Here is a 56,660-nt window from a genome sequence, read left to right as displayed (position 1 = left end):
GTATCATTAGAAAACTATAAAGAAATATATGAGACTTATAAGTCTATGGATGAGGTAGATAATGAAAAGAAGTTTCTTGAAAAATATACTGTTTTAAACGATAGCCTAAATAAAATTGAAAAAAGTATTTTAAACATTACAATAGAAAAATTTCTAAAAGAGAAGGAAGAAGATGAAAAGAAGAAATTTCATTATACAACTATCGCTATTATTTTAATTGTTATCACAATATGTATTATATTATTAAGTGTTTATAAAAAAAATAACAGATACAAGGACATTTTAATTGACAAAAAAAATAAAGATATAGATATTCTTGAAAAAAAATTAGATACGAGTTACGAAGAAGTTATACAGCTTGCCATAAATGATGATAATCTATTCATTGTAAAATTTAAAGAAATTTATCCCGATTTTTATAATAATCTAATTAGATATTACCCAGATCTTAATGCCGGTGATTTAAAGTTTTGTGCTTTAGTGAGACTTAATTTTTCCAATAAAGAGATCGCGCAATATGGTAATATGTCCGTCCGTACTGTTGAATCAAAAAAATATAGACTACGAAAAAAAATAGGTCTTCCTGCAAACACTGACTTTAATAAATGGATAAGTGATCAATAGTTTTTTATTAAAATATGCTTTTGAATAATTTAGTAAAAAATGACTTATACTATGAAGTATATCAGTTAGAATAATAGGGCTTGGGTTTATAATCTGAGCCCTTATTTATAATAAAAATAAAAGAAAATGTCAGCTTTAGCATTCTACATTTTTATTTGTAACAGTGCAGTAATTTCTGAAACACCTTAAAATCAAATATTGCTGTAGTTTGCTTTTGTACCCAGTTGCACAAAATAAAAAGCTTCTTTTATCCCACATCTGTTATGGCAATCTCTAGTACCAGATTTCTGTTTTTTTCATTTTTCAAATTAAAATTATGCTCAATATTGAGAATATTTCCTGTAGTTTTCCTAAGTAGTTCTTTCAAAAATAAAGAAAGGTTATATTACTTTAACCTGAGTTCTGAATAAGACATTTTTGTTTTTAGTAAGTAAGGAAGCCTGGAGCGGGAAGTGAGTTGAGGTTAAAAAAACACACTTATAACCCTGTAATTTATTATTCCTTTAAAGACTGCTTCATCAAATTTTACGGCAACATCAGAAATTGTAATTCCGATACTAACTTCCAGCCTCACTCTTCCAGCCTATTATCCTTAATTTTATGATCCCGAACTCGGTTACTTTAAGAATTTTAAAAGTCATGGTATCATCATCTTTTTTATTGATCATAAATAGGTGAAAATCAAAATGAGTTTTTACATTATACAGTTAATAAAGGGATAACTATAAAATTTTTATGGCACTGCATTTATACTTTAGGTGATTTGTATCTTATTGGTTTTTAGTGTTTTTGAATTTTGCAGTGCAAGTGCAGTGTGTAGGTTTTTAGATGAAGATGTTACCTTTGTGCCAAGATTTAAAATGTTTATTTTCTTTAAACTTTATAAAGATTTTAGACAACGCAAAGCTTATTTTGAATTCACTAAATGGAAAAAAAACTCTTTTTGAAAGAGCTTCGTTGGGAGCTCTTCAAGTATGCAACCGCTTACTTTACCGACTTTATAAAGATTAGAATATTTGCTCAAGCTTCTTTACCTTCTATGAAATAGATGAGTTAATATCTGATTTAGTTTCTAAACTAAATTATAAAGTTTAAAACTATACCTATAACTAATTTGACACTATTGTTATTTTACCGTCCGCATGGTAAAAAAAATATCTCATCAGTTTATTATCTGATTTAAAAGTGTCTGTTAGATATATTCTTGCACATTTCAAATAAAAACATCAGGACCAGTCCGACAGAAAGGGAGTTTTTTCTTCTCTGCTTTTTAAAACAATGAAGACCTTAAGTATAGTGTTTATGGTAAGAAAAAGAAATGACCTTACTGTACTCCTAAACACTGCTTTACGAAGATCCCAATTACACAAATAATCCGAGATGAATTGCAGTATACATACTATAAGCAGTGTACAATACCAATATATTAATAATAAATATACTCACTAATGAAGAAAAGTTTAATTATGACCATTACACTATTTACAGCATCTGCTGTAAAGTCACAAGTAGCAATTGGGAAACAGACTGTTTCTAACACCTCAGTATCAGTAGAGTTTGCCAATGATGAAAACAGAGGATTGATCTTACCTTATGTAGAAAATAAAAACCATATCCTTCAGGAAGGTACAATTATTTACGACACAACAGATTATAAAGTAAAATATTTGAAAAATGACGGACAATGGGTGAATCTTAGTGAAGATGACGGAACACTAGCTACCATTGGTACTGTAAACTTATCCGTTCAGGGGACCGATAAAACAGAAAATACAAGTGCTAAAACAACCATTGGAACACCTGGTGCTACGAATGGGATTCTTGTATTGGAAGCTTTAGATAAAGCTATGATTCTTCCAAAAGTCACAAGCCCACATCTTAATATTATAGATCCGGCTCCCGGGATGATGGTATATGATACTGTAAAAAAACAGCTTGCTGTTTATAACGGAAAAATGTGGTCTTTCTGGAAACCATAAATACAGAATAATCTCAAAATTTTATAATAAAAATGATGAAAAATAAGAACTTATTTCTTTTTATATTACTCACTTGGAGTAATATAATGATTTTTGCCCAAGACTGTAGTATTAATGCTGGCGGAAATGCAACAATTTGTGGTACCTCATATATGTTACAGGGTAGTGTTGCAGGGAGCGGAAATAATAGCCCCACCTGGACGTTGGTATCAAAACCAGCAGGAGCACCCAATCCAGTAATCAATGGAGCGAATACCTATACACCCAACGTGACTGGGATGACTTCGCCGGGAAACTATGTTTTTGAAATTTCTCAATCTTGTACAACAGGAACAGTAAAATCACAAGTAACTATAACCGCACCGGGAGAGGTATCTACTTTTACGGCAGGACCAGATATCACTAATGTATCGGCTTTAACAGGTACTGCAACTTTAGCAGGAGTTATACCAGCCGGTTACACTGCATCCTGGACCTATTATAATATTATTAATTATGAAAATTATGGCATTATTACAACAAAGAATGCTACAATGTCAAATAATACAACTGCAACCCCTTCCCTTATTTTGACAAAAAAGGCAAATCATGACACTGATCCTGCTTATCGTGCCGTATTAAGGATTACTTCCATCAATAATCCAAACTGTTGGTATGAGGATGATGCTATTGTCAGATTCATTCCCAATCCGCAAATAAGTATTCCAGCGATGAATGATTTTTGCTATCAGGCAGCAAGCAATGATCGTTACCTATATTTAGATGGCACTTCGCCAATATTTTCAACTACATCACCGGGCTCTTCAGGTAATCCTGCATTTGGAACTACCATAAGTTTGAATGTAATCAGCCAACCTGCGGGAGGTAATATTTCCTTTTCGTCATTACTTGAAGGAGCTATATATTTCAATGGGGTAAATGCGATAGGAACTTATAAATTTACAGTAACAGTCACAAATGCGAATGGAACCTATACGACCCCTCAGATTTCTTATACGTATAATGGTATATCACCTAAAAATGTGGATTTCCTTGATTCTTCGTACCCCGAACAGATGGCGGTGTACAGTTCAGGGGGGAGTGCTGGTGCTGTATACTGCAATTATGTAGGAAAAACAACGCCTATCAACATCTATTTTAAGATTGATCCTGCAGACCCCGCATCTGTTATAACAAATATTAGCAATATAAGGATTACACCACCGGGAGGAGCTCCTATTTTAACTTTAAATGGAGCTGGGACAATGAATAGGAATATAGTAGCAACCCCGCCTGCTGGAGGATGGCAGGTAGGTACTTATGTAATTAGTATAAATACCCAAAAAGGGACTTGTAATATAACACAAGCCTATTATATTCATATATCTGATGGTAATCGTTCAAATGTGTCAGTGCCAAATACGACAGCGTGTTATCCTGGTTCTGGTGTAGTAACTGCAACAATCCCTCTGCCTGAGGTATACAAAGGGATAGTTAACAGTAGTTATTTTCAAGATTTTAATGGTAGATACGATTTCACTCTTGTTTCTAAGCCTGCCGGAGCAGCCGATCCTACTTTCGAAGCTGGCAATTTTAGAACACTTACCAATACTTCAACTGTAATAAGTAATCTGGATAAGCAGGGCGAGTATGTCTTTAAAATAAAAGCAGTACCCGGTCCAGGAACCGATCCTCGTTTCTTAGACAAAGAATATGAATGCTCAGGAGCATCTCTTGAAAGTACATTTTCCATATTCGTGTCAAAACAGATTAATTCTAATGCCGGAAGTGATAAGGCTGTTTCTTGTAACACCACAGTGTCATTGGCTGGTAATGATCCGGGAGTAACAAGCACTGGACAGTGGGAACTTACATCAAAACCTGCTGGAGCCACAGATCCCATTATCGTAAATCCATCATTGTATAATACTGCTGTAAAGGGATTGTCTGTATTGGGAGTTTATAAATTTTCTTGGAAAGTTACTACCGGAACATGCGCAAGCATGGATGAAGTTGTTATTACTTTTGGACAATGTACAGCCTGTTATAAACCAGGTGTTATGGCTACAACAGGAAACCCTGCCCTAAATACGAATTTTGGTATTACATCATTGGGAAGAGCTGGTGCTGATCATGGTGATAATTGGCCAATGATTAGAAAAGGTGGATGGATAGCTCTTGAATCCAAGACCAAAGGATTTGTTCCGAACAGAGTTGATTTTAATACTTCTGGAAACCCGGTAGGAATACCTGTTGCTAATTTTATTGAGGGAATGTTGGTATATGATATGACAAATAAATGTATGAAGATGTACACTATTAAGGAAGGGGATACATCTATGGCTTGGCATTGTATTTCTACACAGGCTTGTCCGGAGTAAGGAATATATTAATTCAATGCAATCAGTGATAGGTTTTCAGTATGCAACTAATATTTATTGTCTTCTAATTACTGAGTTATATATAGATAATATAAAATGGAAAATTTAAAAGAGATCCATATTGGAGATTTATTGTATATGAGAGTAAAAGAAGAAGACATAGATATAAACCGGATATGTAAGTTTCTTAAGGCAACAGAAAAAGACGTTCTACAAATGTACACTGCGAAAACATTAGATACAGATACTCTTTTAAGATGGTGTAAATTGCTTGAATATGATTTTTTTAGGCTCTATTCCAGCCATTTGATTTTATATGCTCCAGTGGCGAGGGTAAACAATAAAAATGAAAAAAAGCAGATGCCTCAGTTTAGAAAAAGTTTATATACTAAGGAAATTATTAATTATATATTAGAACTTATAGACACTGAAAAGAAAACCACTTTAGAAATAATTAATGAATATAAAATTCCTAAAACTACTTTAAGCAAATGGATAAGAAAATACAAAAAGTAGTCTGCCAACCGGACTATAAAAGAATTTATAGTGATTTTATAGCAGTAAAATGCCCGGAAAAGATGAAAATGGTAGAATGTTTTTTGTCTAAGGATACACTTTCATTATCTGATATTCTAAAAATTAACAATTTGTTATTTGACAAGAATTCTGCTGAAAATCAAAAGCATAAGTCCTATGATGAAAAGGCAATTTTTGAGATGCTGGAATATCAAAAAAAAACACAGATTAAATAATACCCAATTAGCAAATCACTTTAAATTAAGCAGAAACTCCGTAGCAAAATGGAAGCGTATGTTTTTAATATAAAATAATTTGCATTTTAAAGTAAAAAGTAGTTCTGTTATTACTTTTTTTCTAAGTTTTTAGAGAGTATATTCAAATTTTGAATATACTCTTTTTGGTTTAATAACTTGATGAAGTAATCCTCTGTCGGTGCTCCATCCATACAAGAGATTATAATGATTAACTAACAATTCTCAGATACATGTAATAACTCTGAGCAAATTCATAACTTTACGCAGTAAATTCAATATCATCTCGCTGGAACTTATGCTTTATAAAATCCTTGACATGCGATCTTGCAGTAACATAGCGAGTGTGAGTTCCTTTGGAATATTCTTTCTTCTTAACCAAAACCTTGATTTCCTCATTAGGCTCAAAGAATTCCTCAAGGACTTTGTTCCGCTTTATTGAACGACCTTTTACAAAATTGATAAGGTCTACTGAAGAAACAGGAATTACTTTGTTAAATAGCTCAGTCTTGTAGCTGTTGATTTTAGTTGTCAATGATTCAAGGACAGCATTTAAAGTCTTCGTATCTTTCTTGGTCCCAACTGTCTTACCTTCTTTCTGATCCCATTGCCTTCTTGTCGAAGCTTCCTTCGGTATATTATCTACGGTAATCCTTACATCACAGTACGAGTTGTCTTGTTTTTTGCGCTCTTTAAGAAATAAAAGTGGGCATAGCTCTGCTCTAACATAATTCAACATTTTAAAGTTTATAAAAGTCGAACTAAAGTTCCTTCGAATCAAGTTGTTAAAGGACTTTTGGGCGTTTGTAATTAGGTAGTTATGTGAAAATTTGAATCGTTTTTTTTAATTAAAAATTGCCACGATTTTTGCCACAAATTTTATGAGTTTATTTGAAAATTCTGCGATTTCTAACATAAAAAGAAAATCCTGTAAAAATTGATTTTTACAGGATTAATCAGCTTTTAGCGTATTTTGAAGACTTTTTTAAATACATATAGTGGAGAATACGGGATTCGACCCCGTGAGCTTTTGACTGCCAGTCAAACGCGCTGGACATTTTTCTAATCCGGTATTATTCGATGTGAATATTAATTTTTTAAATTTACATTAAAATTTGAAAACCATGACCCCAGAGAAAAAGAAACTCATGACAGACAGTTTCAGTCGTTCGGAAACACTGAAATTCTATCAGGCAGAACTCCTGGAAGTAGAAACCGATTTCGTTTCTATTAAAATTCCAAAAATGGAAATGATGACCAGGAAAGCAGGGATGTTCAATGGGGCAATGATTGCTTCTTTGGTGGATATTTCCTCAGGATATGCTGCGGTGAGTCATTATCCCGAAGACTGTTATGTGGTAACCGTTGAATTAAAGGTGAACTATCTTCGTCCGGCTATGGGGGATGCTCTGGTTTCAAAAGCCTATGTCATCAAAGGAGGGGCAAAGATCAGTGTCATCAGAACAGAAATTTATGTTCAGAATGAAGACGCTGGTTCAGAAAGTCATGTAGCGACTTCATTAGTAACCATGATGAAGATTAAATAGCGAACTTTTCAGATTGTATTGAGTAAAATATTCCATGAATAAAGGGTTTAAAGAATTTTTTTTCAACAAAATGGAATAGCTTTTGCTCCATACCTCCCATCAATAATAAAAAAATAACGAAATGAACTTAATTATCCGTTTGTTTGTCACCGCAATTGTGGCATACCTTTTAACTAAAGTTTTGCCGGGAGTACATTTTGAAGGATTTTCGTCCGCGATTATCTTTGCAATTGTACTTGGGGTGTTAAACATATTTGTAAAGCCTATTTTAAGCCTGTTCGGGCTTCCACTTACCATTCTTACCTTAGGGTTCTTTTCATTGGTTATTAATGCCGGAATTATCCTGATTGCCGATTATTTCATAGACAGTATGGTAGTTGATGGATTCTGGTGGGCCTTTATCTTCAGTATACTATTATCAATCGTGACTTCTCTGGCGAACTCTATGTTCTCAGATGGAGATTAGCAGAAAAAAAATAAAATTGAAAAGTCCGTTGGTATAGCACCAACGGACTTTTTTTGAGTTTGAATGTTGAATAAAGAGGAAATTGAACTCTTCACCCCTTTACTTTGTGCTTCAACCTTCTGCTTTTTTAATGTTTTCTCCTATAATGCTAATTTTAATGTTAATTCTTTCGGTGATTTTTATTTTAAATACTAACTTTGGCAATCTTTGAATTTAATGAAAGGATTTGATGAAATCAGTATGGTTTTACAGATCTGCTAAAAATGAATGAACATATGAAACTTAAGTACAGCCTGCTGGCTCTGGCAGCTCCGCTTTTAATGAATGCACAACAATTAATGACGCCTGAAATTCTTTGGACTTTGAAAAAAGTAGGAGTACAGGCGGTTTCACCGGATCAGGCATCCCTTATTTACAAAGTAGGACAGGTAGATCTAAAAACAGAAAAAACAAAAAACGAAAACTATTTTCTGAATGTTCTTAATCATCAGGCTTCTAAAATCGATTTTGGTAAAAAAGCATTGATCCAGTGGGATAAAAACGGAATCTATGCTCAGGAAGGAGATAAAATCTATATTTCGAAAGACGCCGGAAAAACATGGACAGAATTCTATACTATTGGTGAGGTTGACAATATTGTTATTTCTCCGGATGGGAAAAGAATTGCTTTTAGTAAGCAGGTATTGGTAGAAAAATTAATGGGGAAGGACAAATATGCCGACACTCCTAAAACTACCGCTCAGGTATACACAGATCTTAACCACAGACACTGGGATTACTTTAATGAAGGGAAATATAACCACGTATTTGTTGTAAATACTTCAGACAAAGTAGAAGCCGCTAAAGATCTGTTGGAAGGAAAAACTTGGGACTCTCCTCAAAGACCTTTCGGTAGTGCTGAAGATTTTGTTTGGAGCCCGGATTCTGCCCAGCTTTTATATGTTACCAAACCCAAAAGCGGTAAAGAGTACGCAACCAGTACCAATACAGATATCTTTGCTTATGATTTAGCTACAGGGGCCACTAAAAATCTTACAGAATCAAACAAAGGATATGATGTCAATCCAAAATTCAGTCCGGACGGAAAGTCTTTGATCTGGCAGAGTATGGGTAGAGACGGATATGAAGCAGATAAAAATGATGTAAAAATCTTAGACTGGAAATCAGGAAAGACTACAAACCTTACTGCAGGTTGGGATGACAGCGTTTCAGGAGATGTACTTTGGGGGGCAGATTCAAAAACGATTTATTTTACAGCGGCCTACAGAGGAACAAAACAACTGTTCTCTTTAGATTCAAAGTCTGCAAAAGTACAGCAGATCACCAAAGGAGATTTTGATGTGAATGAAATTTTCACAGATAACAAAACTTCAGTATTAGTAGGTAGAACAGATGTAAACCATGCTACAGAATTATTCTCTGTAAATCTTAAAAACGGAGAAATGAAGCAGGTTACTGAAGCAAATAAAGATACTTATGCTAAGTTAGCACAAGGGAAATCTGAACTTAAAATGGTAAAAACTTCGGATGGTAAAGAAATGGGCGTATGGTTCCACTATCCACCGAACTTTGATCCTAACAAAAAATATCCAACATTGGTATACTGTCAGGGAGGACCGCAGTCTGCATTAACTCAATATTTCAGTGTAAGATGGAACTTTGCCTTAATGACGGCAAACGATTATATCGTAGTAGCTCCAAACAGAAGAGGAATGCCGGGCTGGGGAACAAAATGGAATGAAGAGATTTCAAGAGACTGGGGTGGACAACCCATGAGAGATTATCTTGCGGCAACAGATTATGCGAAAACATTACCCTATGTAGATGGAGACAGAGTAGCTGCAGTGGGAGCAAGTTATGGTGGATACAGCGTATTTATGTTAGCTGGAATTCACGAAAACAGATTCAAAACGTTCATTGCTCATGACGGATTATTCGATATGAAATCATGGTACCTGACTACTGAAGAGCTTTGGTTTGCGAACTGGGATATCGGTTCTCCATGGGAAAAGCCACAGCCAAAAGCATACACAGAATTTAATCCCAGCAACTTCGTAGAGAAGTGGAATAAGCCAATCATGATCGTTCAGGGAGGAATTGATTTCCGTGTACCTTACGAGCAGGGACAGGAAGCTTTCCAGGCTGCAAAACTAAAAGGATTAAAATCTAAACTGGTTTATTTCCCGAACGAGAACCACTGGGTACTTCATCCACAAAACGGATTGGTATGGCAGAGAGAATTCTTCGACTGGTTAAAAGAAACATTGTAATTATAGAATGTATTCTCAATATAAAAAAACGGACTTGTTCCGTTTTTTTTATGTCTGAACTGTAGATCGTTATTGTTATGAAAACCATAACAAATAAGAAAGAAGGCACTTGTTTTTTCTTTATATTTGAAATAGTTGTTCCGTTGGTGTTTAAAATCAATGCATTGAATTTAAATCCAAAAAAATATGAGAAAAAGTATTGTAACCACAGTATTGATCTCTTTGCTCATGGCTTCCTGCCAAGGAGATGAAGAGATAATGAGCAAAGAACCCACTGGCAAGATCAGTGAAATGTCAGCGAACAAATCCGTTATTTTTCCTTCCAAAGGTGCTGCCAATATCCAATATGGAAAGCTTGGGCCTCATCAGGTAAGTACGAACGCTGTTGTAGGAGATTGTAATCAGCTGGCAGGTCTTGTAATTCCTATTTTACAGACTATAGGGATACTGGATCAGAGTATTAAATGCAGTAATAATTTTCCGTATGGCTTCGAAAGTCCGGTTTCTACTGCAGTCTATTATCCGTCAGATATTTCGAATATGAATAAGCTTCCTGTTGTCAATTTTGTAGGTGGTATTCTTTCCAGTCAGGGTAATTACGATCAGATGGTCAGATTATGGGCAAGCTATGGTTTTATTGTTGTTATCTCTTCCAATTTTATCAATAGTATGCCGGACATGCATATTTTGGGAGCAGCCAATATTGCTAAATTAAATAAAGATCCACAGTCTCCTCTTTTTGGAAAAGCTGATCTGTCAAAAATGATTATTGCAGGACATTCTGCAGGAGGAGGAGCCACTCTTTTAACCTCCAGTATTTCTGAAACCGCAATGAAGCTTATTGATCCTGATTTGAAAATTGTTGCCGCTCTACCTATTGAGCCAGGGCCAGTTGCTATTGGATCAACGGTTAAAGTTCCAACCTTTACGCTTACGGGAAGATTAGATTTTGTAGTTCCTGCAGATACCTGGCCGAATCTTTGGCAGAGTAATCTGATTAAAAATGTACCAGCCTGGTCGGCTACTGCCACTACAGCCACTCATTTCAGTCCTACTATGGACATTTCAAAAAATGAATTTGCTGGTGTTACTGTAGCATGGCTAAAATATATGGGGTATAATGATAGTGAAGCTAAATCTTATTTTGTGGGACCACAGTATAAACTAAAAGAAGATATACAATTTATAGGTCTGTTTACTCCGCCTGTAAAACGAAATGCCAAAGCAGATCTTCTTCAGTAATATTTATAGATGAAGTTTTCAGATTTGTATAGTAAGAATATGAAAATTCAATGGGAGCGGGCTTTAGCCCGCTTTTTTTATTGGAAAAGCCCAAGCTTTATAGATGATATTCATGATCATCTGTGAAAATCTGTGCTATCTGTGGTTAATAATATAAATAGGAGCGGGCTTTAGCCCGCTTTAATTATAAAAAAGCAATTCCATTGACTTTAGCCAAAACCTACAAAAAAATATTCCAAACCCCTTAATCAACAGGAAATAAAATAACCGAAATTTATATATTTGAATATGCAAAACCGTATTTCATCATTTCCCCCGCTCATTGATGACCAGTCTGAAATTCTAATTCTAGGTTCTATTCCTGGAGTGAAATCCTTGGAAATGCAGCAATATTACGCCCATCCGCAAAATAAATTCTGGAAAATCATCCTTGAACTGTTGAATGAAAAATTTACAGAGGATTATTCCAAAAGAATCGGGATTGTAAAGAAACACCATATTGCCCTTTGGGATGTCATAGATTCCTGTGAAAGAAAAGGCAGCCTGGATTCTGAGATTAAAAATGAAGAAGCCAATCAGATTGATGCACTTTTGGAAGAGCACCCGAATGTGAAAGCAATCTTCTGTAACGGCGGAAAATCATATAAAAACCTGCGAAAGCTTTTAGGAAAAAACTATAAGCTTCCTATTTTTCTAATGCCATCTACAAGTCCGCTTCATACCATTTCCTTTGAAAGGAAGTTTGAAGAATGGAAGAAGGTTTTGGAGTTTCTGAGTGATGGAGTTTGAGTGTTGTAGGGTTTTAGAGTGAGCTGATTTTAAATAGCTACTCTGACTAATAAAAGTATAGATTCCTGCGGAATAACAAAGCACACGGATATTCTAAACGCTCTGTTTGTCATTCCGTAGAAATCTCAATATTGTATTTTGACAAGGAAATAAAATTAGCAGTCTAAATACGCTCTCAATCCTTTCAATAGTTCCAGCTGATTCTTCGTTCTGTCCAGATTGTGTTCCGAATATTTCGTAGAATAATAAACACTTCCATTCAGATAATCGGTTAAAAAACGAACCTCTTGAATATAAATAGCGACTTGTGCCGCATAATCAAGGTAAGCAGATTCTTCCGGAGTCAGTTTTTCCTTTAGATAGAAAAGAAATCCTTCTTTTACAACCTTATACATTTCAGCATTGAAATTGTTGTTGGCACTTCCGTCATCTTCATGGGTTCTGTTAGTGTATGACTGAATCATTGTTCCGAAGTCATATAAAATAGTAGAAATCATGATGGTGTCCAGATCGATTACAGCTAAAGGTTTATGATTTTGATCGAAGAGGATGTTACTGATTTTTACGTCGGCATGGATGATTCTTTTGGGAATCTGTTTGCTTTTTTCCATTGCTATCCATTGATCAGGTAAGGAAATAAGCTGGTTGGTGATTTCTATTTCAGCCTTTGCATTTTCCTTTAAATGAGGAGCTGCATTTTCTAGTGCCTTTTTATAATCTGCAATTCTTTTTTCGAAATTGAGAAAATTAGGAAGAGTATCTTCAATAACTGGTAGCTTTTCAGTATTTACAATGCTAAGGAAATAACTGAAGGCTTTAGCTGCTTCAAAAGCCGTCTGTAAAGATGGAGCAGTAAGAAAGGTAATACTGTTTTCTACGAAACTTAGCATACGCCATGGTTCATCATTAGCATCTTTTACCAGAAGTGTATTGCTAAGAGAGGGGATAGGTTCTATAATTTGAAATTGATAATTATTTGACCTGAGAAGTTCATTAATCATCAAATGATTGTTGACAATAACCTCCGGTTGTCTGAAGACATGATGATTGATCTTTTGCAGGATAAACTTTTTTTTCCGGTCCTTATCCTCCAAAAGATAAGTTGTATTAATCAGCCCGTCTGTAATAGGGGAAAGGCTATAATTTTCTGTACCGATGAACTGAGTTACGATGTCGTTTAGTTCCATAGATTTTCCGGGTATCTGTTATTTTGAATTTCTGATGCCAGAAAATCCTTGATGCTTTTTTTATCATCAGCATACGTTACTCCCATCCATTGTGATGGCGATGCTTTTACCATTACTTTCACCTTCTTTTCATCCATCATTCTTTGAACTGCGCTGGGAATATAGAACTCCTGTTTGGGCGCTGGATCAGACTCTATGAAATCATAGAAATAAGCTTCCAGATAACAGAAAATATGAGGGTGAAAAATGAAGAAATTCATAGATACCAATGTATCGGGATTGAGCTTTATATTCTCGCCGTTTTCCGTATAAATGATGGAGCCATTAAGCTGTTGAATCGATGTTTGCTCCTCTACACGGATCAGATAATTTTCAGCATCCAAAGTACATATTCCTCTGGCTACTGTTCCGTGGCCACTCAATGTTGTACTTACGGGATAAGCAATCATACCGAATTGAGCGTCGGAAATAAGATGGTGATTAATTTCATCGGCGGCGAGCAGATAAGCTTCTTTTCCATAGAAATCATCTGCATTAATCATAATGAAGGGCTCCTGTATGGTGTATTTTGCACATAAAACAGCATGTGCGGTTCCCCATGGTTTTTCACGTTCAGGATAGTCAAAACCCTGCAGAGGGATACTGTTCATTTCTTGATATACCCAGTGTAATTCAAAACCCTTTTTTTCAGAGATTGAATTCAGTCTTTCAATATAGCTTTGAGGAATCAATTTATTGACGATAATAACGACTTTGGAAAAGCCAGCCTGTAAAGCATCATAGATAGAATACTCCAGAATAGGTGAGCCATTATCGAGTATTCCATCCACTTGTTTAAGACCTTTGTATCGGCTGCCTAATCCACCAGCCAGGATGAGTAGTGTTTTTTTAGAATTCATCAGTCATTCCGAATACAGGTTTACGGGTTTTCCATTTACCGTTCGTGAAATCAGGAATATCCACTACCTGACCTCCTTTGGCAATAGACTCTTCACTCAATGGAGTAATTGAATACCATAAAGCTAAATCATAAACATCCATTGGGAATTCTATATTTCGTTTGATACATTCAATAAAAGTATTCATTACAAAGAAATCCATTCCGCCATGTCCCGCTCCTGCAGCTGTGCTTTCAAACTTCTTCCACATTGGGTGGTCATATTCTTTCATCCATTTTTCCGTATTGTCCCAACGGTGGGTGTGGTTCATTGTTTTTTCAAAATAAATATGTCCTTGATTGAACTCTCCCCACCCGAAGTCCTGCCATAATCCCTCTGTTCCCTGAACACGGAATCCAAGGTCATAAGGTCTCTGTAAGCTGGTATCATGAGTTAAAAGAATGGTTTCTCCATTTTCGCAGGCAATTTGGGTGGTCACAATATCTCCCTGATTGAATTTTACTTTAGCATTGGGATGATTTTCCCCGCCTTTTGCATGTTCTTTAACATATTTGTTCAGTCCTACAGATTTGGACGAGAAAGAAGAAAGCCTTGTTAAACGGTTTCCACGGTTAATATCCATCATCATAGCAACCGGCCCTAATCCGTGAGTGGGATAAAGCTCTCCATTCCGTTTTACATAGTGTTCCGTTCTCCATTTAGCCTCACTGAAGCCTTTTTCGCCAAACTCAACTCCTGAATTGTAAGGCGTAACACCGTCATTGAAAAGAACGCCTCTTAAGTCATGCTGATAACCGCCTCTTCCATGAACCAGTTCCCCAAACATTCCCTTACGAACCATATTCAGGATAGCCATAACATCTCTTCGGTAGCATACATTTTCCATCATGAAAATAGGAACTTTCGTTTCCTCGTATACTTTCACAAATTCCCAGCAATCCTGAAGCTTTATTGCTCCGGAAACTTCCATTCCTACAATCTTTTTAGCACGCATGGCTTCTACTCCCTGAGGAAGATGCCATTCCCATGGAGTCGCAATAACCACAGCGTCTATTGTCTTTAATTTTAAAAGGTTTCGATAATCATATTCCCCATTGGAAAACTCCTGGGCTGCCGATTTGTTGTTGTCTTTTAAGATTTTTTGAGAAGCCGCAAGCATTCTTTTATCAGGATCTGCAAAAGCTACAATCTCTACATCATTGCGTTTAGCCAATAGCTTTACATGTTCCTGACCGCGAAGTCCTACACCAATAAAGCCTACACGGACTTTCTTATCTGTTTTAAAATCATTTGAATAGGCAAATAAGGAATTGGGTACTACCAATGCACCAAAACTTGCCAAAGCTGCTGTTTTGATAAAATTTCTGCGGGAAGTGCTATTGTCCATTTATTTTTTTTCTAAATATATTAAAACTTTTATAAACTGCGGTGGGGTGGGAGTTGCGGAGTTGTTGGGTTTGAGAGGTTGAAGGTTTGAGAGTATTAGAATAAGAGGGTTTCGGGATGCGTGATACATGGTTTGAGGTTCGGATTTGAGAATATTGCTGTTATTAGGATATGATTGTATGATGCTTTGTATAAGGTATCATAGCTTCTGCAATGACTGCCATCTCAAAGGATGACCATTCTCATCCTCTGGGGAGTGTCAAAAATTCGAAGAATTTTTGACGGGGAGGCTAAAAACCAGAGCAAAACCTAAATCCTAAAGAACTTTAGATTAATAAAACTTCCAAAACCCTCCATTCACTTGCAATGCAAAATTGCTATTGACATTGAATATCTCTAATCTCTGCATCTCAAGTCTAAATTGAAAAACAATCACTGTCCATAGTAAGCCCTGATTAGTCTTTCTCTCATTTTGTTTAAGTATTGAATACTTTTGGTATTGGATAGAATGATGATACTAAGATCCTTATCAACTAAATGAACCCAATTGGCACTATGACCATAACCTTCCCCCTGACGTTCTGCAAATAGGGTATTGATAGAACCGAATTTTTTAGGATATACCCAAAAACCTAATGCTGTGTCTTCCAGTTTTGGATCAGCAGTAAGCATGGTAGCCAACGTCTTTTTTGTAATTAAAACGCTGTTAAATATTGCTTGGTCAAAGATTAATAAGTCTTTAGGAGTAGAATACATAGCTCCTGCAGAATAAAAATTATCAATATAAGTGTTGGTAGGCGTATGAAGAGTAAATGGATCCGTGGCATCAGCTGAATATCCTTCATCTATATTTTGAATGATATCATGGTGATGAAGGAAACCTGTATTCTCCATTTTAAGCGGAACCAGTATTTGTTCTTTGAGAACTTCCTCAAAAGATTTGTGATATATTTTCTCAATAATTTTGCCTAGCAGTATAAAATCACCATTGTTATAGCTAAACTTTGTTCCAGGCTTATTAACTAGTTTCTCAGAAAGAAAAGTGGTGATAAAATCATCTAGATTCCAGATAGTATTGTCATAAGCCTGATGAATAAGTTCCGGTGAATTGATATCCTTGTTGTCTCTGCCGCTGCTATAGGTGAGCAGGTTTCTGATCGTAGCCTTTTTGGCAGCTTCTCCTTTGTATTCCGGATAATAGGTGGAAATAGTGGCATCTAAATCAATCTTTCCTTTCTCATAAAGTTGCATAATCAATACAGCCGTAAAGGTTTTGGTGAGCGAGAAAATATGAAATCTGGTTTCATCAGAAAAGGCAATGTTGTAATGCCTGTTAGATAAACCTTTATAAGTAAGTAATTCAGTTTTTCCGTTATGAGCTATTAAAACAGAGCCATTGAAATTATCTTTCTTTACACAGGAGTCGATTACTTGCTCTACTTTCTGCACTTGTGAATGGACTATACTGATTATCATTAAGAATAGTCCCAAGAATATATTTTTCATAGGTTCATATTTTAAGCGTCATGAACTGAATTACTTACTTCAAAGATAGTGATTTACAGATTATTTTTCCATATAATATACCTCTTCATAAGGCTGAATCAGTACCCAGCCATGTCCTGAGAACTTCATCTGGAATTCTTCACCGCTTCCTCTTCCAATAAGGCTTTTAAAAGAAACATTTGTTTTCAGTTCAGGACTTAGGTTTCCGGACCAGGCAACAGTAGCATTTGGGTCGGTGAAAACAGGAGTGTCAGGAGTTACAAGTAATGTTAAAGGATCTCCATGAGTTGTAATGGCGATATGACCGGTTCCTGAAAGTTTTACCTGGAAAAGGCCTCCGGACATCATGCCTGCGATACTTTTCAGCATGGTAATATCACTGTTTACACTTTGTTCGTGAGCTAGAACATCATTTCCGTTTACACAAACCGATTCATTGTTCAGATAGAGGATACGAACCTTTTTACCAGAGTCTGCAACATACAATTTTCCGGTACCTTCAGCTTTCATCAGCTTGCTTCCTTCTCCACTGATGGCTTTCTTCAGAAGATTTCCAATGCCACCTGCCAGCATTCCCTGTCTTTCAAAATTGATATTTCCAACGTAACTTACCATGCTTCCTTTTTTAGTCCATACCGCCTGATTATTAAGGTTGATTTCTAAAAGATGCTTGGTTTCCAATTCGAAATAATCCCTTTGTTGCGGATTCTCTTTTGTTTCGTTGATAAACGCTTCAATTGAATATTTGCTCATAATTATAATTTTTTAATTTGTTGTTTTTATGCTGTTAGTGTTTTAGTTTGTCGAGTTTATACTCTCTTTTGTTACTTTTAGGATTGAGATCCACAAATTCATATTCTTCAAAATTGGCGAGCTGAGCTTTGAATATTTCTGTTGCTTTTTCTACTGTCCAGGTTTTTGGATAATGGAAACCTTCGAATTCAGCATTAAAAATCTGAGCTTTGAAATCATGTGAAAACTCATCATCACCGGAGTAAGTCAGTGCTATTTTACCAGTCCATGTAATATCATATAGGTTACTGTCTGTTTTTGAAAACCGGATCTGATGGTCTGCACAACTGTCATGCCCAAGCAGATAAATACTGAAGGCAAGATCATCATCGTCAAAATGGTCTTCAGAAGGAAGATCGTTGCTGAAAAGATCATTTTTAACAACAGTATCGAAATCCAGCTTTTCATCCGTTTTGTTAATTCTGATTCCTCTTTGTTCACTCCAATAATTGGATGACAGAGTACAGGCATGATAATTGCCCCACACTATTTTGGAGTTCCAATTAGACAGAGTTTCGTTTTCTTCTTCCTCTTCCTCTTCGCTGTTTTCATCGTCATTAGCGTAATAATTTTCAGTTTTTAAATGAAAATCAAACCAGATGAATCCATCCTCATCAATTCGTCCGCTCCAGTTGAAGACTTCAATTTTATGTCCGTTAGGATATGGACTATCAAGGAAATATATTTTACTTACAGATTCCATGCTCAATTTCAATTTTTCCAAAAATACTCTTTTTTAAGCTTAAAAAATCCCCGTTAAATCACGGTTTTATATTTGATTGAAAATAATACTTGACAAAGGGGTGTTCAATGTCGTATATTTGCACTCCGAAAATTACACCTTGTAATTTCAATAATTTTTAAACCGTAATTTAAAAAATGAAAACATCAGATTTTAATTTTGATCTTCCTGCAGAATTATTAGCAGAACACCCATCAGAGCACAGAGACGAAGCGAGATTAATGGTACTTGATAGAAAAACACAAACTATCGAGCACAAATTATTCAAGGATGTTGTGGATTATTTTGATGAGGAGGATTTGTTCATCTTCAACAATACTAAGGTTTTCCCTGCACGTCTTTACGGAAATAAAGAAAAAACAGGTGCTAAAATTGAAGTTTTCTTATTAAGAGAGCTTGATAAAGAAACAAGAGTTTGGGACGTTTTGGTAGATCCGGCAAGAAAAATCAGAATTGGTAACAAATTATTCTTCACTGAAGATGAATCTTTGGTAGCTGAGGTTATTGATAACACTACTTCAAGAGGAAGAACGTTAAGATTCTTATTCGACGGTTCTTATGACGAGTTCAGAACGAAACTTAAGGAATTAGGAGAAACTCCACTTCCAAAATATATCAAAAGAGCAGTAGAACCTGAAGATGCAGAAAGATACCAGACAATCTACGCTAAAGTAGAAGGAGCAGTAGCTGCACCTACAGCAGGGCTTCACTTCTCTAAGCATTTGATGAAGAGATTAGAGATCAAAGGAATTAATTTTGCTGAAGTTACTCTTCACGTAGGATTAGGAACTTTCAACCCAATTGAGGTAGAAGATCTTTCTAAGCACAAAATGGAATCTGAAGAGATCATCATTGATGAGAAAAATGCTTTAATCATCAACAAAGCAGTAGAATCTCACAGAAGAGTTTGTGCCGTTGGAACTACAACAATGAGAGCATTGGAAACATCTGTTTCTTCAAACAAAAAAATCTCTGCTTTCAACGGTTGGACGAATAAATTCATCTACCCACCTCACGATTTCGGAGTGGCGAACTCAATGATTACAAACTTCCACACACCGAAGTCTACATTAATTATGATGATTGCTGCATTTGCTGGAAGAGATTTCATCATGCATGCGTATGAAGAAGCCGTAAAAGAAAAGTATAAATTCTATTCTTACGGTGACGCAATGTTAATTCTATAAAAAAGTAAAAAGAGCCAAGTTAAAAGGAATACAAGTAGAGATGAGACAAAATGATCTACTTATAAGAACTTTTACATTTGGAGTTAATTGTCTTAAATTTTTAAGAATACTTCCAAATGATCCTGAAGGTAAATTAATAAGATTTCAACTTGGGAAATCAGCAACTTCAATAGGTGCTAATTATGAAGAATCACAGACCGGATCTTCTAAAGCTGATTTTAAAAATAAAGTAAAAATTGCTTTAAGAGAAGCCAGAGAAAGTAATTTTTGGCTTCGGGTTTTAGAAAAATTAGATGGCTATGATTCTGAAGAATTTAAAGCTTTATTGAATGAAAGTAACGAATTGAAAAACATTTTGGCTACAATAGTTAATAATACTAAACTTTAAAACTTTTTACTTTTAACTTGGCTCTTTAATATTATGAAAGATATCCGTACATTATCACTAGATCAGCTTAAAGAATACTTTGTAACTTTAGGGGAAAAGCCGTTTCGTGCGAAACAGGTCTATGATTGGCTATGGAGTAAAAACCTCCATTCGATTGATGAAATGACGAATCTTTCGAAATCTCTTCGCGAAAAAATTTCCGAAGAATATACCATTAATCCTGTTTCCGTAGATCTTCTTCAAAAAAGTACAGACGGAACCATCAAAAACGGAGTGAAACTTCACGATGGATTATTGGTAGAATCTGTTCTTATTCCAACAGAAACAAGAACAACAGCTTGTGTATCTTCACAGGTAGGCTGCTCATTGAACTGTGAATTCTGCGCTACTGCCAAACTGAAAAGGATGAGAAACCTTGAAGTGGCAGAAATTGTAGACCAGGTTGCTTTAATTGACAGCCAAAGCAGAATGTATTTTGACAGACCGCTTTCCAATATCGTATTCATGGGAATGGGTGAACCTATGATGAACTACAAAAATGTAGTGGAAGCCATCAGAAAGATTACTCAGCCGGAAGGATTGGGAATGTCTCCAAGAAGAATTACGGTTTCTACATCAGGAATTCCAAAGATGATTAAAATGCTTGCTGATGATGAATTGCGTGTGAAATTGGCATTGTCTCTTCACTCGGCCATTGAAGCAAAACGTAATGAAATTATGCCTTTTTCAGATAAATTCCCATTAACGGATATTATGGAGGCACTTCAGTATTGGTATCAGAAAACAGGTTCAGTAATTACTTTTGAATACTGTGTTTGGAAAGGAATTAATGATGGTGATGAAGATATCAAAGCTTTAATTAAATACTGTAAGCAGGTTCCTTCAAAAGTGAACCTTATTCAGTACAACCCAATTGGAGACGGAAAGTATGACCAATGCAACAAACAGGCTGAAGAAAACTATATCCGTCAGCTCGAAAATGCAGGTATTACGGTGATGGTGAGAAGAAGCCGTGGAGGTGATATTGATGCTGCTTGTGGACAGCTAGCCAACAAAAATGCGGATTAAAATTTCCTTAAAAAAATCTTAAATTCCCCTTAAAGAATCGCCTAAAACCCTACCTTTGCACAAATTATTTTGTGATGATGGAGTACTTTATGAGCGAGAACGGATTAGAAAATGTATATGCATGGTCAATTCCGTTGCATGCTACAGTTATTTTAGCTGAAATGATTTACAGCCACGTTTCTGAGGCCAAGTTATACAGTGGAAAAGACCTTGCTACAAATGTTTATCTTGCTTTGATGAACTTTGGTCTTGACCTGATCATGAAGGCATTTGCAATGGGGGTAATGTTTTTCTTCTACAACCACAGACTTTTTTCATGGGATCTTAGCATCTGGTATTTATTAGCTTGTTTTATAATAACAGATTTTGCCTACTATGTATTGCATTATGTGGATCACCGTTCCAGAGCATTCTGGGCTGTTCATATAACCCACCATAGTTCAGAATTCTTCAACCTTACCACAGGATTCAGAAGTCCTGTTTTACAACCACTTTACAGATATTTATACTTTTCGCCATTAGCATTCTTAGGATTTAATCCTTGGCATATCATGGTAGCCTACGCTGTTGGACAGGTATATGGAACATGGGTACATACACAGACCGTAAAGAGCATGGGCGTTTTAGAACATATTCTTGTAACCCCTTCCCACCATCGTGTACATCATGCTTGTAACATTAAATATCTGGATAAAAACATGGGAATGTGTCTTATTATCTGGGATAAAATATTTGGCACCTTCCAGAAGGAAGACCCGAATATTCCGGTAAAATATGGAATCTATCCTAAAATGCCGGACAACAGACCTGATACAGTCCTCTTTTATGAATGGAGAAAAATCTGGAAAGATTTAAAACAACCGGGATTAAAATTTACTGATAGAGTCAATTATATTTTCAACTCTCCAGGATGGAGACATGACGGAACCGGAAAAACAGTAAGGCAATATCAAAAAGAATATTTTGCAAAACAGGCTAAAAAGAAAGAGCAACAACAAAATAAGGCAGAGCAAAAAACAGCTTAATATCTTATAAATCGATAGAAATTGAAAGAGAAAACGGGTTTTTTAATCCGTTTTTTCTATTATATGAATCTTATAAAACTTTTCTTATTCCCAGGGTAATGATTACCTCTCCTAATGATGGAACTACAATTCCTTCCCCTGCAAAAGGACTTATTGTCTACAATATGAATGCTACAACAAGTATGGTAGAAGGTTTTTACACGAATATAGGTACTCCGACAGCCCCTTTATGGGTTACTTATCAGCAATATGATAAAACAATATGGAAATTTGAAAATTTTTACGATAGTGTTGCTTCTGCCCCTGTAGATCAGGCAGTAACCTCAGGAACAACAATTAATAATATTAACTTAGGATTAAGCATCACTGTAACAGTACCAGCTTTTACTCAAGCAAAACTAGTAACTACTTATAGCGTTCCAATGGGAACAACTTCTTCAAACAATAATCTTAGTGGCTATTATGGAATCCGATTTCTAAAAAATGGTACTGAACTTCCAATAGGATCAAGAAAGTCTACTTTATTTGCTAGCTCTTCTGCAACTAGCCCTAGTTCCAGAATGTTTTCTATAAGTGCAACTGTAGGGGATACTATTATTAATAATACTTCTACCCCTGTTAGTGTTACCTACGCTTTAAATGGATATGTTGAGCCTACAGTTGGATCCGACACCATTCGATTTAATATGTGGTCTACTACTGATCCTAATTTCAACTGGGGAAAAGGTTACATGTCTGTACAGGTGTTTACAAAAACCACATTATAAACTCTTATTTTATCTAAATATGAAGTTGAAGGTTTATTAGAATTACCTCTTAGTAGAAAATATGTTCAATAATTTTTATATAAGGTTTAAATAGATAGCCTGTTAGAAAAGAATTATTCTAAATATTACTGTTTTGATAGAAAGTCCTATTTTTGCACTATGAAAAGAATATTTCTGTTATTGGCTTTTCTTGCCTTTCAAGCTACATTTTCTCAACAGACAGATTTCCTGAAAATAAAAAAATACAGAGTAAGCCGCTTGGATGATAAAATCCAGGAAACTTCCGGACTGAATATTTTTAACGGAAAGCTATATACTTTCAATGATAGCGGAAATACTCCTGAATTATTCGAAATCAATAAAACTTCAGGAGAGGTGGTGAAAGCCTTAAAAGTAAATGCCAGAAATACCGATTGGGAAGCATTGACTAATGACGGAAGTAACTTTTATATCGGTGATTTCGGAAATAATGACGGAAGCCGAAGGCATCTTACCATTTATAGAGTCCCTTTTCAGGGCGATAGTCTGCAAAATAGCCAGGTAAGGGAGATTAAATTCCACTATCCGGAGCAGACTGATTACAGATCCAGCTATTTTAATACCGATTATGATGCTGAAGCTATGGTATATGCTCACGGAAAGCTTCATCTGTTTACCAAAGAATGGGTGTCTAAATCAACCAAACATTATGTAATTGATCCTGAAAAGAATGAAAAACAGGATGCTGTGAAGACAGAAACCTATACAACAAACTTCATGGTGACAGATGCAGCCTATTTTGATAAGAAGCTTTATCTGGTTGGGTATAGTAAGAAAACAGAAGTGTTTATGGATGTTTTTACAGAAACAGAAGCCGGAATGTTTTTCAAAGAGAGATCAAAACATTATTATCTGGGAAGTGCTTTATCAATTGGACAGATTGAAGGTATTGCTGTAGATGAAACAGGGATATTTATTTCAGGAGAAAAGTTTAAATCTCCGTTAGGAAGTACCAAGCCAGCCCTTTATTTTATCCCCAAAGAACAATTCAAAGATTAATTTTCGTTTAAAATTGAGCGAAAAAAATTATCTTTGTGAGAATTAATAATTTTATTCACCCAGCATTAGCAGATTGTGGCAAACATCGTAGAAGAAATCAAGCAACCGATCAATGATGAAATGAAACTTTTTGAACAGAAGTTTTATGAATCAATGCAGAGTAAAGTCCCTTTATTAGATAAAGTAACTCGTTTTATTGTTACCACCAAAGGGAAACAGATGCGTCCTATGTTTGTATTTCTTTGTGCCAAACTGGTAGGAAATGTGACCGAAAAAACGTATCGTGGAGCCTCCATGATTGAGCTGATTCATACAGCCACTTTGGTACATGATGATGTGGTGGATGAAAGCTTTAAACGCCGTAACTTTTTCTCCATTAATGCCTTGTGGAAGAATAAAATTGCTGTTTTGGTAGGAGACTACCTGTTATCAAAATCAGTATTGTTATCTACAGATCATAAAGATTACGATTTATTGGGTGTAATTTCAAGAACCATCCGTGAAATGTCTGAAGGTGAGCTTCTTCAATTGGAGAAAGCCAGAAAACTGGATATTACGGAAGACGTTTATTATGAAATTATTCGTCAGAAAACGGCAACTTTAATTGCTGCCTGCTGCGAAATAGGAATTCTTTCTAACAATGCAGACAAAGTTCTTGCTAAAAAAATGCAGGACTTTGGCACCTTCACTGGAATGGCTTTCCAGATCAAGGATGATCTTTTTGATTTTTTAAGCTCCAATGTGATTGGTAAACCGGTAGGAATTGATATTAAAGAACAGAAAATGACACTGCCTTTAATTCATACCCTGAAAATAGCCGGTGAAAAGGACAGAAAATATTATTTCGATACCATCAAGCGTTATAATAACAATCCAAAACGTGTAAAAGAACTGATAGAGTTCGTTAAGAGTTCCGGAGGGCTAGAGTACTCTATCACAGTAATGAAAGATTTTCAGCAGAAAGCGAAGGATATTCTTAATGAATTTCCGGAGTCTGAAGCAAGAAAATCCTTACATAGTATGTTGGAGTATGTAATTGAAAGAAAGTTTTAAAAAATAGTATAAAATACAAAGCTTCGGCGCACCAAAGGTGCGCCGAAGCTTTGTATTTATGTTTTCCTATTTATATTTTCTGTACCGTTACATTGGTCACATTTCCATTTCCTGTAGGTCCGATCTCTGTTGATAAGATAGTACATGACTGATTGGGAGCTGCGGTAAAACGAATCTGATAACCTGCTGTAGGGACTACAATTACTGTTGTATAATTCATTAGTTCACCAATTCTTGTTGAAGCAGTTAGAGTAGGAGTTGTTGCTCCTGCATAGTGGCTTCCCCTTCCCAGATAGTTACTGTCTGGAACAGGTCTAATTCCTAAAAGTAATTGCGCTCCTGCAGAAATATTTGAAAAACTTGCCTGTAGCGTGACCAGATAATTACCCGCCTGATTAAATGTCAGAACCCCTGAAGAAGTGTTGTAAGAATAAAATGGGGAAGTGGCAACTGGAGTGGCAAACATTAGGGTAACAATAGAAGCTGAGGCGCTTGTGTTCTGATCGGCAGCCAAACGGGCATGAAATAATGAATAGGCTGTAAAATCTATAGTTTTCAGAACACCATTGGCGTCTGCAACTACAACTCTGTCTGTTCCTCCAATTCCAATATTGGAATTAATATTTCGGACACGTACATTTCCAGAACTTACATCCAGCTTTTCTGTTGGCGTTGTGGTCCCTATCCCCACTTGAGCTGTGTTAGTGACTGCGAAATCATTAGCTTGTTGTACTACTGAGGGAGAACCTGATGTTGGGTTGTCTTTGGCTCCATCAATATGAAAGGCTGTCTGAGGATTTGAGGTGTTTATTCCTACCTGTGCGAAGTGAAGAGTAGAAAAGGCGAAGACCTTAACTACGATCAGTAATTTTTTTGTCATTTTATAGTGTTTTTTTTATTAATTATTTAAAATTAATTTCAAATAATATACCAGAATAATTAAAATAGATGTTTTTAGATAAATATCTATGGTTTTTGTTTAGATAATGATAATTGAGCGTATGCTTTGGAATTAAATTATTTTTAGAGTTAAAATAATAACGGCCAGAACTATACAAAATAAAGCGATTAAAAATAAATAATCCGCAATACTCTCAAACGTGTATTCCCGTTTTTTATTTCCGGTTCTGATGGCCAGAAATGAAAAGAAGCAGCTGCATGCAAAAAGGATACAGGCAAGCCCCGCAAATTCGTCTAAATATGTATTGTGGCTTATTTTAGCGATTTTCAATGAGGTAATAATAATCAATGAAAACCCCAAAAGATTGCTGGATGCATTCAGGATATGAGGTGATTTTTTTTCCATCTTTACAATTTTTTTCAAAATAAAGCACAATTTTTTTTATTATCAAATTTTTAAAAAAGATTATTAAAAATTAAAATTAATTTAAAAAGTGTATATTAGCAAAATACTTGAAGAACAAAAACTTTTTTACTTAGCTATGCAGACAACTTATATTGAAACACAGCAAATATCCTTTCAAGATTTTAAAAATCAGATACTTGAAGACTACAAGTTAGGAAGGATCTCCCGTGAAATGTCTTATCTCGGAAGGAGAGAAGTACTTACCGGAAAAGCTAAATTCGGAATTTTTGGGGATGGTAAGGAACTTCCTCAGCTTGCAATGGCGAAGGTTTTCAGAAATGGAGACTTCCGTTCTGGCTACTATAGAGACCAGACTTTTGCATTGGCCATTAATGCTTTAACGACTGAAAGTTTCTTTGCTCAGATGTATGCTGATACAAGCGTGGAAAGAGAACCGGCTTCAGCAGGAAGACAAATGAACGGGCACTTTGCAACAAGAAGTTTAAATGAAGACGGAAGCTGGAAAGATTTAACGGCACAGAAAAATATTTCTTCCGATATTTCTCCTACAGCAGGACAAATGCCAAGATTATTAGGATTAGCTCAGGCTTCCACAATATATAAAAATGTAAAATTTGAAGGTTCTGAAAAGTTTTCAAGAGAAGGAAATGAGATTGCTTTCGGAACTATTGGAGATGCTTCTACAGCAGAAGGTCATTTCTGGGAAACATTGAACGCTGCATGTGCACTTCAGGTTCCTATGATTGTTTCAATCTGGGATGACGGATACGGAATTTCTGTTCCTACTAAAAACCAGAGAGCCAAGGCTGACATCAGCGAAATGCTAAGTGGTTTCCAGAGAAAAGAAGGGGAGAACCAAGGTTGTGAGATCATTCAGGTAAGAGCTTGGGATTATCCGGCACTATTGGACGCTTATGCTAGAGCAGAACATTTTGCAAGAACAGAAAGTGTTCCTGTAGTAGTTCATGTAGTAGACGTTACACAGCCTCAGGGACACTCTACATCAGGATCTCATGAAAGATATAAAAATGAAGCCCGTTTAGCTTGGGAAGCTGAATTTGATGGGTTGTTAAAGTTCAAGGAATGGATTATCAACTATTCTATCGAGATTGATGGAAAGGAAGAACTCATTGCGACTGCCGAAGAATTGGATGCCATTGATGAAGAAGCTAAAAAATTAGCTAAAACAGGTCAAAAAGCAGCATGGGATAACTATCAAAATGCTATTAAAGAACTGGTTCAGTCTATCATTCCTTTAGTAGAAAACCTTAAAGGTCAGAATGCTGAAGTAGAAGCAGCGCTTACTCATTTCAATAAATTAGTTTCAAAAGCTAAGAAAGATGTATTCCATTTAGCAAGAAAAGCTTTATTGGCTACAAGAGGAACTAACTCTGCAGAAAGAAATCAATTGATGCAGAAGTATAATGAAGTGTCTGAAATTGAGAAAGAAAACTATTCATCTCACTTATATTCTCAGTCTGAATGGAAGGCTGAAAACATTAAAGAAATCAAGCCTGTTTACTCAGACAGCTCTGAAGATGTAGACGGAAGAGTAGTGATCAGAAATAATTTTGATAAAATCTTTGAAAAATATCCTGAAACATTAATCTTTGGAGAAGATACCGGAAATATCGGTGACGTAAACCAAGGACTGGAAGGTATGCAGGAGAAATACGGAGCATTGCGTATTGCTGATACAGGAATTCGTGAAGCAACGATTCTTGGGCAGGGAATTGGTATGGCAATGAGAGGATTGAAACCTATTGCTGAAATTCAGTATTTAGATTATGTTCTTTATTGCTTACAAGGAATGAGCGATGATTTGGCCACTGTACACTACAGAACCAAAGGAGGCCAGAAAGCTCCATTGATTATCAGAACAAGAGGGCACAGATTAGAAGGAATCTGGCATTCAGGTTCTCCAATGGCAGGTATTCTTAATCTTTCAAAAGGAATCTTAGTATTGGTACCAAGAAACCTAACGAAAGCTGCTGGATTCTATAACACCATGCTTCAGGCTGATGAACCGGCAATTATCGTAGAATGTCTGAACGGATACAGATTAAAAGAAAAACAGCCTGATAACTTAGGTGAATTCACTGTTCCTGTGGGTAAAATTGAAGTAACAAAAGAAGGAAAAGACGTTACTTTGGTAACTTACGGTTCTACATGGAGAATTGTTACAGAAGCAGCTAATGAGTTGGAAAAACTGGGGATTTCTGCAGAAGTGATCGATATTCAGTCATTAATTCCTTTCGATTTATCTCACGAAATTGCTGAAAGTGTTAAGAAAACAAACAGATTGGTAGTAATCGACGAAGATGTGGAAGGTGGAACAACAGGATTCATCTTGCAGCAGATTTTAGAAAAGCAAAAAGCATTCAGATATTTAGATTCAGACCCATTGACAATCTCTGCTAACGATCACAGACCGGCGTATGCAAGTGATGGAGACTATTTCAGTAAGCCGTCTGCAGACGATATGGTAGAAAAGATCTACGCTATGTTTAATGAAACCAATCCTCAGAAATATCCTGCGATATTCTAAAATTGGATTAAAGATACATTTTAAACCGCTTTCAGATGATGAAAGCGGTTTTTTAATCATAATATCCAAAATGTCGGTTAAAATCTGTTTATTTAGGAGTAATTTTTCTGTTTTGCTTTTGTAATTATAGAAATATGTGCATTTTTATAGAGAAAACAGCCTCCATGAATTATAATAAAAAATTATTTCAGTTATCACTCTTATTTTTTAGTATTTTATTCTATTCTCAATCAGATAAAAAAGAAGCTTTGCGTGGGAATTTTACCTATCTGCTGAAAGCTAAACTAAATACTCAGACTCCTGATTACATACACGAAGAATTATTCTCTTTACATATAGGTGAAAATCGTGCTTTTTTTGCGAGTACCCAATCTCTTAAAAAAGATACGGTGATGGCAAACTCTATTGTATCCACCAAGAATGCGGATGGAAGTATAGTTATGGGTTTCAAAAATGGAACATCACTGCCTAAAACAAAATTTCAATATACCATTCTACAATCTAATGAAAACATACAATATTTTCAGCCGGTTGGGATGTCTGTACTTACGTATAAGGAACCGATAATAGGGAGCTGGAAACTTACAGATGAAACAAGAATAATCAATACAATGAACTGCAAAAAGGCAACAGTTACCTATAAAGGAAGAAACTGGACAGCCTGGTATTCATCAGAAATTCCACTGCCTTATGGACCTTATAAATTCAGTGGATTACCAGGATTAATCATTAAAATTACAGATGAAAAAAATGAGTATGATTTTGAACTGGTAAAATCTGTCTCTACTTCACAATTGGAAGGGAAATCAATTAATATAAAGAAAAGCCGGTATACTGAAGCTATCGAAACTACCCAGCCCAAATTTCAACAGGCACTGAAAGCCAGTTATGAAAATATAGCAGGCGTACTGGCAAGCTCCGGAACGACTATCTTAGGAGGTCAGGAAAAGATTAATCAAAGGCAGAAAGAATTGGATCTTGTCAGAAAATATTTAAATCCAATAGAACTGGAATAAATGGTATATATGATGAAAGGTTGCCCATAAGGCAACCTTTTTACTATTAATCCTGTTCAGCTAAAGTAATCCGTAGTTTATTCAAAGTACTCATCAAAGTAATACTTGAAGTCAATTCTACAATTTCTTTTTCTGTAAAATACTGCAATAATCTTCCTTTGATTCTCTGCCATTCATTATTGTTGAAAGTGACAGCTTCTGCCCATTCTAAAACAAGTTTTTGTTGATCATTGAAGGCATTGGTATGTTTCCAGCCTGGAAGTCTGTTTACGACATCCTGTTCAAAGCCAAAGTTGAGAAGTTCTTTAGCATGATAGCTGCAGCAGTAAGCGCAGCCATTAATTTGAGAAACCCGTAATTCTGCCAATGCAATCAGTTTTTCATCAATACCGGATTTTCGGATGCTGGTGTGTGCTTTATACAGATGATCAATAGTTTCTTTCGCAATTTCTTTGTAATTCATAATGAAAAATTTTTCTACAAATTTGAGCCAGAAATAATGAAGAAACTATATACTTACCTTTTCGTAAGCTACGTACTTTTTTGAAAGCAGATAATGAAGATATCAGAACTGTAATTTGTATATTTGAAACGAGTAATATCAAAAAATATCATGAAAACTATCTATTACCTATTTTTACTTTTATTCCTGTTAGACTGTAAGGATAAAGTAAAACCTGTGGATGAGCAGCCTCCAAATCCTAAGGAATTTCTGCGTAGCTATGTGAAAAATCCAAATCCAAATGATAGAATGTGTAAAGATGATATTGAACAGGCTGAGAAAGATTTAGAAAAATATAAAAATATTTATGTAACTACATCTTGTTTTGGTTGCAAGACATCTCCTTATGCAGATGAAATAATAGAATATGCGGCAAAACAGAAGATTGAAGTGATAAACGATATTTATAGCTGTGTTGTGATGGAAGGGCAAACTAAAGGATGTTATAAAGCCATGATTGATTTAAAAATGGAGGAAATTCACGGAAAAGATTTTCGTCATAAAATTGAACATGCAGCTGAACAATTGATGATTCAGAAGATTAAAACCGGAACAAAAATCTTAAGTGTTTATGACCTATCAGAAGAAGATCAGCCAAATTTGGTAAAAGAAAATAAATTTACTAGGAAAGAGGATATCCTAACTGTTCAGACAGGACTTCCTTTACAACATGAATTAGATACCTATCCTTTTATTGATATCAGTTTTATCGTTGAAAAAGATGGAACTATCAGCAATGTAAAAAATGAAAATTGGGTAAGTGGTTTTAAGAGGAATGAAAAATACAAGAATGAACTAGAAGGTCTCGCGAAAAACAAAATTTTGACTAATTATTCCAAATGGAAACCTGGGAAATATAAAAATACGCTAACAAGAGTTGAAAATAATTTTAGAGTTTGTTTTAAGTAAGAGATATTAATTAAACTTTAGTTGCTTTTTTCTTTTCCTTTATCAATTCTATACAATCTTCCGAATAGGTTCCTTTCACCTGATATTTTGCCTCCCATTCTTCCAACAGATATAAAATAGGCAACAGTGCTAATCCTTTTTCCGTAAGTGAATATTCTACCCTTGGAGGCAGCTCTTTAAACTCTTCACGGATTACCAAACCATCCGTTTCCATTTCCCGTAACTGATCGGTTAATACCTTTCTGGAGATCACATTAATGCGCACGGCAAGTTCTCCAAAACGTAGTTTTCGGTCTTTAATTACCAAAACAATAATCGGTTTCCATTTGCTTCCTAAGGCAGCCATTGCTTTGCCCAGAGGACAGCTGTACTGCATTAATTCATTCTTTTTCATACGTTACTTTAATGTTACTAATGTAAGTTACTGCAAAGTTACCACTATTTTTTTAATGAAAGATACAAAAACGAACTATTATTAGTTACTTTGTGTAACAATTATAAAACAAGATTTTAAATATGACTACATCATCATTATTTAAACCGTTCCAATATAAAAATTTACAGCTTAAAAACAGAATTGTAATGGCTCCTATGACCAGAGCTCAATCTGACAACGGAGTGCCTACACAAGAAATAGCTGACTATTATGGAAGAAGAGCTGCTTCAGAAGTAGGATTGATTCTTTCAGAAGGAACTGTAATCAACAGACCCGGATCAAAGAATATGCAGAATATCCCAGATTTCTATGGGAATGAAGCTTTAAAAGGCTGGAAAAACGTAATTGATACCGTACATCAGAATGGGGGTAAAATGGGACCACAGATCTGGCATGTGGGAGATACAAGAATGTCTGATGAGTATCCATTACTGCCTATGGAGAAAGCTTCAACGATGACTATTGAAGATATCCAGGATACCATTGCTCAGTTTGCTGCTTCAGCTAAATCCGCGAAAGATCTTGGCTTCGACTGTCTTGAAATTCACGGAGCACATGGTTACCTTATCGATCAGTTTTTCTGGGAAATAACCAATACAAGAACAGATGAATATGGCGGAAAAACCTTAAAGGAAAGAAGCCGATTTGCTGTTGATGTGGTGAAAGCAATCAGAGCTGCAGTAGGAGAAGACTTTACTATTATCCTTCGTCTTTCACAATGGAAACAGCAGGATTATAAAACCAGATTAGCCTTTACTCCCAACGAAATGGAAGATTGGTTATTACCATTAAAAGAAGCCGGAGTGGATATTTTCCATTGTTCACAGCGTCGTTTCTGGGAGCCGGAATTTGAAGGTTCTGATTTGAACTTTGCAGGATGGGCCAAGAAAATTACCAGACAACCTACTATTACTGTAGGTTCTGTAGGATTGAACGGAGACTTCTTAAATGCTTTTGCGGGTCAGGGAACTGAGAAAAAAGATCTCACAGAACTGATTAAAAGACTGGATAATGAAGAGTTTGATCTTGTAGCGGTAGGACGTGCTATTTTGCAGGATTACCAGTGGGTAAAAAAGATCAAAGAAGGGAATACAGAATCTCTTTTAGACTTTTCAGCAGAAAGTATGAGCGTATTATTTTAATGTGAGTATTGAATAGCTAATAGGCTTCACAACTATTTTTTATAGCATAATTTATTCACTTGCGAAGCAAAAATTAACCATTCGCTATTCATATTAATCATCATAATTCACTTTATTTTATATTTAATTTTCACCTATTTATTAAAGAACCGGCTTTCAGAATTTCTGAAAGCCGGTTTTTTTAATATTTATTGAAATCAACATGCATATTCTTCTGCCACACAGTTCCAGTAAGCTGGATGTCCATTTTCTGCTTTATAACGGCAAGGTCTGGCTCCAGGTTCGCAAACAGGAGCATTTCCACCATTAATTTTTTTTAATTCTGATTTTGCTAATTTTTTTAGATTTTTCATGTTTAATAATTCGTATAGATTATGAATAATATAGCTTATAAATCATCTTACTTTTACTCAATAAAATAAGTTTTCAGCTTTCGTTAGGTGTTTGTAAAATAAACCGCTTTCGGAAATTAGAAAGCGGTAGTTTTTATTAGTTTCTGCATCCATATGCTATTGGCTCGCATGTCCAAAAGGCAGGATTTCCATTTGCAGGAGGATAACGGCATGCTATTTCGTCATATTCACATACAGGAGCATTTCCTCCATTGATTCTCTTTAGCTCTGGTTTTGCTAATTTTTTATGGTTTTTCATGTTTTGGTGATTTGTTTGGTATTACAAAAGTAATATTTTTTATGAATCTTACAATACTTTGTTTGAAATTCCAAAATAAACTTAAATAGAGGTAGATTGAAAGGTTTTTCCTTTCTTTGTGAGTCAATTAAACTTCAAAATAAAGCGACTAAAAAAAGATGTCACACCAATATTCATTACTTATATTACCGTTTTTCCTACTGTCCTGTAAACAGGAAATAAAGAAAACAGAACCCATGATTACGGATCAAATTATTTCGAAACAGAAAAAGATCGAACAAGAAATTAAACATAAAAAAGAAGTTTCAAAACAAAAAAGTACCCCTGCATTGGACCTGAATGCCGAATGGGAAGGAGTGTATAGTTATTGTGTGCCGGAGGTAAGAACAGATGGAATGGAATCTGTGACTTGCTATGAAATTTCTATATTCAAAGATGAAGTTACTGTTGATGGGAACACGTCTTTTTGCACCGGAATTTATAATATGACAGGAAATAAAGATGAAATTGAACTAAGGTATGCAGGAAATGACTGCGACGATCACTTCTTCAAACTGAAGAAAAATGGAGAAAAAGTAATGCTGTATGACTTCATGAATCCGGATCAGGCAAGAGATATAAAGAAAAAATAAAACGAAATGACGATGTTTAAAACTAAAATTATGAAACACACTGCTTTCTTATCTTTTTTACTATTGATGAGTATGCTTTCTTGTACAAAAGCTGAACATAAACCATTAGAACGAAAATTGGAACAAAAAATAAAGGCAGATACAGTCATCACAAAATCAACTATATTATTGTTGGGGCCCGATGAACAAGAGATAGAAGAGATTAAAAAGAAGCAAGGGGAAGATAATTTTTATACCATTGCTGATGATGCTAATTATTATTCAGCAGAAATATTTGAAGCTGTTCCTGCAACCATTTATTCCGGTTATAAAATCATTGATTTCCCAAAAGAAAACTATGTGTTTGATAAAAATAAATCTGAGGATAAATGGTTGGTTATTGATTATAAACCAGGTTCTAAACCTAAAGTATACTCTTTGGTAGACTACTATCGTCATATAACTGAAAAGTAACCTTCTTCAGCTACATAAGAACAAACGCGCTCCCTTAATATTGGGAGCGCGTTTTTTAACAGATTTAAATATCTAAAACTGTCATATCAAAATGACAGAAGTGATTTCCTTATAAACCAATATTTTTAGTTGGTTTTAACTGTTTTAAAATACTTTTTGGAATCGCATTTTTGTGAACCAAAATAGCAGTTGATTTATATTCAACATATGGTCTTGTTACATAAAGATATCCTGCAAAGTCATTCGTTACTCCCCAAGAGTTTTTTACCATATAATATTCTTTACCCGTTTGATCTTTAGCCAATCCAACGATATGCATACCATGATCATCAGTTGTAGATAGATTGTTAAGGCCTTTCTGACGCATATCTTCCGTGATCGTTTTATCTTTTTTAGGCTCTGTAAACAAAGCCTGCTTGTTCTCTGCATTGATTTGGTCTAAATCCATGTCCGGAACATAAGCTACCCCGTTTTTATAAGAAAAATAAGGCTCGGAAACGTCAGTAGCCCAACCTACAGAATACCCTTTTGTGACAGCATTATCAATGATTGTAGTAAGGTCTTTCATGGGTACATTCCAGTCAGAATCATGGCTCCAGTTGTCAGGAATTGGAACTACAAATTTTTGGTAATAAGCATAATCTTTGTAAGAAGATAATTCTACATAATCCTCAGCATTGATTCCTACTACTTCTTTAGCAAAAGTTTTAGGGGTGTAGTTTTTCCCTTCGTATGTGAAATTAGCAGGTACTTTTCCCAAGTATTCATCAAGAATAGTATCTACAGAATCCATCCAGTTGTCAGTAAGCTTTCCTTTAGAAGAAGCCTGAACAAGACTGTCAAGAACTGGCTTTAATTTCCCCTGCATTTCTTTGAAGTTGTTGGTAGTCTGTCCAGCTTTTAATCCTGAATATACATCCTGTGGAACAGCTCCGTACTTCTTGTACATGTTGATTACATCATGAAGTTCTCCACCATCACCCCAACTGATAGCACCGTTATTTAAAACATATAATTTCGCTTTATCATGATAAGAATTTCTTGCCGTAAAGATTTCAGCAAGATCTACAGGTTTTTTGCCCATTCTCTGCATTTCAGATTCAAGGAAAGAGTTTCCTGAGTAGCTCCAGCAAGTTCCTGATGAACCCTGGTTCTTTACAGAAGTAGCACCAACGTCCTTTAACGTGGTGAACTGAAAATTAGCATTTTGTGAGTGATTGTTTTTTAATTTGTTGATTAAGTCATCTTGGGCAAACATCATACTTCCTGCAGACAAAACAAAAAGTAATGATGCAATTTTCGCATTTTTCATTACTATAAAAAGATTATTTGTATTAATAGTCGTTAATAATAGAGATTTGTTACAAGGGGAAAAGTTAAATTAGAAATTAAAAAATTGTAGAAGTAAAAAGAAATAAGGCTGTCTCAAAAGGGGTATTCTGAACACAGACTGAAAGTCTGCGAAAATGTAGTGATAAATGTTATGTGACTGATTATCAATGATATTTTCCCTGTGCCAGAATGACAAAAGTCAATTTTTTTTGACTTTTGAGACAGCCTCATTTGTTTAAAAAAAGTTTACTATGTTTCCAACCCCAACCAAAGTTTCTGCATCTATACTAATATAACTCCTGACTATGGAACGAGAATTATTATTGGAATGTCAGCGTAACGATCGCAAAGCACAGCGGAAAGTTTACGAGAAAATGGCAGGTAGGCTTTATTCAGTCTGCAAGCGTTATCTGAAAAACGATGAAGATATAGAAGAGGTACTGGCCTATACCTTCTATAAGATCTTCACAAAAATTGGGCAGCTTCAGAATATCGACACCTTTGATGCATAAGCAAAAAAACTATAAGACAGCCTTTTATGATTTGGGGCAATATTTTTTATATTTAATTTTCAATAATTATTGAAAATTCAAAAAATATAATTACATTTGTATCATAAATTAAAAGTACAGACAAAATGCAACTTTCAGAAGCCAAAGAAAAATATATTCAGACATGGGGAACTTTTGCCACCAATTGGGGAATTAACCGTACAATGGCACAGGTGCATGCACTGCTTTTGGCAAGTGGAAAACCATTGTCTACAGATGAGGTAATGGAGCAGTTGGAAATTTCAAGAGGAAATGCTAATATGAATCTTCGTGCTTTGATTGATTGGGGAATTGTAAGAAAAGAGTTTATAAAAGGAGATCGTAAAGAATACTTCGTTGCAGAAAAGGATGTATGGTATCTTTTCAAGCAAATTACCAAAGAACGTAGAAAAAGAGAGATTGAACCTGTCATTTCTTTTCTGGAAGAATTAAGAGCTATTGATGATAATGATTCAGAAGAAGCAAAGGAATTTATCAAGTTGATGAATGATTTCAGCTCTGTAACCGGAAAGATTAATAATATCATTGATTTAGCCATAAAGAGTGATGATCACTGGCTGGTAGGTAAGATTACCAACCTGTTGAAATAGAGTAGAGAAGGATGAGAATCCTTTTTTATTTCAATGATACTTTCAAAAATTATTGAAAATACAATATTTTTAAAATATTAAAGAATGAAAACACTGATCTTTAAGATCTGGATGTACATTACCTTCCGATCAAAATACAAACGAACACGGGGAGATTTTCTTAACCTTTAAAATAAATATGATGAAAAGTTTTGCGAAATATGACCTTTATATACAGATTTTCTTCATTGTAATAGGATTTATTGTTACAATCATCAAAGGGTTGGATGGATGGATATTGTTTTACTTTATTGTAGGAATTCCTCAGCTAATAAGTTTTGTAATCAAAATCTTTTTAAAAATCAAAATATCACCACTTTTTCTGATCTATGGAATAGCAATACTACCTGTGTGGATTTCTATAGTAATACTGAAAATAATAGGAACTGATCATCAGCTTACTGATATTTTCAGTTGTATTATAATGATGGCATTTTTTTACAGTCCTTTCATGGTCTTATTATATGTTTTTGAAAACCATAATCTGTATAAATCTTTAAAGTAATTTCTGATGAAAACACTCAAAAATCACACCTTAATCTACGATAATGAATGCCCAATGTGTAATATCTATTCCAAAGGTTTTACAAAATGCGGAATGCTTGATAAAGACGGTAGGGAAGCCTTTACAGAAATATCAGTCAGAAATAAAAATCTGGTAGATTTTAACCGTGCAAAAAATGAAATAGCACTGGTAGATTCTGAAAATAATAAAGTCACCTATGGTTTGGACAGCTTGCTGCTAATTATTGGAAATTCATTTCCACTATTAGAAAAAATAGCCAGAATACAGCCCTTATATTGGTTATTTAAAAAACTATATTCCTTTGTTTCCTATAACCGTAAACAGATTATTCCATCCAGAAAAGACAACACTGAACAATCTTGTGTGCCGGATTTTAATCTGAAATACAGACTGGCTTATGTAATTTTTGTGGCTTTGTTTTCAGCTTATATTTTAAGTATATTTTCAGGAAAGTTTGGAGTAAGTTTAGCACCAAATTTCTTCAGAGAATTAGGAGTTTGCCTAGGACAGATCCTTTGGCAGACTCTGTTTTTAAAATGGTATTTAAAAGATAAAATCTGGGATTATCTCGGAAATATGATGACTGTTTCATTACTAGGAACACTACTTCTAATTCCTGCTATGTTGACCAATTTTGATCCGATTTTCTATCTCATTTATTTCGGAGTTGTAGTATTCATTATGTTCCTGGAACATTTAAGAAGATGCCGAATCTTAAAACTGAATATGCTTCCTACCATTTCATGGATCCTGTTCAGATTAACAGCTTTGGCTGTCATTATTTTAACTACCATTTAAAGATTATAAAATAAAAATCCTTTTTTGACATGTCCCGAATTTATTTAGAAACCCTTATTAATGCTGATATTCAAACAGTTTTTGATTTAGCAAGAAATATAGACTTACACCAACAGTCAACTTCGAAAACAAATGAAAAAGCAATAGCAGGACGTACATCCGGTCTTATTGAAGAAAATGAAACCGTAACGTGGAGAGCAAAACACTTGGGAGTATATCAAACCCTTACCACAAAAATTATCAGCATGGAAAAACCTAATCAGTTTACCGATGAAATGCAGAAAGGAGCTTTCAAATCACTGCATCACCAGCATATTTTTAAAACGGTAGATAATAAAACATTGATGATAGATATCTTTCATTTTGAATCTCCTTTAGGAATAATAGGTAGAATATTTAACACAATATTCCTGAAAAACTATCTCAAAAATTTCCTGTTGGAAAGAAACAAACTCATCAAAGCCATCGCAGAGTCAGCAGCCAACAGCTAACACCTACGAATCAACCATCCATGAAGTGGTGATTTAGCCCAGGATAGAATGAAATTCTATCAACCAACGCAATAACAAATCACAACAACAAACCATCAAACATCCCGCATCATGAATTTTTTAAAAGCAGAATGGCGAAAATTAGCCATTATCAATTACGAAATCAATCCTGATATATTGTTAAAATACCTACCTGAAGGCACAGAACTCGATTTTTATAAAGGTAAATGTTATGTAAGTGTAGTTGGCTTTATGTTTTTAAATACAAAACTATTAGGTTTAGCGATTCCCTTCCATCGTAATTTTGAAGAAGTAAACCTTAGATTTTATGTTAAAAAAAATAAAAACGGGGTATGGAAAAGAGGAGTGGTTTTTATCAAAGAAATTGTTCCTAAACCTGCGTTAAGTTTTGTTGCTAATTCCGTTTATAAAGAAAATTACCATACCATGCCGATGAAAAACCTGATTCGTCATCACGAAGATGAGTTGCTGATCCAGTATTCATGGAAAGATAAAAGCTGGCATTCTATTCAGATCACTGCTGAAAATAAAACACAACCGATGGAAAAAGATTCAGAATTTGAATTTATTACAGAACATTATTATGGATTTACCAAAAAAGAAGGTAAAACCTCAGAATATGAAGTATGTCACCCCAAATGGGATTGTTATCAGGTAAAAGAGTATCAATTGGAAATCGATTTTCAAAAGATTTATGGAAAAGACTTTCAGTGCCTTAACCATCAGAACCCCATTTCGGTAATGCTGGCGGAAGGTTCAGAAATTGAAGTGAAAACAAAAAAGCATCTCATTTAAAATAACCTGTACCTCATATCCCGAATCCCGAATTTCAAACCCATAAACCTCACAAAAATGAAAATAATCATCGCTGCCGGAACCGGATTTCTCGGCCAAAACTTAGAAAAATATTTTACTGAAAAAGGCGATCAGGTTTACATCCTGACTCGTAATCCTCAACGTAAAAACGAAATCTATTGGGATGCTAAAACAATAGGTGAATGGAAAAATATTCTTGAACATGCTGATGTTCTCATCAATCTTACAGGGAAATCCGTTGACTGCCGTTACCATGAAAAGAATAAAGCAGAAATTTATACATCAAGAATTAACAGTACCAAAATATTGCAGGAAGCAGTTAACAGCAGTTCTGTTCCGCCAAAAATTTGGCTGAACGCCAGTTCTGCAACGATTTATGTACATTCAGAAAGACATTTAAATACTGAAGAGAACGGAACTATCGGTGATGATTTCTCTATGAATATCTGTAAGAGTTGGGAAGCAGAATTTTTTAAAACTCAACATGACGGAATAAGAAAAATAGCTCTTCGTACTTCTATTGTATTAGGAAACAACGGCGGAGCATTTCCAAAACTGAAAATGATTACAAAATTAGGATTAGGTGGCAAACAGGGAAGGGGAAATCAAATGGTGAGCTGGATTCATATTGATGATTTTTGCAGGGCTATAGACTGGATTACTCAAAATGAGAGTATGGAAGGTGTAATTAATATAACCGCGCCATCTCCCTTATCCAATGAAGTTATGATGGGGAAACTAAGAAAACAACTCAAGGCTCCGTTTGGGCTTGATGCTCCTGTATGGCAGCTGGAGATTGCCTCTATATTTCTGAACACAGAAACCGAATTATTGCTGAAGAGCCGTAACGTTTACCCTGAAAAACTCATGAAAAGCGGGTTTCACTTTTCTTATCCAACCTTTGATGAAGCAATGCTTAATTTATCGAAGCTTTAATTTTTAATGAGAATGATATCCTAAACCAGCCTGCAAGGAACTTCTAAATCTTCTGTAAGATAATAACTGCAGCATAAACGATGATAACCATCAGCGATGATAAGCTCATGCTGTCCTCTTACCAATAGAATGGGAGAAAGTTTTTTATTCTTTTCTACCTTTTTCAGATTCTCCTTAACATGAATATTGGTGTCTGGGAGCAAAGCAAGTTTGCTGGCACGAAGAATATCTTTAGATTTTTTGGTAATGGTAGGGGCTTCTTTTAGTTTTTCAACAAGTTTTTGGGCTTCTTCAGGAGTGAAAAGTAGTTCAAGATAGTCTTGGGCAGCGGGAAAATCATGATCTTCAGGCTCCTTCAGCCAGAGTTTATCTCTGGTTAGCATATTTTTTTTCATAGATGTTTTGGATTGTGATTAAATGCTAAATAAAGGTATGAAAAATACTTTACAATCAGCATCCAGAATACTGAGATATATTCTCTCTAAAAATTGATGTAAAAAGTTTAGTAGAAGCATTACTGATGTTTGTTTTTGTTAGGATGGGGTGTAGAAAAAAACTCCTTCAATATCGTAATTGAAGGAGTAGTATTTTTGGATGACAAACCGCAGATCCTACGAATTTTTTCAGTGTATTTTAATATTTTCTTGCCAATAATACGTTCAATAAGAATGTTCCGGCCCAGTTACTGCTATTGCCTGCATTCGTTCCCATAAAATCTACACGGGCAACAGATACTGTTAGCCTAGTTTTTCCACCCACATTGGCAAGACTTACAAAAGAAGCCGTAAATACATCCGGAAAGCTGGAGTTATTTCCTGCTGTAAGGATAGGATACATATTGTTTACATTAAATGATGGCCCTTGATATTCATAGACAAGAGTCATTCTACTACTGTTTGTATAACCGGTACTAGGGCCAGTTGTGCCAAATGCAGAAGTTACTGAGGATTTACTGATGATCCACCAGGCATCAGTACCTGTTCCTGTATCAAAAGACGCATTGGCGTGGTTTGTCCAGTCTGCAATAGGTGAACTTGAGCCACTATGAGGAGGTATTGTAAGTTGCGCTCCATAAATCTCCACATTACTAGGTTTAGGAAGTACTGTAAAAGATAAGTCCCATGTACCGCCAGTGGTATTGCTGTTGTTTACTACTTCAGCATAAGCTCCCACAGGAATTACAAAAGATGCTACCGGAGTATTGTCAATTCGTAATGTGTTACCACTTGAAGCCTGAAGCGTAATGGTAGAAGATGAGATGTTCTTGATTTTGTAAATTCTTCCCGTATAACTTGTGGTTCCCGTTCCGATAACTGGAAGTGTAAATGTTGCATTGGCGGTTCCGTTATAGGTAATATAATGATCATTAGCCAGAATAGTATAAGGTGTAGTAGTTACTTCTTTATAACCGGCTCTTAAAGATCCGTTGACGGCTAATGTACTATTGGGAGTAGCGGTATTAATACCAACTTGTGCATTTAATGCAGCTGCTCCGAACAAAAAAATTGAAATATATTTTCTCATATTGTTTTTTTTAATGTTTTTACAAAAATATGGAAAAAATAAGTATTGTATGATTTTTGTTAACGATTTTTAATTTAACTTATTATAAATCTCCATTTTGTGATATTTAAAAGCTTTGAATCGGCTAATAGGTATTTATATAATGTGCAGTTATTTAATTTATTATAATTTTTATTATAGAAATATTGTATTTCGTGATCATTGTCTTGTATTTATTTTTTTTAAATAAATAATAAAATTAATTTATTTTATTTAGAATATATTTAAATAACTGATTATTGTTAATGGGATAGATATACTGTATTTTACAATTAAATATTGGTACGATATATGCACATTTACAATACAAACCTGAATGAATTTAATAAGGAGTTGAATTCATTCAAAAATATAAACATCATGAAAAAAGTTTTGATTTCAACCCTGTTATTAGTAGGCTTATCCATGAATGCTTTTGCACAAAAACATCCGCCTGTTCCACCACATCCGTCAAAAAATGAATTAGTCAATCTTAAGGCACAGGAATTAGATAAAAAATACAATACAGAAAAGAAACTGATCTTAAATCATCCACTGGCTACCAAACAGATGAAAAGAGATCAGATGAAGGCTTTAAATAAAAGATATCAGACAGAAAAACGATTGCTTAAACAAGCGAAATAATACAGATTTCTTGCACTTATTAAAATTTGACGAGTAGAATTCTATAAAGAGAATTTTACGAAGTTTACAGTTTAAAATAATTTTTGTTGAAAGAGAATGCTTTTTGTGTTCTCTTTTTTTATTTAAAATTGAATGAAAATGGCTTATTGATGGATTTTAAGATCAATTTGAAGAAACGTGAAACATCCAATATTTTTCCTTAAATTCGCATAAAAATTTTTAAAGTAATGAATTACGATATTATTGTCATTGGAAGTGGTCCTGGTGGATATGTTACTGCGATCAGAGCAGCACAATTGGGTTTCAAAACCGCAATTATCGAGAAAGAAAACTTAGGAGGAATTTGCCTTAACTGGGGATGTATTCCAACCAAAGCTTTATTGAAATCTGCTCAGGTTTTTCATTATATCAACCATGCTGAAGATTACGGATTAAATAAAGTGGAAGCAAGCTTCGAATTCCCGAATGTAATTCAGAGAAGCCGTGGTGTTGCCAGCAAAATGAGCAAAGGAATCGAGTTCTTAATGAAAAAGAACAAGATTGACGTAATTCTTGGTACTGCAAAAGTACAGAAAGGTAAAAAAGTATCTGTAACAGATAAAGACGGTAAAATAGCTGAATATACTGCTAACCATATTATTATCGCTACAGGAGCTCGTTCAAGAGAATTACCAAACTTACCGCAAGATGGTAAAAAAGTAATCGGATACAGACAGGCATTATCTCTTCCTGAGCAGCCAAAATCTATGATCGTTGTAGGTTCTGGAGCTATCGGGGTAGAATTTGCTGATTTCTATAATACAATGGGAACTAAAGTAACTGTTGTTGAATTTATGCCAAACATCGTTCCTGTAGAGGATGAAGAAATCTCTAAGCACTTAGAGAAATCTCTGAAAAAATCAGGAATTGAGATCATGACAAACGCTTCTGTAGAAAGCGTAGATACAACAGGAGAAGGAGTAAAAGCGAACGTTAAAACGGCTAACGGAAACATTACGCTTGAAGCTGATGTTTTATTATCTGCGGTAGGTATTGCTGCTAACATCGAAAACATCGGTTTAGAAGAAGTAGGAATCCAGACAGATAAAGGTAGAGTTTTAGTCAACGAATGGTATGAAACTTCAGCACCTGGTTACTATGCAATTGGTGATATCATCCCAACTCAGGCATTAGCTCACGTTGCTTCTGCGGAAGGAATCACTTGTGTTGAGAAAATCAAAGGAATGCACGTTGAGAAAATCGACTATGGCAATATCCCTGGATGTACTTACTGCCACCCAGAAGTAGCTTCTGTAGGTCTTACTGAAAAGCAGGCTAAAGAAAAAGGCTACGAAATTAAAGTAGGTAAATTCCCTCTTTCTGCAAGTGGTAAAGCTACTGCAAACGGAAATACAGACGGATTTATCAAAGTAATCTTTGATGCTAAATATGGGGAGTGGTTAGGATGCCACATGATTGGTGAAGGAGTAACAGATATGGTTGCTGAAGCTGTAGTCGCTAGAAAATTAGAAACTACAGGTCATGAGATCATCAAATCTATCCACCCGCACCCAACAGTTTCTGAAGCAATTATGGAAGCTGCTGCTGCTGCTTACGGAGAAGTGATTCATATTTAATCTGAAATACAGAAACTACATAACAACAAGCCTGGAGAAATCCGGGCTTGTTTAGTTAATTGGCATTTGAAAATCAATTTTATTTTGACAGCATTCTATTATTGACGAGGAATCCTGAACTGCATTTCTTCATTTAGTTTATAGCTGTCTTCCAGAAAATGGTATTTTACAATCTTGCCATCCACCACTTTAAAAATGACTACAAACTCGGTAGTAAATACCTTGTTGTACGCAAGGATGTTGGAAGACAGATGCCCGGTAACAGTAGCATTATCCCCATTAATGGCTATGAAATCAATATCGAACTTTTCTGATTTGATATTAGAGTACAGCTCTTTAAAAAAGTCCTCTATCTCTTTCTTTGTTTGTCTTTTACCCGTCCATGAGAATTTTTCTTTATTACCTGGTAAATCCCAGTCTACATTTTCAGCAAATAAATCTAAAATATTCCCCTCCTTTTTTCCGGATTGAATAGCGTAAAGCTCCTCTAAAACTTCCTTTGTTGATGGAACTGCTCTCTTGTTTGTATCGCGAAACGGATTATTGAAAATCTTTACCCTGTCTGCATCTTCGGAAGTAAAATCGGGATCTACATAGATGTGCACACGTTTAATGAATTCCCCTTCAAATTCAAAAACATTACAGAATTTACCAAGAGAAATCCTATAATCCGGCCATTTTTTCCCGGATCGTGTAAGTCCTTTTTCTGTTCCTTCTACTACAATTGTATTATCTGAAATTATATAGTTGAAGCCATCAATATCATGAGTAAGGTTTTGCAAATGACCACCAATGGTTTTTCCAAAATTCCTGATTCCCTCTTTTCCTTTTTCAAATCCGAATTTAGGATAATATAGCTCTACATCGTCTGTATAGAGATTAAAATATTCCTCATCAAATTGTCCATCATCCACCTTTTTAAAATAAGTTCTCACTTTACTTTTTCGGAGAGCTGCCAAATCTGTTTTGTTCATAATATTCTGTTGTTTTATTGTTGTTGTTTGTTGAGATTTAATGTCTGTAATGCCCATCAATACTAAGAGGGCTGTAATTATTATAATTTTGTTTTTCATTTATTTTATTTTAAACCAATCGTTCCAGAATTGGATAAAAAAATTATTTCCGGATTTGCTCAATTAAAAAATCGACCATTTCCATCACTTCTTTTTTATTCTGAGTTAGATTGTAATGGCTCCAATAGCTGCTGAAAGAAGACAGGATGTAACGGGCAATAACAGTTGAGGGAGTTTTACTTTTGATATCTCCATCTAGCTGAGCCTGCAGAATTGTTTTTTCTAAAATAGCCTGTAAAGATGCACCACTTTTCAGAAGAAGCTGTTGGGCTTCCGGGTCTGTGGGAACCACTTCAAAAATAGTTTTCACAGCAAGACATGCTTTATTATCTGTTAAAGTCTGCTTAACTACATCACGGATAATATATTCGAGGGCTTCCATCCCTTTATTTTGAGAGATTGATGCCTTTAAATACTGGTTTTCCTTAAACGAAGTATAGTTATTTAAACATTTTAAAAATAAGTCATGTTTGTTGCCATAGGTATCATAAATACTGCTCCTGTTCAGCTTCATTGTATCAACTAGATCATGCATGGAAGTAGCATGATAACCTTTTTCCCAAAAGAGATGGCGAGCTGCTTCCAGCTTTTCCGTATAGTCGAATTCTTTATTCCTTGGCATATGGCAAATATACAATTTAAACCAATCATTCCAAATTAAATTTATCATTATTTGAATTTCTTGAAGTCTTTACGTTAGAATTTGAATTTTTGAGGCTGCTTTCTGTTAAAATAATTATATTTATAAAAATTAACCTGGTTATATCCGTGTGTTTTCTTACATTTATTCTATGAATTTTGACAGAGTAGGACTTGTTTTATCAGGCGGCGGTACTAAAGGAATCGCTCATGCGGGGGTATTGAAATTCTTGAATGAAAAAGATATTAAAATAGACATTCTTTCCTGCTGTAGCGCGGGGTCTATTGTAGGATGCCTTCATGCCATAGGAAAGACTCCTGAAGAAATTATGGAATTTTTCAATTCCGTTTATTTTTTTAACTGGAAGCATTTTGCTTTCAACCAACCGGGATTGGTTTCTTCGGTCATTTTCAGGAACTATCTTAAACCTATTTTTCATGAAATGAAATTGAGGGATCTGGACATTGAAGTGAAGATTGTGGCAACAGAATTGGTTACCGGAACCCAGAAGATTTTTGATAAAGATTTTGAAGTAGTAGATGCTATTATTGCTTCGTGCTCTATTCCGGGAATTACCACTCCTTATATTATCGGAGATGAAATGTATTGTGATGGGGGAGTGCTGAATAATTTTCCGGCAGATATCATCAGAGACGACTGTGATAAACTGATCGGGGTATTTGTTTCACCACCCAATGATGCTAAAATTAAAGACCTGAACTCTATTAAAGCTATTGTTTCCCGTTCTTATGATCTTTTGTCCTATAGAATAGAGAAAGTAAAATTTGAGTACTGTGATTGGTTTATCTCTTCCCAAAAACTATCTACTTACGGAACTTTTGAACGTGGAAAAGACCGTTTGGAACAGATTTTTGATATTGGCTATCAGGCAGCTAAAGAAAGCTATGGAGACAGCCGTTTTCTTACGAAATTAAGACAATCCGGAACATAACATTCCGTAATAAAAAAGCAGGAGTTTGGAAGAGGGTGGTTGGTAGCTTAAAACAACTAAAATTCAACTTCTCTCTTCCAGCTTCCTGCCGGAACTTACCTTATATTAATTTTGGAGTCTATATACAATTTTACACCATTGTCATTCTGACGAAGGAAGAATCTCATATTTGGCTTAAATTCTTCATTTCACCTCTGAACTACGTTCGCAGGCCTTCAGCCTGTATTCAGAATGACAGGGTTAAAATAGTAAAATATTAGGGTCAGTGTAAAATTGTATATAATTACCTTAATTTTTAACTACCTGTGCGTCCTGACGTACGACCTCCTGTTCATTGGAGTCATACACAACAAGAGTATAAGGTGCTTTTTTTGCAGAGTTGGTAAGATAGTTTCTCCAGACCTGATAGCTGTGACCATCATTATTGAAATTAAAGTAATAATTACCTCCGCTGCCATCAGGAATTAATTCTCCATCGCTGATAATCATGCTGGGTTTAGCCGTGATTTTCGCATTGGCATTCCAGGATTGGTACAGGTATTTACCATTAGGCTGCTTATCAATTCTGATCTTAAATTTTTTCGTTTTAATAATCACGGTTTTAGGAACCTGTTGAGAAGCATTATAAGTAATAGTAGTGCTTTTTGAAAATTCAGGAGTTTCTTTAGCAGAAACAAATGAGAATTGAGCTAAAGAGAAAGCTCCTAATAGGAAGTACTTAATCATATTGTAATGGTTATTGGTTAACAGTTCAAACTCCATCAAATATAGAGCCATTGTTTTATGGATAAGAGAAAAAATAGGCTATTGATCCTGCTAACGTTTTTATGGTATATATGATATCATATTAAGATTCCTACAGGATGACAAATATAAAGTTTAGTTTATCCATATACTTTGTCATTCTGTCGGGATCTATATCAAGTAAAACTTACTTTTCTTGTACTTTATCTTCTTGATTAAGAAAGTGTTCTTATTTTGTGATAGCAGTATAGCTCGCGAAAGCCTCTTCCAGACTGTCAAATTTCCCTTTAAATTCATCAATAGGGCAATCCTGAAGAATATTTCCTTGATGAATAAGAATAACCCTTGAACAAAGTGCTTCCACTTCCTGCATGATGTGTGTAGAAAGTAAAACTGTTTTCTGTTGCCCAATTTCTTTTACCACGTTTCTGATCTCCAGAATTTGGTTAGGATCCAGTCCATTCGTAGGTTCATCCAGAATTAATAAATCAGGCTGATGGATAATAGCCTGAGCCAATCCTACACGCTGTTTATATCCTTTGGAAAGCTGGCTGATTCTTTTTGATTTTTCCGGAGTAATTCCTACCAGTTCAATCACTTCATCAACTCTAGATTCTGAAATTTTGTGGATGTTGGCTACAAATTGAAGATATTCCTTCACATACATCTCCAGATATAGCGGATTATTTTCCGGTAGAAAACCTATTTTTTTCTTGCTTTCAATTTCGTGTTGTGAAATATTCAGACCATTAAAAATAATTTCTCCTTCATCAATTTTCAGTGCTCCTACAATCGATTTCATCAGGGTGGATTTTCCAGCACCATTGGGACCTAAAAGACCGATGATCTCATTTTTATCAATAGAAATATTGATATTATTTAAGGCAGTCTGTTCACCAAATTTTTTAGTTAAATTATTTATCTGAAGCGGCATAATTTTTAATGTCTTTCTGCAAAAATAAAATAAAAAAACTCATTCGATGGAATGAGTTTCGCAATATTTATAAATTATAATTATTTTTTTGCTTTTTTCTTAGCTCCGGAAGCCGGATTAGTGGTGGAAGCCGTACTTGGGCCTCCTTTCTTTCCATCCTGATTGATGCCGGATGCCTTATCATACATAGCATACTTGCCGTTTGTTCTTCCGAATACTTTATCAACCTGCTTTTGAGTTAAAAACTGTGATTTTCCCACATATTTTCTGTTCTTGTTGATGTATTGAATAAACTGCATGGTCGGTTGGCCATAGTTTTTTTCATAATGAAGTTCGATGATATCATTAGGAAGTTCCAATACAATATTCTCTTCAGGAGCAGAGATAAAGCCGTCCATAATAAGTTTATAGAGTCCTGAAACGTCTCCGTTCAGATTTTGGAATGAAAAAGCTCGGATTGTATTCAGGTTGCTGGTATTCAGATCCTGATAATTGACAGTATACTTGTCTTCTTTTTTATATAAACCAACAGAATTGTCTTTGCCGATTTCCACCAAACTTTCATTTTTCAATACTTTAATCTGAGAGAAAACTGAAATACTGAACATACATGTAATAAGTAGAATTATTTTTCTCATGGAATGAATTTTAATGTTTTATAAATTGGTGCACATAAACTTACAAATAAAACGGCTAAAAAGCAATTTTATTCGTTCTGGCAAAAGTAATACTTTTTTTTAATATCTATGAGAAATGGACAGATAGGGAAAGGTTGTTTTCGCTGTGTGTAAGAGATTGTAAAACAATTTATTACTCCTTTGTTGTGAAAAATATTTCCACTTATGTTTATCATGTATTTAGGGAAATAGAATTGTGTAATATATTGAAAAACAGGATAAAAATAATTAATCTGAAGAAATGTCTTTAAAAAATATTTAAAATAAATGTTAAAACGATAAGCTGGAAGGGGAAAAGTGATAAGAATACATAACGAATTTGTTCATAAGGTGTTTATAAACAGTTATAAAAGCCTGTTTTTTGAGAACGTGGATATAAAATGATCAAATTCCTGTTTGTAGCTTCTCCCCACAGGAATCTTATGGGCTCTGAGGTGAATTTCATTATTGTTGAAAGCTGTAACGAATACAGTATTGATGATAAACGACCTATGAATTCTTATAAAACCTTTTGAGGCTAAAAGCAATTCCAGATCTGTAATTTTACTTTTTGAAATAAAGTTTTCGTTGGTAGATAAAGTTATTTTGATATCATTTCCCTGACTTTCAATATAGATGATGTCTGTTAGAGATAGCTTCCGATGCATTCCCTCTGTTTTAAGAATGATAAAATCATCTTTTGAATCATCAATATTTCTCAATATCCTTTCTACAGATTTGAAAAAACGTTCAAAAGTGATGGGTTTCAAAAGATAATCTACAGCTTCCAGTTCAAAACCTTCAATGGCAAATTCCCGGTAGGCGGTTGTAAAAATGGTTTTGGGTTTCTGAGAAAGGGATTTTAAAAAATCGATTCCGTTGAGATGAGGCATCTGAATATCGAGGAACATCAGCTCTACAGTCTGATGTTGAAGGAGTTTATAAGCTTCAAAAGCATTTTCTGCTTTACCTGCCAGCTTTAAATGATCGATTTTGGAAATATGATTTTCCAGTAAGGTTGCAGCTAAAGGCTCGTCATCTACAATGATACAGTTAATCATATTGTGAAGGAGTGATTATATCAACGTTAAAAATATTGTTTTCTCTGGAGATATGGAAGGTAAAATGGTTCTGATAATAATGCTCAAGCTGCCGTTTAATATTCTGAAGCCCGATTCCTTTTTCATTATGATCTGAAATATCGTTATAAGTATTTTGAATTCTGAAGACAGAATGTTGAGCATTGGTTTCCAGTTCTATTTTTATTTCCGTTTGTTCAGAGCTTTTTCCAGCTCCATGCTTAAAGGCATTTTCTACTAAAGTAAGATACAGTAGTGGGGGAATGAAATTGGCAGAATTTAATGTTGTTTTCTTGGTTATTTTTAATCTTTCATTAGCATAACGCAGGCTCTCCAGGGCAATATAATCATCAATAATACTCAATTCATCGGTAACAGATACCCATTTTTTCTGTCCTTTGTATAGGATGTAGTCCAGAATATCTGAGAGCTGGCTGATGGATTGGGATGTTTTATCTGAATTACTGATGGAAAGAGAATAGATATTATTCAAGGTGTTAAACAGAAAATGAGGATTAAGTTGGGATTTTAAGGATTTCAATTCCAGTTCAGCCTTCTCCTTTTCCAGTTGAATAGTGTTTTCTTTTTCATCTTTATACCGCATAAAAAACATGATTGAAATAAAGATAAAAGCTCCACTGATGACAGTAAATATATAGTGGAACAAAAGATACCTGATATCGGTAAAGATGCTGAGAAGGCTGTCTTTGGGTTCATTAGTGAAAAAAGGTTCAGCAATGTCAACAATAAAAATTCTATTAGCTACCGAAATAAAGTATAAGCTTAGAATAAGATATAAGGTGAATTCAACATATCTTTTCCGGTCAAAAAAATGCAAGATTAGGACATAATAGATAAAATTGGCAGCCAGAATCTGAAAAATCCAATGGCAAAAGTTATACATCACCAATTGTTTAAAGATCCCGTCATTGTAATCGTCATAAGTTCTTGCAATTCCAAACAAAAACAAGGCGATCCAGAAAAACAGCTGGAAGTATATGTTTTGTCGACTATAGGTGGGGGCTCCAATTTTCATGATCTTCAAAAATATAAAATCTTAAAATAAGGCTGATCAATGTAATGCGAAATCTTATACAATAAGGATAAATAAGGGCATTTAAAGTTTGGACTGCATATTTTAGCATTGGCATCAGAATTCCTGTTTTCTGAACTTTCTGTTGAAAAAGACTCCTGTTTTTATCAAAATTTGCAGTAAAAAAATATGATAACAGAACGCTCGGAAAGGCTTTACGGATTAGATCATCTGAGAACATTGGCAATTGTACTGGTTTTACTTTTTCATTACAGGGCATTTAAACATCCTGAATGGATTGATACGGTAGGTAAGTTTGGCTGGACTGGAGTTGATCTCTTCTTTGTATTGAGCGGTTTCCTGATCTCAGGACAATTATTTCAAGAAATAAGCCGAAAAGGATCAATAAGTTTAAAGACCTTTTATATCAAGCGTTTTTTCAGAATTATTCCTACTTATCTTTTTACTCTCTTTCTGTACTTTACTATTCCATTTTTCCGGGAGCGGGAAGCGTTACCTCCTTTGTGGAAATTTGTTACATTCACTCAGAATTACGGATTGGATGTGATCAATCAGGGAACATTTTCTCATGCGTGGTCTTTGTGTATTGAAGAGCAGTTTTACCTTGTTCTTCCTTTGTTTCTTTTGGTTGTGATGTCTTCAAAACTATTTAAATACTTTGCTGTTCTCATTATCTTTTTCATAATGTCTTCTCTAATCATAAGACTTGTAATCTGGAATATATCTGTGGCAGGAATAGATCATAATTCTCTGGAATTATGGCGTTCATGGTATATGAAAATATATTATCCAACCTATACAAGATTAGATGGTTTGGGAATAGGAGTTCTTATCAGTTATTGCATGCAATATTCTTCAGGTTTTAAAAGTATGGTTCATCACAACGGAAACAGGATTTTTTTTGTGGGGACACTCTTGCTGAGTATTTCATTTTGGGTTTGTAATGAACAGGCTTCGGAGGTAGCATCTGTATTTGGGTTTACTCTGGTGGCAATAAGTTATGGTTTTATTGTTTTGTCTGCTGTTTCAGCATCATCGTTCCTTTCAAAGAGAAAATCCTATATTACGGCTGAGCTGGCAGCTTTGTCTTATGCTGTTTATCTTTCCCACAAAGGGATTATTCATATTGTTCAGACTCTTTTTGAACGATTTGATCTCGAAACTTCCGATACCATATGTTTGGTATTTTGTTTAATAGGATGTCTTATAATAGCTTTGTTATATAGGGTTTTAATTGAAAAGCCTTTTGCAGGGATTAAAGACAAAATTTTAAAGCTCAGGAAATAAATACCTTTTACTTTATAGGTTGGTTGAGTTCTCCATCTGGTAGAGCAAGTCTATCTCTTCCTCTTTCAAATCCTTGAATAAACCAATAAATGATCAAGGAGAAGACAATGATAATAGCCAATACAGACCATAAAACTTTTTGAAGCTTTGAGATCTTTAATCTGAAAATAAAGAAAACAATCAGGGCAATTACTATGAAAATAATGAAAGATATTCCCATTTGTACCAGTATATTTTGAAAAGATACAAAAAGGAAGTGGAAATATTTTTGTAAATGAAACTATATTGATAGGTTGAATTCATTCTAAAATCTTCGAGACTCCTGTGTGCTCCAATAAAATATTTCTCAGATATCACTAATTTCGCAGCTGTCTGTGTAAAAAATGGGCTTAATATCCAAGATCAGCGAGAGAAAAACAAAAAAAAGCAGCTCTGAGAAATACAGGCTACCTTTATACATTTAAGTTTTATAGGAAAAGAACTATTTGGAAGTAATGTTTTTCAATACTATATTTTTGATGGCAGCTTCCTGAAAACTCCAATGTTCACTGTTTTTAGGCATTTGGTTTTCAAGAATGACCAGGCTGGTGTCTGTAGACGGGAAATATGCATTAAGGCATGTAAAGCCATCGCCAAGACCTGTTACTGCATAATAATCAAGCCCAGCTTCCTTGATGAATCTTATATTATACCCGAATCCCATATTTTCCTTGCCAAAAACATTATGTTGGGAAGATGTAGACGGTGTCAGGATCAACTTTTGATACCTAGGAGAAAGAAGTTTTCCTTTAAACAATGCCTGGTTCCACTTTGCAAGATCCTCCACAGTAGAAACAACTCCGGCTGCTGAAGCTATACCATCATTTAAAAATGAGCTTTCCACTTTTTCGAATTGATTATGCTCACTTCGATAACCCGAAACCAGAGCCTGATTATTTTTACTGTTATAAATAAACGTTTTTCCCATCTTTAGCTTTTTGAAAAGAGAGTTGGCGAGTTCTGTGAAGGTTTTACCGGTTGTATTTTGAAGAATTTCTCCAAGAAGCATATAGGATAAATTCCCATATTTGAACTGTGATCCGGCTTTAAAAGCAACAGGTTTTTCTATATCTACAATACCATGGGTATGGTTCAAAAGATTGTGTATGGTTACGGTATCCGACCAGGATTGAGTAAGTGAAGGAAGATATTTTTTTATCGGAGTCTGAAGATCAAGTTTCCCCTGTTCAGCGGCCTGTAAGATCAACACAGCAGTAATCTGCTTTGAGTTCGACATCACTTCAAACTGATCGTCGGTTTTTAGAGTAACTTTTTTTTCAAAATTCTTATATCCATTAGCTTTTAGGAATTTTACTTTTCCATTTTGTGAGACCAAAACAACTCCATTGAATTTCAGAGGGGTAGAAGTCATTATGATACTGTCAATTTTTTTAAAATAAAAATTGTTTTTCTGTGCTTTTAAGGCAACAGACAGCCATATGGTAATTGCCAGTGTAAAAGATAGTTTTGTCTTGGTCATAAATTTATTTCTTGTTATAGTAATCATAAGTTGCTTTGGCAATATCTGCGATGATGGCTTCTGAGTTTTCAAATGTTTCATAGGTGTCATGTACAAAAACAGCAATGTATATTCTTTTTTTATCTGAAAGTTCAATAATTCCATAATCGTTAACAGCTCCTGTCATTCCTGCTTTATTGGTGAATGAGGTTCCGGTACGATGAGCAACTTTCACCTCTTTAGGGAGCTTGCCTTTAAGTCTTTTGGTTCCGGTAGCATTATTCAGCATGGCTGTATAGAGCCATTTTGTATGTTCTTTATTCAGTATTTTCTGGGTGTAGAATGCTTCAAGCAATTTGATAGCTTCATTGGGAGTTATTTTATTCACAAACTGGGATTTCCAGTCTTTATGCATGTCCTCTTCATTATTTTGAATGATAACACCTTTATTGTTGATGAACTTTTGAACAGCTTCAGGGCCGCCGATCAGTCTCAGCAGAATATCCGTCAGGTTATTATCACTGTAAGAAACCATCCATTTCATTGCTTCCTCCAGACTGATCTCAATATTACCTTCAGGATATTCTTTTTTGAAGGGACTCCACGTATCTTCTAAAAGTTCCTCTTTTTTGATGAATAGTTTTTGCTCTAAAGAAAGCTCTCCTTTTTCTATCTTATGCAAAACCGTTAAAGCGATAGGAAACTTTACTGTGCTGAGCATGGGATAAAGCTTGTTACCGTTAATTTGAGTGATTTTATTTTTATAAGGTCCTATAATTGAAATTCCTATGTCCGATTTCTTATTTGAAATAATAGATTGAAGTGTTTTTGTTAAGTCCGGATATATTTTCGTTTGTGAGAAAAGCGGTAAACTTAAAAAAAGAATGAATAGTGTGAAAATAATTTCTTTCCTCATGCTGAACAGGGTTATTTTGATTGATTTTTTAGTGCCAAATATATGTATTTTCAGTATTGCTTTTGGTTAGGAATCAGTATTTTTATTGATGAATGAATATTTCATGTATTCTCACCCGTATGACGTTTTGGATAACAAGATTATTATGCTTTTGGAGTGTGTTGTCCGGAAAAAGGTTAACTAAAAAACGATAAAAACAGTCAACCTTATGAATTTAAAAAAAGATCAGCCTCTGCACAAGAATACACTGAAGCATTCATAAGACAGGTTCTCTCCGAATATAAACGGAGATTATTTACAAAATCACAATTAGAGATTCAATACATTATTAGAGGTAATTTGTTTATTTTCAGATGGTTGAAAAATATACTAACTTTACTTATGAAAAACAGCTAAGTAAAGGCAGATATCTGCCGATTGTTTGGGTACATTAAGCAAGCTCATGATATTTTGAGTAAGTTTTGTGCTGTACAAGATTGATTTAATTGGGATTATGATTTCGAAAATAAATTATCCATTCATTGTAAAAAGGGTATAGAAAAGATGATCTGCATTATTTTGTATCTGGCAAATCTTATAATTGATGAAGAGGGAGATTTATTGTTTTTGTTGTAATCTATTACTTAAAATAGATGTTGGAAAAGATTATTTATTTCATTTTTTTATATGAAAAGTACCTTATTTTACGAATTGTGGTTAATTAATTTTACATACTGAAATGGATAATTTATTCTTTAATCATTATGTAGGTGTTGGTATAATTGTTTTTTTTTAATGAATTGGTTTTTATATAGTTAAGCATGTGAAGTATATTTGTAGGATGTGTTTTTTCTGAAGGGTATAGCTGTTTTATTATTTTCGTTAAACTTTTCTTATGACATAATATTGTCAGGTGGTTTTATAATTAATTATTTATAATATGATAGATATTAACTCTCTGAAGAATAATTATTTTATTATAAGCATATTTTGTTTTATTTTTCTGAACAGTTGTACCGGATCAGATCTATCAACAAAAAATTTCGATTATCCGTTGCTTCGTGATAATGAAACTTTGCGTCTTGCCGGTAATTATGATAAATGTATGTTGCTTAATGAGGAATATCTGCAGAAAGCAAAAAAGAATGGTTATCAGGACGGGGAAGCTCTTTGCTATATCAATTTATCTAATATATGTGCGACAATCGGGAACTATAAAAAGGGGTTTGTATTTCTTAAAAAGG

61 protein-coding genes and 1 pseudogene (2 of these 62 only partly in view) are annotated in these 56,660 nt (G+C 34.8%); 36 read left to right on the top strand and 26 right to left on the bottom strand.

The window, feature by feature from the left end; genetic code table 11:
- From CHSO_RS18235 to CHSO_RS18210, 5 genes are all read left to right on the top strand, one after another.
- Positions 1 to 624, top strand: partial view of a helix-turn-helix transcriptional regulator gene (locus CHSO_RS18235; protein ID WP_045499127.1) — the end only. 696 nt of this gene lie to the left of the window's left edge; 624 of the gene's 1,320 nt are visible here — the last part of the coding sequence; its start codon lies off the left edge, out of view; the stop codon is at positions 622 to 624.
- 1,448 nt (positions 625 to 2,072) lie between these two features.
- Positions 2,073 to 2,603, top strand: coding sequence for a hypothetical protein (locus tag CHSO_RS18225; RefSeq protein ID WP_045499125.1), 531 nt, complete (start codon positions 2,073 to 2,075; stop codon positions 2,601 to 2,603).
- 32 nt (positions 2,604 to 2,635) lie between these two features.
- The gene (locus CHSO_RS18220) at positions 2,636 to 4,963 is read left to right on the top strand and encodes a hypothetical protein (RefSeq protein WP_144428976.1); all 2,328 of its coding nucleotides are present in this window, start codon (positions 2,636 to 2,638) and stop codon (positions 4,961 to 4,963) included.
- 96 nt (positions 4,964 to 5,059) lie between these two features.
- Positions 5,060 to 5,479, top strand: a complete 420-nt coding sequence (locus tag CHSO_RS18215) for a transposase (protein ID WP_045499121.1) — start codon at positions 5,060 to 5,062, stop codon at positions 5,477 to 5,479.
- The gene (locus CHSO_RS18210; protein ID WP_316932450.1) at positions 5,455 to 5,715 is read left to right on the top strand and encodes a helix-turn-helix domain-containing protein; all 261 of its coding nucleotides are present in this window, start codon (positions 5,455 to 5,457) and stop codon (positions 5,713 to 5,715) included. Before CHSO_RS18215 ends, CHSO_RS18210 begins: the two co-directional genes overlap by 25 nt.
- A 280-nt stretch (positions 5,716 to 5,995) precedes the next feature.
- Here the strand turns inward: CHSO_RS18210 and CHSO_RS18205 are convergent, their stop codons facing one another.
- On the bottom strand, positions 5,996 to 6,472 hold the full coding sequence (locus tag CHSO_RS18205; RefSeq protein ID WP_045502917.1) for a hypothetical protein: 477 nt from the start codon (positions 6,470 to 6,472) through the stop codon (positions 5,996 to 5,998).
- A gap of 385 nt (positions 6,473 to 6,857) precedes the next feature.
- On the opposite strand from CHSO_RS18205, the gene CHSO_RS18200 reads away from it, so the two are divergent.
- The 5 genes from CHSO_RS18200 (at position 6,858) to CHSO_RS18180 (ending at position 12,047) form a co-directional block, all read left to right on the top strand.
- Complete coding sequence (locus tag CHSO_RS18200) at positions 6,858 to 7,280, top strand: PaaI family thioesterase (protein ID WP_045499119.1); 423 nt, start codon at positions 6,858 to 6,860, stop codon at positions 7,278 to 7,280.
- 121 nt (positions 7,281 to 7,401) lie between these two features.
- Positions 7,402 to 7,746, top strand: coding sequence for a phage holin family protein (locus CHSO_RS18195; RefSeq protein WP_045499117.1), 345 nt, complete (start codon positions 7,402 to 7,404; stop codon positions 7,744 to 7,746).
- 275 nt (positions 7,747 to 8,021) lie between these two features.
- Positions 8,022 to 10,016: a S9 family peptidase gene (locus tag CHSO_RS18190; protein WP_045502914.1), complete on the top strand. Its 1,995-nt coding sequence runs from the start codon at positions 8,022 to 8,024 to the stop codon at positions 10,014 to 10,016.
- A 186-nt stretch (positions 10,017 to 10,202) separates the two neighbouring features.
- Positions 10,203 to 11,258: a chlorophyllase/cutinase-like alpha/beta fold protein gene (locus CHSO_RS18185; RefSeq protein ID WP_052480654.1), complete on the top strand. Its 1,056-nt coding sequence runs from the start codon at positions 10,203 to 10,205 to the stop codon at positions 11,256 to 11,258.
- A 288-nt stretch (positions 11,259 to 11,546) separates the two neighbouring features.
- Positions 11,547 to 12,047 carry a DNA-deoxyinosine glycosylase gene (locus CHSO_RS18180; protein WP_045499114.1) on the top strand — a complete coding sequence of 167 codons (501 nt, stop codon included), beginning with the start codon at positions 11,547 to 11,549 and terminating at the stop codon, positions 12,045 to 12,047.
- A gap of 155 nt (positions 12,048 to 12,202) precedes the next feature.
- Here CHSO_RS18180 and CHSO_RS18175 read toward each other — a convergent pair whose 3' ends face one another.
- The 6 genes from CHSO_RS18175 to CHSO_RS18150 all read right to left on the bottom strand — a co-directional run bounded on the left by CHSO_RS18175 (position 12,203) and on the right by CHSO_RS18150 (position 18,541).
- Positions 12,203 to 13,234, bottom strand: a complete 1,032-nt coding sequence (locus tag CHSO_RS18175) for a phosphotransferase enzyme family protein (RefSeq protein WP_045499111.1) — start codon at positions 13,232 to 13,234, stop codon at positions 12,203 to 12,205.
- The gene (locus tag CHSO_RS18170; RefSeq protein ID WP_045499108.1) at positions 13,225 to 14,133 is read right to left on the bottom strand and encodes a sugar phosphate nucleotidyltransferase; all 909 of its coding nucleotides are present in this window, start codon (positions 14,131 to 14,133) and stop codon (positions 13,225 to 13,227) included. The genes CHSO_RS18175 and CHSO_RS18170 overlap by 10 nt, the downstream gene beginning before the upstream one ends.
- Positions 14,123 to 15,520, bottom strand: coding sequence for a Gfo/Idh/MocA family protein (locus CHSO_RS18165; RefSeq protein WP_045499105.1), 1,398 nt, complete (start codon positions 15,518 to 15,520; stop codon positions 14,123 to 14,125). The genes CHSO_RS18170 and CHSO_RS18165 overlap by 11 nt, the downstream gene beginning before the upstream one ends.
- A gap of 431 nt (positions 15,521 to 15,951) precedes the next feature.
- On the bottom strand, positions 15,952 to 17,025 hold the full coding sequence (locus CHSO_RS18160) for a serine hydrolase domain-containing protein (RefSeq protein WP_171817668.1): 1,074 nt from the start codon (positions 17,023 to 17,025) through the stop codon (positions 15,952 to 15,954).
- 60 nt (positions 17,026 to 17,085) lie between these two features.
- Entirely contained in the window at positions 17,086 to 17,778 is a 693-nt protein-coding gene (locus CHSO_RS18155) for an AIM24 family protein (RefSeq protein WP_045499102.1), read from the bottom strand.
- A gap of 34 nt (positions 17,779 to 17,812) precedes the next feature.
- Positions 17,813 to 18,541 carry a hypothetical protein gene (locus CHSO_RS18150; RefSeq protein WP_144428975.1) on the bottom strand — a complete coding sequence of 243 codons (729 nt, stop codon included), beginning with the start codon at positions 18,539 to 18,541 and terminating at the stop codon, positions 17,813 to 17,815.
- Positions 18,542 to 18,696: 155 nt separating this feature from the next.
- Between CHSO_RS18150 and queA the strand changes: the two genes are divergently transcribed.
- From queA to CHSO_RS18115, 7 genes are all read left to right on the top strand, one after another.
- A complete protein-coding gene (queA, locus tag CHSO_RS18145; RefSeq protein ID WP_045499096.1) occupies positions 18,697 to 19,746 on the top strand; it encodes a tRNA preQ1(34) S-adenosylmethionine ribosyltransferase-isomerase QueA in 1,050 nt (349 codons plus the stop codon).
- 40 nt (positions 19,747 to 19,786) lie between these two features.
- A complete protein-coding gene (locus CHSO_RS18140) occupies positions 19,787 to 20,134 on the top strand; it encodes a four helix bundle protein (protein WP_045499093.1) in 348 nt (115 codons plus the stop codon).
- 33 nt (positions 20,135 to 20,167) lie between these two features.
- Positions 20,168 to 21,202, top strand: a complete 1,035-nt coding sequence (gene rlmN / locus CHSO_RS18135; RefSeq protein ID WP_045499089.1) for a 23S rRNA (adenine(2503)-C(2))-methyltransferase RlmN — start codon at positions 20,168 to 20,170, stop codon at positions 21,200 to 21,202.
- 77 nt (positions 21,203 to 21,279) lie between these two features.
- Positions 21,280 to 22,227 (top strand): sterol desaturase family protein, encoded by a 948-nt coding sequence (locus CHSO_RS18130; protein WP_410493410.1) that lies wholly within the window; start codon positions 21,280 to 21,282, stop codon positions 22,225 to 22,227.
- A gap of 98 nt (positions 22,228 to 22,325) precedes the next feature.
- Positions 22,326 to 22,994, top strand: coding sequence for a hypothetical protein (locus CHSO_RS18125; RefSeq protein ID WP_045499083.1), 669 nt, complete (start codon positions 22,326 to 22,328; stop codon positions 22,992 to 22,994).
- Between the two features lie 159 nt (positions 22,995 to 23,153).
- A complete protein-coding gene (locus CHSO_RS18120) occupies positions 23,154 to 24,032 on the top strand; it encodes a hypothetical protein (RefSeq protein WP_045499080.1) in 879 nt (292 codons plus the stop codon).
- A gap of 75 nt (positions 24,033 to 24,107) precedes the next feature.
- Entirely contained in the window at positions 24,108 to 25,085 is a 978-nt protein-coding gene (locus tag CHSO_RS18115; protein WP_045499077.1) for a polyprenyl synthetase family protein, read from the top strand.
- Positions 25,086 to 25,155: 70 nt separating this feature from the next.
- Here the strand turns inward: CHSO_RS18115 and CHSO_RS18110 are convergent, their stop codons facing one another.
- Positions 25,156 to 25,965, bottom strand: a complete 810-nt coding sequence (locus CHSO_RS18110) for a hypothetical protein (protein WP_045499075.1) — start codon at positions 25,963 to 25,965, stop codon at positions 25,156 to 25,158.
- Positions 25,966 to 26,097: 132 nt separating this feature from the next.
- On the bottom strand, positions 26,098 to 26,391 hold the full coding sequence (locus CHSO_RS18105; protein WP_045499073.1) for a hypothetical protein: 294 nt from the start codon (positions 26,389 to 26,391) through the stop codon (positions 26,098 to 26,100).
- A 136-nt stretch (positions 26,392 to 26,527) separates the two neighbouring features.
- Here CHSO_RS18105 and CHSO_RS18100 point away from each other — a divergent pair, with 136 nt between their 5' ends.
- Positions 26,528 to 28,960: a transketolase C-terminal domain-containing protein gene (locus CHSO_RS18100; RefSeq protein WP_045499070.1), complete on the top strand. Its 2,433-nt coding sequence runs from the start codon at positions 26,528 to 26,530 to the stop codon at positions 28,958 to 28,960.
- Between the two features lie 164 nt (positions 28,961 to 29,124).
- Entirely contained in the window at positions 29,125 to 29,976 is an 852-nt protein-coding gene (locus CHSO_RS18095; protein WP_045502905.1) for a GLPGLI family protein, read from the top strand.
- A gap of 46 nt (positions 29,977 to 30,022) precedes the next feature.
- Here the strand turns inward: CHSO_RS18095 and CHSO_RS18090 are convergent, their stop codons facing one another.
- Positions 30,023 to 30,439, bottom strand: a complete 417-nt coding sequence (locus tag CHSO_RS18090; RefSeq protein WP_045499067.1) for a carboxymuconolactone decarboxylase family protein — start codon at positions 30,437 to 30,439, stop codon at positions 30,023 to 30,025.
- 123 nt (positions 30,440 to 30,562) lie between these two features.
- Here CHSO_RS18090 and CHSO_RS18085 point away from each other — a divergent pair, with 123 nt between their 5' ends.
- Positions 30,563 to 31,387, top strand: coding sequence for a hypothetical protein (locus tag CHSO_RS18085; RefSeq protein WP_144428974.1), 825 nt, complete (start codon positions 30,563 to 30,565; stop codon positions 31,385 to 31,387).
- 10 nt (positions 31,388 to 31,397) lie between these two features.
- Here CHSO_RS18085 and CHSO_RS18080 read toward each other — a convergent pair whose 3' ends face one another.
- The gene (locus CHSO_RS18080) at positions 31,398 to 31,781 is read right to left on the bottom strand and encodes a winged helix-turn-helix transcriptional regulator (protein ID WP_045499061.1); all 384 of its coding nucleotides are present in this window, start codon (positions 31,779 to 31,781) and stop codon (positions 31,398 to 31,400) included.
- A gap of 122 nt (positions 31,782 to 31,903) precedes the next feature.
- On the opposite strand from CHSO_RS18080, the gene CHSO_RS18075 reads away from it, so the two are divergent.
- Positions 31,904 to 32,965, top strand: a complete 1,062-nt coding sequence (locus CHSO_RS18075) for an NADH:flavin oxidoreductase (protein WP_045499058.1) — start codon at positions 31,904 to 31,906, stop codon at positions 32,963 to 32,965.
- A 197-nt stretch (positions 32,966 to 33,162) separates the two neighbouring features.
- Here the strand turns inward: CHSO_RS18075 and CHSO_RS26035 are convergent, their stop codons facing one another.
- Together CHSO_RS26035 and CHSO_RS26030 are read right to left on the bottom strand one after the other, a co-directional pair.
- On the bottom strand, positions 33,163 to 33,318 hold the full coding sequence (locus tag CHSO_RS26035) for a bacteriocin-like protein (RefSeq protein ID WP_171817667.1): 156 nt from the start codon (positions 33,316 to 33,318) through the stop codon (positions 33,163 to 33,165).
- 136 nt (positions 33,319 to 33,454) lie between these two features.
- Positions 33,455 to 33,616, bottom strand: coding sequence for a hypothetical protein (locus CHSO_RS26030; protein ID WP_171817666.1), 162 nt, complete (start codon positions 33,614 to 33,616; stop codon positions 33,455 to 33,457).
- 236 nt (positions 33,617 to 33,852) lie between these two features.
- Between CHSO_RS26030 and CHSO_RS18070 the strand changes: the two genes are divergently transcribed.
- Positions 33,853 to 34,248: a hypothetical protein gene (locus CHSO_RS18070; protein WP_045499056.1), complete on the top strand. Its 396-nt coding sequence runs from the start codon at positions 33,853 to 33,855 to the stop codon at positions 34,246 to 34,248.
- A gap of 12 nt (positions 34,249 to 34,260) precedes the next feature.
- Positions 34,261 to 34,701, top strand: coding sequence for a hypothetical protein (locus CHSO_RS18065; protein ID WP_144428973.1), 441 nt, complete (start codon positions 34,261 to 34,263; stop codon positions 34,699 to 34,701).
- Positions 34,702 to 34,810: 109 nt separating this feature from the next.
- Here CHSO_RS18065 and CHSO_RS18060 read toward each other — a convergent pair whose 3' ends face one another.
- Entirely contained in the window at positions 34,811 to 36,013 is a 1,203-nt protein-coding gene (locus CHSO_RS18060; protein ID WP_045499050.1) for an aminopeptidase C, read from the bottom strand.
- Between the two features lie 394 nt (positions 36,014 to 36,407).
- On the opposite strand from CHSO_RS18060, the gene CHSO_RS18055 reads away from it, so the two are divergent.
- From CHSO_RS18055 to CHSO_RS18025, 7 genes are all read left to right on the top strand, one after another.
- A complete protein-coding gene (locus CHSO_RS18055) occupies positions 36,408 to 36,545 on the top strand; it encodes an RNA polymerase sigma factor (RefSeq protein ID WP_232509093.1) in 138 nt (45 codons plus the stop codon).
- A gap of 125 nt (positions 36,546 to 36,670) precedes the next feature.
- Positions 36,671 to 37,174 (top strand): GbsR/MarR family transcriptional regulator, encoded by a 504-nt coding sequence (locus CHSO_RS18050; protein WP_045499048.1) that lies wholly within the window; start codon positions 36,671 to 36,673, stop codon positions 37,172 to 37,174.
- Positions 37,175 to 37,352: 178 nt separating this feature from the next.
- Positions 37,353 to 37,718 (top strand): hypothetical protein, encoded by a 366-nt coding sequence (locus CHSO_RS18045; protein WP_045499047.1) that lies wholly within the window; start codon positions 37,353 to 37,355, stop codon positions 37,716 to 37,718.
- Between the two features lie 6 nt (positions 37,719 to 37,724).
- Positions 37,725 to 38,537, top strand: a complete 813-nt coding sequence (locus tag CHSO_RS18040) for a DCC1-like thiol-disulfide oxidoreductase family protein (RefSeq protein ID WP_045499045.1) — start codon at positions 37,725 to 37,727, stop codon at positions 38,535 to 38,537.
- Between the two features lie 29 nt (positions 38,538 to 38,566).
- The gene (locus CHSO_RS18035) at positions 38,567 to 39,028 is read left to right on the top strand and encodes an SRPBCC family protein (protein WP_045499043.1); all 462 of its coding nucleotides are present in this window, start codon (positions 38,567 to 38,569) and stop codon (positions 39,026 to 39,028) included.
- Between the two features lie 111 nt (positions 39,029 to 39,139).
- Entirely contained in the window at positions 39,140 to 39,844 is a 705-nt protein-coding gene (locus CHSO_RS18030; RefSeq protein ID WP_045499041.1) for a YqjF family protein, read from the top strand.
- A 57-nt stretch (positions 39,845 to 39,901) separates the two neighbouring features.
- The gene (locus tag CHSO_RS18025; RefSeq protein ID WP_045499039.1) at positions 39,902 to 40,801 is read left to right on the top strand and encodes a TIGR01777 family oxidoreductase; all 900 of its coding nucleotides are present in this window, start codon (positions 39,902 to 39,904) and stop codon (positions 40,799 to 40,801) included.
- Between the two features lie 20 nt (positions 40,802 to 40,821).
- Here CHSO_RS18025 and CHSO_RS18020 read toward each other — a convergent pair whose 3' ends face one another.
- Both CHSO_RS18020 and CHSO_RS25170 read right to left on the bottom strand, forming a co-directional pair.
- Complete coding sequence (locus CHSO_RS18020) at positions 40,822 to 41,196, bottom strand: hypothetical protein (RefSeq protein WP_045499036.1); 375 nt, start codon at positions 41,194 to 41,196, stop codon at positions 40,822 to 40,824.
- A 238-nt stretch (positions 41,197 to 41,434) separates the two neighbouring features.
- Positions 41,435 to 42,325, bottom strand: coding sequence for a hypothetical protein (locus CHSO_RS25170; protein WP_052480653.1), 891 nt, complete (start codon positions 42,323 to 42,325; stop codon positions 41,435 to 41,437).
- 399 nt (positions 42,326 to 42,724) lie between these two features.
- Here CHSO_RS25170 and CHSO_RS18010 point away from each other — a divergent pair, with 399 nt between their 5' ends.
- On the top strand, positions 42,725 to 42,988 hold the full coding sequence (locus CHSO_RS18010; protein WP_045502894.1) for a hypothetical protein: 264 nt from the start codon (positions 42,725 to 42,727) through the stop codon (positions 42,986 to 42,988).
- Between the two features lie 227 nt (positions 42,989 to 43,215).
- On the top strand, positions 43,216 to 44,604 hold the full coding sequence (gene lpdA / locus CHSO_RS18005) for a dihydrolipoyl dehydrogenase (protein ID WP_045499032.1): 1,389 nt from the start codon (positions 43,216 to 43,218) through the stop codon (positions 44,602 to 44,604).
- A gap of 98 nt (positions 44,605 to 44,702) precedes the next feature.
- Here lpdA and CHSO_RS18000 read toward each other — a convergent pair whose 3' ends face one another.
- Positions 44,703 to 45,677, bottom strand: coding sequence for a nuclear transport factor 2 family protein (locus tag CHSO_RS18000; protein ID WP_052480652.1), 975 nt, complete (start codon positions 45,675 to 45,677; stop codon positions 44,703 to 44,705).
- A gap of 43 nt (positions 45,678 to 45,720) precedes the next feature.
- The gene (locus CHSO_RS17995) at positions 45,721 to 46,299 is read right to left on the bottom strand and encodes a TetR/AcrR family transcriptional regulator (protein ID WP_045499029.1); all 579 of its coding nucleotides are present in this window, start codon (positions 46,297 to 46,299) and stop codon (positions 45,721 to 45,723) included.
- A 169-nt stretch (positions 46,300 to 46,468) separates the two neighbouring features.
- On the opposite strand from CHSO_RS17995, the gene CHSO_RS17990 reads away from it, so the two are divergent.
- Entirely contained in the window at positions 46,469 to 47,269 is an 801-nt protein-coding gene (locus tag CHSO_RS17990) for a patatin-like phospholipase family protein (RefSeq protein ID WP_045499027.1), read from the top strand.
- A gap of 288 nt (positions 47,270 to 47,557) precedes the next feature.
- On the opposite strand, the gene CHSO_RS25165 is transcribed toward CHSO_RS17990, so the two are convergent.
- From CHSO_RS25165 to CHSO_RS17965, 5 genes are all read right to left on the bottom strand, one after another.
- The gene (locus CHSO_RS25165) at positions 47,558 to 48,046 is read right to left on the bottom strand and encodes a hypothetical protein (RefSeq protein WP_052480651.1); all 489 of its coding nucleotides are present in this window, start codon (positions 48,044 to 48,046) and stop codon (positions 47,558 to 47,560) included.
- Between the two features lie 196 nt (positions 48,047 to 48,242).
- A complete protein-coding gene (locus CHSO_RS17980) occupies positions 48,243 to 48,947 on the bottom strand; it encodes an ABC transporter ATP-binding protein (RefSeq protein WP_045499024.1) in 705 nt (234 codons plus the stop codon).
- An 80-nt stretch (positions 48,948 to 49,027) separates the two neighbouring features.
- Positions 49,028 to 49,585 carry a hypothetical protein gene (locus CHSO_RS17975; protein WP_045499021.1) on the bottom strand — a complete coding sequence of 186 codons (558 nt, stop codon included), beginning with the start codon at positions 49,583 to 49,585 and terminating at the stop codon, positions 49,028 to 49,030.
- 383 nt (positions 49,586 to 49,968) lie between these two features.
- Positions 49,969 to 50,664 (bottom strand): LytR/AlgR family response regulator transcription factor, encoded by a 696-nt coding sequence (locus CHSO_RS17970; RefSeq protein ID WP_045499018.1) that lies wholly within the window; start codon positions 50,662 to 50,664, stop codon positions 49,969 to 49,971.
- Entirely contained in the window at positions 50,657 to 51,718 is a 1,062-nt protein-coding gene (locus tag CHSO_RS17965) for a sensor histidine kinase (RefSeq protein WP_144428972.1), read from the bottom strand. The genes CHSO_RS17970 and CHSO_RS17965 overlap by 8 nt, the downstream gene beginning before the upstream one ends.
- 186 nt (positions 51,719 to 51,904) lie before the next feature.
- Here CHSO_RS17965 and CHSO_RS17960 point away from each other — a divergent pair, with 186 nt between their 5' ends.
- On the top strand, positions 51,905 to 53,023 hold the full coding sequence (locus CHSO_RS17960) for an acyltransferase family protein (RefSeq protein WP_045499015.1): 1,119 nt from the start codon (positions 51,905 to 51,907) through the stop codon (positions 53,021 to 53,023).
- Positions 53,024 to 53,030: 7 nt separating this feature from the next.
- On the opposite strand, the gene CHSO_RS17955 is transcribed toward CHSO_RS17960, so the two are convergent.
- The 3 genes from CHSO_RS17955 to bla all read right to left on the bottom strand — a co-directional run bounded on the left by CHSO_RS17955 (position 53,031) and on the right by bla (position 55,437).
- Positions 53,031 to 53,243 carry a hypothetical protein gene (locus tag CHSO_RS17955; RefSeq protein ID WP_045499012.1) on the bottom strand — a complete coding sequence of 71 codons (213 nt, stop codon included), beginning with the start codon at positions 53,241 to 53,243 and terminating at the stop codon, positions 53,031 to 53,033.
- Positions 53,244 to 53,504: 261 nt separating this feature from the next.
- The gene (locus CHSO_RS17950) at positions 53,505 to 54,542 is read right to left on the bottom strand and encodes a serine hydrolase domain-containing protein (protein ID WP_144428971.1); all 1,038 of its coding nucleotides are present in this window, start codon (positions 54,540 to 54,542) and stop codon (positions 53,505 to 53,507) included.
- 4 nt (positions 54,543 to 54,546) lie between these two features.
- Positions 54,547 to 55,437 carry a class A beta-lactamase gene (gene bla, locus CHSO_RS17945; protein ID WP_045499009.1) on the bottom strand — a complete coding sequence of 297 codons (891 nt, stop codon included), beginning with the start codon at positions 55,435 to 55,437 and terminating at the stop codon, positions 54,547 to 54,549.
- 258 nt (positions 55,438 to 55,695) lie between these two features.
- Between bla and CHSO_RS25705 the strand changes: the two are divergent.
- Together CHSO_RS25705 and CHSO_RS17940 are read left to right on the top strand one after the other, a co-directional pair.
- Positions 55,696 to 55,844: pseudogene (locus CHSO_RS25705) on the top strand (IS3 family transposase); the annotation flags it as partial.
- A 512-nt stretch (positions 55,845 to 56,356) separates the two neighbouring features.
- On the top strand, positions 56,357 to 56,660 hold the 5' end (the start) of the coding sequence (locus CHSO_RS17940) for a hypothetical protein (RefSeq protein ID WP_045499007.1). Its footprint extends 1,154 nt past the window's final position; 304 of the gene's 1,458 nt are visible here — the first part of the coding sequence; it begins with the start codon at positions 56,357 to 56,359; its stop codon lies beyond the right edge, outside the window.

The organism is Chryseobacterium sp. StRB126 (assembly GCF_000829375.1).
Classification (GTDB): domain Bacteria; phylum Bacteroidota; class Bacteroidia; order Flavobacteriales; family Weeksellaceae; genus Chryseobacterium.
This window is presented reverse-complemented; position numbering and strand designations above follow the sequence as displayed.

What these genes read in the sequence shown, in the direction of transcription:
- CHSO_RS18195 (WP_045499117.1), top strand. Translation starts at nt 7,402, where the DNA reads ATGAACTTAATTATCCGTTTGTTTGTCACCGCAATTGTGGCATACCTT.
- bla (WP_045499009.1), bottom strand. Translation starts at nt 55,437, where the DNA reads ATGAGGAAAGAAATTATTTTCACACTATTCATTCTTTTTTTAAGTTTA.
- CHSO_RS18210 (WP_316932450.1), top strand. Translation starts at nt 5,455, where the DNA reads ATGGATAAGAAAATACAAAAAGTAGTCTGCCAACCGGACTATAAAAGA.
- CHSO_RS18000 (WP_052480652.1), bottom strand. Translation starts at nt 45,677, where the DNA reads ATGAAAAACAAAATTATAATAATTACAGCCCTCTTAGTATTGATGGGC.
- CHSO_RS18185 (WP_052480654.1), top strand. Translation starts at nt 10,203, where the DNA reads ATGAGAAAAAGTATTGTAACCACAGTATTGATCTCTTTGCTCATGGCT.
- CHSO_RS18215 (WP_045499121.1), top strand. Translation starts at nt 5,060, where the DNA reads ATGGAAAATTTAAAAGAGATCCATATTGGAGATTTATTGTATATGAGA.
- CHSO_RS18155 (WP_045499102.1), bottom strand. Translation starts at nt 17,778, where the DNA reads ATGAGCAAATATTCAATTGAAGCGTTTATCAACGAAACAAAAGAGAAT.
- CHSO_RS17955 (WP_045499012.1), bottom strand. Translation starts at nt 53,243, where the DNA reads ATGGGAATATCTTTCATTATTTTCATAGTAATTGCCCTGATTGTTTTC.
- CHSO_RS18130 (WP_410493410.1), top strand. Translation starts at nt 21,280, where the DNA reads ATGGAGTACTTTATGAGCGAGAACGGATTAGAAAATGTATATGCATGG.
- CHSO_RS18220 (WP_144428976.1), top strand. Translation starts at nt 2,636, where the DNA reads ATGATGAAAAATAAGAACTTATTTCTTTTTATATTACTCACTTGGAGT.
- CHSO_RS17995 (WP_045499029.1), bottom strand. Translation starts at nt 46,299, where the DNA reads ATGCCAAGGAATAAAGAATTCGACTATACGGAAAAGCTGGAAGCAGCT.
- CHSO_RS17975 (WP_045499021.1), bottom strand. Translation starts at nt 49,585, where the DNA reads ATGAGAAAAATAATTCTACTTATTACATGTATGTTCAGTATTTCAGTT.
- CHSO_RS18100 (WP_045499070.1), top strand. Translation starts at nt 26,528, where the DNA reads ATGCAGACAACTTATATTGAAACACAGCAAATATCCTTTCAAGATTTT.
- CHSO_RS25170 (WP_052480653.1), bottom strand. Translation starts at nt 42,325, where the DNA reads ATGAGAAAATATATTTCAATTTTTTTGTTCGGAGCAGCTGCATTAAAT.
- CHSO_RS18010 (WP_045502894.1), top strand. Translation starts at nt 42,725, where the DNA reads ATGAAAAAAGTTTTGATTTCAACCCTGTTATTAGTAGGCTTATCCATG.
- CHSO_RS18205 (WP_045502917.1), bottom strand. Translation starts at nt 6,472, where the DNA reads ATGTTGAATTATGTTAGAGCAGAGCTATGCCCACTTTTATTTCTTAAA.
- CHSO_RS18065 (WP_144428973.1), top strand. Translation starts at nt 34,261, where the DNA reads ATGTTTAAAACTAAAATTATGAAACACACTGCTTTCTTATCTTTTTTA.
- CHSO_RS18180 (WP_045499114.1), top strand. Translation starts at nt 11,547, where the DNA reads ATGCAAAACCGTATTTCATCATTTCCCCCGCTCATTGATGACCAGTCT.
- CHSO_RS25165 (WP_052480651.1), bottom strand. Translation starts at nt 48,046, where the DNA reads ATGGCTCTATATTTGATGGAGTTTGAACTGTTAACCAATAACCATTAC.
- CHSO_RS17960 (WP_045499015.1), top strand. Translation starts at nt 51,905, where the DNA reads ATGATAACAGAACGCTCGGAAAGGCTTTACGGATTAGATCATCTGAGA.
- CHSO_RS18160 (WP_171817668.1), bottom strand. Translation starts at nt 17,025, where the DNA reads ATGAAAAATATATTCTTGGGACTATTCTTAATGATAATCAGTATAGTC.
- CHSO_RS18165 (WP_045499105.1), bottom strand. Translation starts at nt 15,520, where the DNA reads ATGGACAATAGCACTTCCCGCAGAAATTTTATCAAAACAGCAGCTTTG.
- CHSO_RS18075 (WP_045499058.1), top strand. Translation starts at nt 31,904, where the DNA reads ATGACTACATCATCATTATTTAAACCGTTCCAATATAAAAATTTACAG.
- CHSO_RS18170 (WP_045499108.1), bottom strand. Translation starts at nt 14,133, where the DNA reads ATGAATTCTAAAAAAACACTACTCATCCTGGCTGGTGGATTAGGCAGC.
- CHSO_RS18070 (WP_045499056.1), top strand. Translation starts at nt 33,853, where the DNA reads ATGATTACGGATCAAATTATTTCGAAACAGAAAAAGATCGAACAAGAA.
- rlmN (WP_045499089.1), top strand. Translation starts at nt 20,168, where the DNA reads ATGAAAGATATCCGTACATTATCACTAGATCAGCTTAAAGAATACTTT.
- CHSO_RS18030 (WP_045499041.1), top strand. Translation starts at nt 39,140, where the DNA reads ATGAATTTTTTAAAAGCAGAATGGCGAAAATTAGCCATTATCAATTAC.
- CHSO_RS17990 (WP_045499027.1), top strand. Translation starts at nt 46,469, where the DNA reads ATGAATTTTGACAGAGTAGGACTTGTTTTATCAGGCGGCGGTACTAAA.
- CHSO_RS18090 (WP_045499067.1), bottom strand. Translation starts at nt 30,439, where the DNA reads ATGAATTACAAAGAAATTGCGAAAGAAACTATTGATCATCTGTATAAA.
- CHSO_RS18020 (WP_045499036.1), bottom strand. Translation starts at nt 41,196, where the DNA reads ATGAAAAAAAATATGCTAACCAGAGATAAACTCTGGCTGAAGGAGCCT.
- queA (WP_045499096.1), top strand. Translation starts at nt 18,697, where the DNA reads ATGAAAACATCAGATTTTAATTTTGATCTTCCTGCAGAATTATTAGCA.
- CHSO_RS18045 (WP_045499047.1), top strand. Translation starts at nt 37,353, where the DNA reads ATGATGAAAAGTTTTGCGAAATATGACCTTTATATACAGATTTTCTTC.
- CHSO_RS18120 (WP_045499080.1), top strand. Translation starts at nt 23,154, where the DNA reads ATGAAAAGAATATTTCTGTTATTGGCTTTTCTTGCCTTTCAAGCTACA.
- CHSO_RS18040 (WP_045499045.1), top strand. Translation starts at nt 37,725, where the DNA reads ATGAAAACACTCAAAAATCACACCTTAATCTACGATAATGAATGCCCA.
- CHSO_RS18225 (WP_045499125.1), top strand. Translation starts at nt 2,073, where the DNA reads ATGAAGAAAAGTTTAATTATGACCATTACACTATTTACAGCATCTGCT.
- CHSO_RS26030 (WP_171817666.1), bottom strand. Translation starts at nt 33,616, where the DNA reads ATGAAAAACCATAAAAAATTAGCAAAACCAGAGCTAAAGAGAATCAAT.
- CHSO_RS17980 (WP_045499024.1), bottom strand. Translation starts at nt 48,947, where the DNA reads ATGCCGCTTCAGATAAATAATTTAACTAAAAAATTTGGTGAACAGACT.
- CHSO_RS18035 (WP_045499043.1), top strand. Translation starts at nt 38,567, where the DNA reads ATGTCCCGAATTTATTTAGAAACCCTTATTAATGCTGATATTCAAACA.
- CHSO_RS18050 (WP_045499048.1), top strand. Translation starts at nt 36,671, where the DNA reads ATGCAACTTTCAGAAGCCAAAGAAAAATATATTCAGACATGGGGAACT.
- CHSO_RS18025 (WP_045499039.1), top strand. Translation starts at nt 39,902, where the DNA reads ATGAAAATAATCATCGCTGCCGGAACCGGATTTCTCGGCCAAAACTTA.
- CHSO_RS18080 (WP_045499061.1), bottom strand. Translation starts at nt 31,781, where the DNA reads ATGAAAAAGAATGAATTAATGCAGTACAGCTGTCCTCTGGGCAAAGCA.
- CHSO_RS18200 (WP_045499119.1), top strand. Translation starts at nt 6,858, where the DNA reads ATGACCCCAGAGAAAAAGAAACTCATGACAGACAGTTTCAGTCGTTCG.
- CHSO_RS18095 (WP_045502905.1), top strand. Translation starts at nt 29,125, where the DNA reads ATGAATTATAATAAAAAATTATTTCAGTTATCACTCTTATTTTTTAGT.
- CHSO_RS18055 (WP_232509093.1), top strand. Translation starts at nt 36,408, where the DNA reads ATGGCAGGTAGGCTTTATTCAGTCTGCAAGCGTTATCTGAAAAACGAT.
- lpdA (WP_045499032.1), top strand. Translation starts at nt 43,216, where the DNA reads ATGAATTACGATATTATTGTCATTGGAAGTGGTCCTGGTGGATATGTT.
- CHSO_RS18190 (WP_045502914.1), top strand. Translation starts at nt 8,022, where the DNA reads ATGAAACTTAAGTACAGCCTGCTGGCTCTGGCAGCTCCGCTTTTAATG.
- CHSO_RS17965 (WP_144428972.1), bottom strand. Translation starts at nt 51,718, where the DNA reads ATGAAAATTGGAGCCCCCACCTATAGTCGACAAAACATATACTTCCAG.
- CHSO_RS18060 (WP_045499050.1), bottom strand. Translation starts at nt 36,013, where the DNA reads ATGAAAAATGCGAAAATTGCATCATTACTTTTTGTTTTGTCTGCAGGA.
- CHSO_RS18105 (WP_045499073.1), bottom strand. Translation starts at nt 26,391, where the DNA reads ATGGAAAAAAAATCACCTCATATCCTGAATGCATCCAGCAATCTTTTG.
- CHSO_RS26035 (WP_171817667.1), bottom strand. Translation starts at nt 33,318, where the DNA reads ATGAAAAATCTAAAAAAATTAGCAAAATCAGAATTAAAAAAAATTAAT.
- CHSO_RS17950 (WP_144428971.1), bottom strand. Translation starts at nt 54,542, where the DNA reads ATGACCAAGACAAAACTATCTTTTACACTGGCAATTACCATATGGCTG.
- CHSO_RS18125 (WP_045499083.1), top strand. Translation starts at nt 22,326, where the DNA reads ATGATTACCTCTCCTAATGATGGAACTACAATTCCTTCCCCTGCAAAA.
- CHSO_RS17970 (WP_045499018.1), bottom strand. Translation starts at nt 50,664, where the DNA reads ATGATTAACTGTATCATTGTAGATGACGAGCCTTTAGCTGCAACCTTA.
- CHSO_RS18175 (WP_045499111.1), bottom strand. Translation starts at nt 13,234, where the DNA reads ATGGAACTAAACGACATCGTAACTCAGTTCATCGGTACAGAAAATTAT.
- CHSO_RS18110 (WP_045499075.1), bottom strand. Translation starts at nt 25,965, where the DNA reads ATGACAAAAAAATTACTGATCGTAGTTAAGGTCTTCGCCTTTTCTACT.
- CHSO_RS18140 (WP_045499093.1), top strand. Translation starts at nt 19,787, where the DNA reads ATGAGACAAAATGATCTACTTATAAGAACTTTTACATTTGGAGTTAAT.